Origin of the sequence: Kitasatospora sp. NPDC088351 (genome assembly GCF_040685575.1) — a bacterium.
GTDB lineage: Bacteria > Actinomycetota > Actinomycetes > Streptomycetales > Streptomycetaceae > Kitasatospora.
The window spans coordinates 1-56,746 of the sequence record NZ_JBFBIL010000018.1 but is presented as its reverse complement, the minus strand read 5'-3'; the positions used below and the strand labels follow the sequence as shown (position 1 = coordinate 56,746).

General features: G+C 71.8%; 53 protein-coding genes, 1 tRNA gene and 2 pseudogenes (1 of these 56 cut by a window edge). 33 read left to right on the top strand and 23 right to left on the bottom strand.

All coding sequences use genetic code 11. The features are described from left to right. Window positions 1-780, bottom strand: the 5' portion of a protein-coding gene (locus AB0P06_RS15880; protein WP_363607853.1) for an MFS transporter. It extends 435 nt beyond the left edge of the window; the window shows 780 of its 1,215 coding nt (coding positions 1-780); the start codon lies at window positions 778-780; the stop codon falls past the left edge of the window. Between the two features lie 408 nt (window positions 781-1,188). On the opposite strand from AB0P06_RS15880, the gene AB0P06_RS15875 reads away from it, so the two are divergent. Beyond that, window positions 1,189-2,538 (top strand): dicarboxylate/amino acid:cation symporter, encoded by a 1,350-nt coding sequence (locus AB0P06_RS15875; protein ID WP_363607852.1) that lies wholly within the window; start codon window positions 1,189-1,191, stop codon window positions 2,536-2,538. A gap of 220 nt (window positions 2,539-2,758) precedes the next feature. Here AB0P06_RS15875 and AB0P06_RS15870 read toward each other — a convergent pair whose 3' ends face one another. Further along, entirely contained in the window at window positions 2,759-2,962 is a 204-nt protein-coding gene (locus AB0P06_RS15870) for a cold-shock protein (RefSeq protein WP_057227626.1), read from the bottom strand. Window positions 2,963-3,282: 320 nt separating this feature from the next. Between AB0P06_RS15870 and AB0P06_RS15865 the strand changes: the two genes are divergently transcribed. The 6 genes from AB0P06_RS15865 to AB0P06_RS15840 all read left to right on the top strand — a co-directional run bounded on the left by AB0P06_RS15865 (window position 3,283) and on the right by AB0P06_RS15840 (window position 9,460). Continuing rightward, a complete protein-coding gene (locus AB0P06_RS15865) occupies window positions 3,283-4,191 on the top strand; it encodes a menaquinone biosynthesis protein (protein WP_363607851.1) in 909 nt (302 codons plus the stop codon). A 75-nt stretch (window positions 4,192-4,266) separates the two neighbouring features. Then, window positions 4,267-5,898 carry a serine/threonine-protein kinase gene (locus AB0P06_RS15860; protein WP_363607850.1) on the top strand — a complete coding sequence of 544 codons (1,632 nt, stop codon included), beginning with the start codon at window positions 4,267-4,269 and terminating at the stop codon, window positions 5,896-5,898. 112 nt (window positions 5,899-6,010) lie between these two features. Beyond that, window positions 6,011-7,234 carry a cyclic dehypoxanthinyl futalosine synthase gene (mqnC, locus tag AB0P06_RS15855; RefSeq protein ID WP_363607849.1) on the top strand — a complete coding sequence of 408 codons (1,224 nt, stop codon included), beginning with the start codon at window positions 6,011-6,013 and terminating at the stop codon, window positions 7,232-7,234. 12 nt (window positions 7,235-7,246) lie between these two features. Continuing rightward, window positions 7,247-7,864 carry a hypothetical protein gene (locus AB0P06_RS15850; protein WP_363607848.1) on the top strand — a complete coding sequence of 206 codons (618 nt, stop codon included), beginning with the start codon at window positions 7,247-7,249 and terminating at the stop codon, window positions 7,862-7,864. Window positions 7,865-8,099: 235 nt separating this feature from the next. Then, on the top strand, window positions 8,100-8,687 hold the full coding sequence (locus AB0P06_RS15845) for a hypothetical protein (RefSeq protein ID WP_363607847.1): 588 nt from the start codon (window positions 8,100-8,102) through the stop codon (window positions 8,685-8,687). Window positions 8,688-8,764: 77 nt separating this feature from the next. Further along, window positions 8,765-9,460, top strand: coding sequence for a demethylmenaquinone methyltransferase (locus AB0P06_RS15840; RefSeq protein ID WP_363607846.1), 696 nt, complete (start codon window positions 8,765-8,767; stop codon window positions 9,458-9,460). Between the two features lie 48 nt (window positions 9,461-9,508). Here the strand turns inward: AB0P06_RS15840 and AB0P06_RS15835 are convergent, their stop codons facing one another. Then, window positions 9,509-9,955, bottom strand: coding sequence for a MarR family transcriptional regulator (locus tag AB0P06_RS15835; protein ID WP_363607845.1), 447 nt, complete (start codon window positions 9,953-9,955; stop codon window positions 9,509-9,511). Between the two features lie 203 nt (window positions 9,956-10,158). Between AB0P06_RS15835 and AB0P06_RS15830 the strand changes: the two genes are divergently transcribed. Next, window positions 10,159-11,472, top strand: a complete 1,314-nt coding sequence (locus tag AB0P06_RS15830) for a geranylgeranyl reductase family protein (RefSeq protein WP_363607844.1) — start codon at window positions 10,159-10,161, stop codon at window positions 11,470-11,472. 147 nt (window positions 11,473-11,619) lie between these two features. Here AB0P06_RS15830 and AB0P06_RS15825 read toward each other — a convergent pair. Next, window positions 11,620-11,710 (bottom strand) — tRNA-OTHER (locus AB0P06_RS15825). Between the two features lie 144 nt (window positions 11,711-11,854). Here AB0P06_RS15825 and AB0P06_RS15820 point away from each other — a divergent pair. Both AB0P06_RS15820 and AB0P06_RS15815 read left to right on the top strand, forming a co-directional pair. Continuing rightward, window positions 11,855-12,379, top strand: coding sequence for a radical SAM protein (locus AB0P06_RS15820; protein ID WP_363607843.1), 525 nt, complete (start codon window positions 11,855-11,857; stop codon window positions 12,377-12,379). Beyond that, window positions 12,301-12,870, top strand: a complete 570-nt coding sequence (locus AB0P06_RS15815) for a hypothetical protein (protein WP_363607842.1) — start codon at window positions 12,301-12,303, stop codon at window positions 12,868-12,870. Before AB0P06_RS15820 ends, AB0P06_RS15815 begins: the two co-directional genes overlap by 79 nt. A gap of 21 nt (window positions 12,871-12,891) precedes the next feature. Here the strand turns inward: AB0P06_RS15815 and AB0P06_RS15810 are convergent, their stop codons facing one another. The 5 genes from AB0P06_RS15810 to AB0P06_RS15790 form a co-directional block, all read right to left on the bottom strand. Continuing rightward, window positions 12,892-13,242 carry a MazG-like family protein gene (locus tag AB0P06_RS15810; protein ID WP_363607841.1) on the bottom strand — a complete coding sequence of 117 codons (351 nt, stop codon included), beginning with the start codon at window positions 13,240-13,242 and terminating at the stop codon, window positions 12,892-12,894. Between the two features lie 139 nt (window positions 13,243-13,381). Next, window positions 13,382-14,086, bottom strand: a complete 705-nt coding sequence (locus AB0P06_RS15805) for a peptidylprolyl isomerase (protein WP_363607840.1) — start codon at window positions 14,084-14,086, stop codon at window positions 13,382-13,384. A 39-nt stretch (window positions 14,087-14,125) separates the two neighbouring features. Then, window positions 14,126-14,776 (bottom strand): TetR/AcrR family transcriptional regulator, encoded by a 651-nt coding sequence (locus tag AB0P06_RS15800; RefSeq protein ID WP_363607839.1) that lies wholly within the window; start codon window positions 14,774-14,776, stop codon window positions 14,126-14,128. Between the two features lie 276 nt (window positions 14,777-15,052). Continuing rightward, the gene (locus AB0P06_RS15795; RefSeq protein ID WP_363607838.1) at window positions 15,053-15,235 is read right to left on the bottom strand and encodes a hypothetical protein; all 183 of its coding nucleotides are present in this window, start codon (window positions 15,233-15,235) and stop codon (window positions 15,053-15,055) included. Window positions 15,236-15,451: 216 nt separating this feature from the next. Next, a complete protein-coding gene (locus AB0P06_RS15790) occupies window positions 15,452-15,601 on the bottom strand; it encodes an AAA family ATPase (protein WP_363607837.1) in 150 nt (49 codons plus the stop codon). A 301-nt stretch (window positions 15,602-15,902) separates the two neighbouring features. Here AB0P06_RS15790 and AB0P06_RS15785 point away from each other — a divergent pair, with 301 nt between their 5' ends. The 19 genes and pseudogenes from AB0P06_RS15785 to AB0P06_RS15695 all read left to right on the top strand — a co-directional run bounded on the left by AB0P06_RS15785 (window position 15,903) and on the right by AB0P06_RS15695 (window position 38,840). Continuing rightward, window positions 15,903-16,865: a DMT family transporter gene (locus AB0P06_RS15785; protein ID WP_363607836.1), complete on the top strand. Its 963-nt coding sequence runs from the start codon at window positions 15,903-15,905 to the stop codon at window positions 16,863-16,865. A gap of 505 nt (window positions 16,866-17,370) precedes the next feature. Then, a complete protein-coding gene (locus AB0P06_RS15780; protein WP_014137597.1) occupies window positions 17,371-17,730 on the top strand; it encodes an NADH-quinone oxidoreductase subunit A in 360 nt (119 codons plus the stop codon). 89 nt (window positions 17,731-17,819) lie between these two features. Next, window positions 17,820-18,374 (top strand): NADH-quinone oxidoreductase subunit B family protein, encoded by a 555-nt coding sequence (locus AB0P06_RS15775; protein ID WP_363607835.1) that lies wholly within the window; start codon window positions 17,820-17,822, stop codon window positions 18,372-18,374. After that, entirely contained in the window at window positions 18,371-19,117 is a 747-nt protein-coding gene (locus AB0P06_RS15770) for an NADH-quinone oxidoreductase subunit C (protein ID WP_363607834.1), read from the top strand. The genes AB0P06_RS15775 and AB0P06_RS15770 overlap by 4 nt, the downstream gene beginning before the upstream one ends. Then, window positions 19,117-20,457, top strand: coding sequence for an NADH-quinone oxidoreductase subunit D (locus tag AB0P06_RS15765; RefSeq protein WP_363607833.1), 1,341 nt, complete (start codon window positions 19,117-19,119; stop codon window positions 20,455-20,457). The genes AB0P06_RS15770 and AB0P06_RS15765 overlap by 1 nt, the downstream gene beginning before the upstream one ends. Beyond that, window positions 20,454-21,194, top strand: coding sequence for an NADH-quinone oxidoreductase subunit NuoE (nuoE, locus tag AB0P06_RS15760; RefSeq protein ID WP_363607832.1), 741 nt, complete (start codon window positions 20,454-20,456; stop codon window positions 21,192-21,194). Before AB0P06_RS15765 ends, nuoE begins: the two co-directional genes overlap by 4 nt. After that, window positions 21,194-22,555 carry an NADH-quinone oxidoreductase subunit NuoF gene (gene nuoF, locus AB0P06_RS15755; protein WP_363607831.1) on the top strand — a complete coding sequence of 454 codons (1,362 nt, stop codon included), beginning with the start codon at window positions 21,194-21,196 and terminating at the stop codon, window positions 22,553-22,555. The genes nuoE and nuoF overlap by 1 nt, the downstream gene beginning before the upstream one ends. Next, the gene (locus AB0P06_RS15750) at window positions 22,552-25,080 is read left to right on the top strand and encodes an NADH-quinone oxidoreductase subunit G (RefSeq protein ID WP_363607830.1); all 2,529 of its coding nucleotides are present in this window, start codon (window positions 22,552-22,554) and stop codon (window positions 25,078-25,080) included. The genes nuoF and AB0P06_RS15750 overlap by 4 nt, the downstream gene beginning before the upstream one ends. Continuing rightward, window positions 25,077-26,420 (top strand): NADH-quinone oxidoreductase subunit NuoH, encoded by a 1,344-nt coding sequence (gene nuoH / locus AB0P06_RS15745; protein WP_363607829.1) that lies wholly within the window; start codon window positions 25,077-25,079, stop codon window positions 26,418-26,420. Before AB0P06_RS15750 ends, nuoH begins: the two co-directional genes overlap by 4 nt. A 95-nt stretch (window positions 26,421-26,515) precedes the next feature. Then, a pseudogene (nuoI, locus tag AB0P06_RS15740) lies at window positions 26,516-26,992 on the top strand (NADH-quinone oxidoreductase subunit NuoI); the annotation flags it as partial. Window positions 26,993-27,024: 32 nt separating this feature from the next. Next, on the top strand, window positions 27,025-27,927 hold the full coding sequence (locus AB0P06_RS15735) for an NADH-quinone oxidoreductase subunit J (protein WP_363607828.1): 903 nt from the start codon (window positions 27,025-27,027) through the stop codon (window positions 27,925-27,927). Continuing rightward, window positions 27,924-28,223 carry an NADH-quinone oxidoreductase subunit NuoK gene (gene nuoK, locus AB0P06_RS15730; RefSeq protein WP_363607827.1) on the top strand — a complete coding sequence of 100 codons (300 nt, stop codon included), beginning with the start codon at window positions 27,924-27,926 and terminating at the stop codon, window positions 28,221-28,223. Before AB0P06_RS15735 ends, nuoK begins: the two co-directional genes overlap by 4 nt. Window positions 28,224-28,237: 14 nt before the next feature. Beyond that, the gene (gene nuoL / locus AB0P06_RS15725; RefSeq protein WP_363607826.1) at window positions 28,238-30,133 is read left to right on the top strand and encodes an NADH-quinone oxidoreductase subunit L; all 1,896 of its coding nucleotides are present in this window, start codon (window positions 28,238-28,240) and stop codon (window positions 30,131-30,133) included. Between the two features lie 37 nt (window positions 30,134-30,170). Next, entirely contained in the window at window positions 30,171-31,826 is a 1,656-nt protein-coding gene (locus tag AB0P06_RS15720) for an NADH-quinone oxidoreductase subunit M (protein WP_363607825.1), read from the top strand. Continuing rightward, on the top strand, window positions 31,823-33,460 hold the full coding sequence (nuoN, locus tag AB0P06_RS15715) for an NADH-quinone oxidoreductase subunit NuoN (protein WP_363607824.1): 1,638 nt from the start codon (window positions 31,823-31,825) through the stop codon (window positions 33,458-33,460). The genes AB0P06_RS15720 and nuoN overlap by 4 nt, the downstream gene beginning before the upstream one ends. A 224-nt stretch (window positions 33,461-33,684) precedes the next feature. Then, window positions 33,685-34,695 carry a polyprenyl synthetase family protein gene (locus tag AB0P06_RS15710; protein WP_363607823.1) on the top strand — a complete coding sequence of 337 codons (1,011 nt, stop codon included), beginning with the start codon at window positions 33,685-33,687 and terminating at the stop codon, window positions 34,693-34,695. A gap of 134 nt (window positions 34,696-34,829) precedes the next feature. Beyond that, entirely contained in the window at window positions 34,830-35,492 is a 663-nt protein-coding gene (locus tag AB0P06_RS15705; RefSeq protein ID WP_363607822.1) for a response regulator transcription factor, read from the top strand. 319 nt (window positions 35,493-35,811) lie between these two features. Beyond that, window positions 35,812-37,791, top strand: a complete 1,980-nt coding sequence (locus AB0P06_RS15700) for a 2-oxoacid:acceptor oxidoreductase subunit alpha (protein WP_363607821.1) — start codon at window positions 35,812-35,814, stop codon at window positions 37,789-37,791. Then, window positions 37,788-38,840: a 2-oxoacid:ferredoxin oxidoreductase subunit beta gene (locus tag AB0P06_RS15695; protein WP_363607820.1), complete on the top strand. Its 1,053-nt coding sequence runs from the start codon at window positions 37,788-37,790 to the stop codon at window positions 38,838-38,840. Before AB0P06_RS15700 ends, AB0P06_RS15695 begins: the two co-directional genes overlap by 4 nt. Window positions 38,841-38,920: 80 nt before the next feature. Here the strand turns inward: AB0P06_RS15695 and AB0P06_RS15690 are convergent, their stop codons facing one another. From AB0P06_RS15690 to AB0P06_RS15675, 4 genes and pseudogenes are all read right to left on the bottom strand, one after another. Continuing rightward, window positions 38,921-39,301, bottom strand: a complete 381-nt coding sequence (locus AB0P06_RS15690) for a VOC family protein (RefSeq protein WP_363607818.1) — start codon at window positions 39,299-39,301, stop codon at window positions 38,921-38,923. A 252-nt stretch (window positions 39,302-39,553) separates the two neighbouring features. After that, on the bottom strand, window positions 39,554-40,684 hold the full coding sequence (locus tag AB0P06_RS15685) for a methyltransferase domain-containing protein (protein WP_363607817.1): 1,131 nt from the start codon (window positions 40,682-40,684) through the stop codon (window positions 39,554-39,556). A 10-nt stretch (window positions 40,685-40,694) separates the two neighbouring features. Beyond that, window positions 40,695-40,817: a hypothetical protein gene (locus AB0P06_RS15680; RefSeq protein WP_363607816.1), complete on the bottom strand. Its 123-nt coding sequence runs from the start codon at window positions 40,815-40,817 to the stop codon at window positions 40,695-40,697. A 488-nt stretch (window positions 40,818-41,305) separates the two neighbouring features. Further along, window positions 41,306-41,491: pseudogene (locus tag AB0P06_RS15675) on the bottom strand (DUF6879 family protein); the annotation flags it as partial. A gap of 134 nt (window positions 41,492-41,625) precedes the next feature. Here AB0P06_RS15675 and AB0P06_RS15670 point away from each other — a divergent pair. Then, on the top strand, window positions 41,626-41,802 hold the full coding sequence (locus AB0P06_RS15670) for a hypothetical protein (protein WP_363607815.1): 177 nt from the start codon (window positions 41,626-41,628) through the stop codon (window positions 41,800-41,802). A 59-nt stretch (window positions 41,803-41,861) separates the two neighbouring features. Here the strand turns inward: AB0P06_RS15670 and AB0P06_RS15665 are convergent, their stop codons facing one another. The 4 genes from AB0P06_RS15665 to AB0P06_RS15650 form a co-directional block, all read right to left on the bottom strand. Then, window positions 41,862-43,148 (bottom strand): cytochrome P450, encoded by a 1,287-nt coding sequence (locus tag AB0P06_RS15665; RefSeq protein ID WP_363607814.1) that lies wholly within the window; start codon window positions 43,146-43,148, stop codon window positions 41,862-41,864. A 72-nt stretch (window positions 43,149-43,220) separates the two neighbouring features. Further along, window positions 43,221-44,444, bottom strand: coding sequence for a cytochrome P450 (locus AB0P06_RS15660; protein ID WP_363607813.1), 1,224 nt, complete (start codon window positions 44,442-44,444; stop codon window positions 43,221-43,223). Beyond that, window positions 44,441-47,554, bottom strand: coding sequence for an amino acid adenylation domain-containing protein (locus AB0P06_RS15655; RefSeq protein WP_363607812.1), 3,114 nt, complete (start codon window positions 47,552-47,554; stop codon window positions 44,441-44,443). Before AB0P06_RS15655 ends, AB0P06_RS15660 begins: the two co-directional genes overlap by 4 nt. A 46-nt stretch (window positions 47,555-47,600) precedes the next feature. Continuing rightward, window positions 47,601-48,044 (bottom strand): pyridoxamine 5'-phosphate oxidase family protein, encoded by a 444-nt coding sequence (locus tag AB0P06_RS15650; protein WP_363607811.1) that lies wholly within the window; start codon window positions 48,042-48,044, stop codon window positions 47,601-47,603. A gap of 406 nt (window positions 48,045-48,450) precedes the next feature. Here AB0P06_RS15650 and AB0P06_RS15645 point away from each other — a divergent pair, with 406 nt between their 5' ends. Next, window positions 48,451-49,191: an SDR family oxidoreductase gene (locus AB0P06_RS15645; protein ID WP_363607810.1), complete on the top strand. Its 741-nt coding sequence runs from the start codon at window positions 48,451-48,453 to the stop codon at window positions 49,189-49,191. Between the two features lie 94 nt (window positions 49,192-49,285). On the opposite strand, the gene AB0P06_RS15640 is transcribed toward AB0P06_RS15645, so the two are convergent. From AB0P06_RS15640 to AB0P06_RS15615, 6 genes are all read right to left on the bottom strand, one after another. Beyond that, window positions 49,286-50,656, bottom strand: coding sequence for an erythromycin esterase family protein (locus AB0P06_RS15640; RefSeq protein WP_363607809.1), 1,371 nt, complete (start codon window positions 50,654-50,656; stop codon window positions 49,286-49,288). A 169-nt stretch (window positions 50,657-50,825) separates the two neighbouring features. Further along, window positions 50,826-51,449 carry a GPP34 family phosphoprotein gene (locus AB0P06_RS15635; protein WP_363607808.1) on the bottom strand — a complete coding sequence of 208 codons (624 nt, stop codon included), beginning with the start codon at window positions 51,447-51,449 and terminating at the stop codon, window positions 50,826-50,828. Window positions 51,450-51,468: 19 nt separating this feature from the next. Next, a complete protein-coding gene (locus tag AB0P06_RS15630; protein WP_363607807.1) occupies window positions 51,469-51,699 on the bottom strand; it encodes a hypothetical protein in 231 nt (76 codons plus the stop codon). A 13-nt stretch (window positions 51,700-51,712) separates the two neighbouring features. After that, window positions 51,713-52,651: an SPFH domain-containing protein gene (locus tag AB0P06_RS15625; protein WP_363607806.1), complete on the bottom strand. Its 939-nt coding sequence runs from the start codon at window positions 52,649-52,651 to the stop codon at window positions 51,713-51,715. A 151-nt stretch (window positions 52,652-52,802) separates the two neighbouring features. Beyond that, window positions 52,803-54,920: an alkyl sulfatase dimerization domain-containing protein gene (locus AB0P06_RS15620; RefSeq protein ID WP_363607805.1), complete on the bottom strand. Its 2,118-nt coding sequence runs from the start codon at window positions 54,918-54,920 to the stop codon at window positions 52,803-52,805. A gap of 375 nt (window positions 54,921-55,295) precedes the next feature. Next, window positions 55,296-55,844, bottom strand: coding sequence for a hypothetical protein (locus tag AB0P06_RS15615; RefSeq protein ID WP_363607804.1), 549 nt, complete (start codon window positions 55,842-55,844; stop codon window positions 55,296-55,298). An 84-nt stretch (window positions 55,845-55,928) separates the two neighbouring features. On the opposite strand from AB0P06_RS15615, the gene AB0P06_RS15610 reads away from it, so the two are divergent. Both AB0P06_RS15610 and AB0P06_RS15605 read left to right on the top strand, forming a co-directional pair. Further along, complete coding sequence (locus AB0P06_RS15610) at window positions 55,929-56,474, top strand: hypothetical protein (RefSeq protein ID WP_363607803.1); 546 nt, start codon at window positions 55,929-55,931, stop codon at window positions 56,472-56,474. A 49-nt stretch (window positions 56,475-56,523) separates the two neighbouring features. Next, entirely contained in the window at window positions 56,524-56,679 is a 156-nt protein-coding gene (locus AB0P06_RS15605; protein WP_363607802.1) for a hypothetical protein, read from the top strand. Window positions 56,680-56,746 lie beyond the last annotated feature (67 nt).

The following is a 56,746-nucleotide window of genomic DNA, read 5'->3' as shown; positions in this document are numbered from 1 at the left end:
GAGCAGGCCGCCGAGCGCCGCCAGCGCCAGCAGCGTCCCCGCGCCGCCCGGCAGCCCGCCCTCGTGCTCCTCGGCGTAGGCGATGAACAGCACGTTCTGCGCGCCGACCGCCCAGCCGGCCCCGGCCAGTCCGATCAGCAGCAGCACCAGGCCGGGGGAGCGCAGCGGCCCGAGCAGTCCGGAGGAGTGTTCGCGCGGCGGGGCCTGCCAGGCCCGGGCCGGGCCGGCGGTGGCCACGACCAGCGCACCGGCCAGCCCGAGACCGGCCGCCACCCAGAGCGCGGCGACCGGGCTGAACACGCCCGCGATGCCGGCCACCGCGAGCGGGCCGGCCACGTAGAGGATCTGCTGCGAGGCGGAGTCGAAGGCGTACGCGGTGTCGAGCTGCTTCTCCTCGACCACGTCCGGCCAGAGCGAGCGCAGGCACGGTTCGAGTGGCGGCATGGCCAGCCCGGCTATCGCGGCGCCGGCCGGCGCGGCCAGCGCCGAGCCGGGCGCGAGCGCCAGCAGCGCGTACCCGCCGCCGGCGACCGCGGCGGAGGCGAGCAGGACACGCGGCTGCCCGGTGCGGTCCACGATCCGGCCGAGGACGGGCCCGCCGACGGCGGCCGAGATCGCGTACGCGGCGGTGGCCAGTCCGATCCGGCTGTACGGTGCGCCGGCCTCGCGCAGGGCCAGGGCGATCACCAGGGCGGTCATGCCGGCGGGCAGCCGGCCGAGCAGGGTGCCGAGGAGCAGCCGGCCGACGTGCGGGGCACGGAGCAGGGCGAGGTAGCCCATGGACGGGTCTCCGGTTCTGGGCAGGGGTGAGCGGGGCGCCGTCAAAGTTATACGTATAACTACTTGCCGGTCAATCGGCCCGGATGGCTGATCTGATGGGGTGTCAGCGTGGTTCGTGTCCGCATCTCAAACAAACACTTTGAAGATCTCAAACCTTTACTGCTAACGTAACGGCCATGACCACCTCAGGCGCACCCCGGACGCACGGCATGGGCTCGACGCCCACGGCCGCCCGCGTGTGCCGCCTGCCGGGTGCTGTGGACAGCCCGCGCCGTTGTCGCGCCATGAGCTGTATCCCGGCGGCACGCCCCTGACGAGGGCTGAGCCCTCCCCGCTCGCCTCGTGCGCCGTGTCGCCTTCCCCGCCTCATCTCACCGTCAGCAACGCCCTTCCCGGAGCCGCACCGTCATGTCCACAGCGCCCGAGGCGACCTCGTCGCCGTCCGTGCTCGCCAGAATCCGCAAGACCCCGTTCTGGGTCCAGATCGTCGCCGGCCTCGTGTTCGGTGTCGGTCTCGGCTACCTGGCCCGCTCCGCCGACATCTCCTGGCTGGCGACCACCCTGGAGACCATCGGCAAGATCTTCGTCCAGCTGCTGAAGCTGGCCGTCCCGCCGCTGGTGTTCACCGCGATCGTGGTGAGCGTCGCCAATCTGCGAAACGTCACCAACGCGGCCCGGCTGGCCGTTCGCACGCTCCTCTGGTTCCTGATCACCTCGCTGATCGCGGTCGCGATCGGCCTGGGCCTGGGCCTGCTGACCAACCCCGGCCAGGGCACCAACCTCACCACCGAGGGCCTGAAGGCACCGAAGTCGTCCGGTAGCTGGATCGACTTCCTGACCGGCATCTTCCCGACCAACATCGTCACCGCGTTCACCGAGGTGAACGTGCTGCAGATCGTCTTCATGGCGGTCGTGGTCGGCGCGGCGATCATCAAGCTCGGCGCCAGGGCCGAGCCGGTCCTCAAGCTCAGCGAGTCCGTCCTGGAGCTGACCCAGACCGCCCTGTGGTGGGTCATCCGGCTCTCCCCGCTCGGCACCCTCGGCCTGATCGGCAAGTCCGTCGCCAAGTACGGCTGGGACCTGCTGAAGCCCTTCGCGACCCTGACCGCGGACGTCTACATCGGTTGCGCGCTGGTGATGTTCGTCGCCTACTCCCTGCTGCTGAAGTTCGCCGGCGGCCTCAACCCGCTGAACTTCTTCAAGGGTGCCTGGCCCGCCATCCAGCTGGCCTTCGTCTCCCGCTCCTCGGTCGGCGCCCTGCCGGTCACCCGCCGGGTCACCGAGCGCCTCGGCGTCCCGAGCGAGTATGCGAGCTTCGCGGTTCCGTTCGGCGCCACCACCAAGATGGACGGCTGCGCCGCGATCTACCCCTCGCTGGCCGCGATCTTCGTCGCCCAGGTCTACAACATCGACCTCGGCATCAGGGACTACCTGCTGATCGCCTTCGTCTCGGTGATCGGCTCGGCCGCCACCGCGGGCCTCACCGGCGCGATCGTGATGCTGACGCTGACCCTCTCCACCCTGGGTCTCCCGCTGGAGGGCGTGGGCCTGCTCCTCGCCATCGACCCGATCCTCGACATGATGCGCACCGCGACCAACGTCGCGGGCCAGGCGCTGGTGCCGGTCCTGGTCGCGGCCCGCGAGAAGACCCTCGACCTCGTCGCCTACAACAGCCCCACCGGCGACCTCTACGGGGACGCCCCGGCCGCCGGCATCCCGGCCCAGTCCGCCAAGGGCGGTACGCCGGCGACCGCCTGACCCCGGCCACGAGAGAGCCCGCCCCCGCGTCGACCGGACGCGGGGGCGGGCTCTCTCGTGACCGCTCTTCAGGCCGACGCGGGCGGGCCGGGGCACAAGGCAGGGGGCCCGCCGGATCGGCGGGCCCCCTTGGGTGTTGCTCTTGTGCTCATGGTGACGGCCGTCGGGGGCCGTCGGCGGACCCGATGGGGTCCCGAGCGATCAGAACATCAGAGGATGGTCAGATAGCGGTGACGTTCTCCGCCTGCGGGCCCTTCGGGCCCTGGGTGACGTCGAAGCTGACCGCCTGGTTCTCCTCCAGCGAGCGGAAACCGTTCGCGTTGATGGCGGAGTAGTGGACGAAGACGTCGGGGCCGCCGCCCTCCTGGGCGATGAAGCCGAAGCCCTTCTCAGCGTTGAACCACTTGACGGTTCCCTGAGCCATGCCGTTCTCCTTGCGAGGCGTGTTGGGGACCACACCGTGTGGTGCCCGGTCCGCTGCGCTGATCGCCCTGCCTCCGGACGGGTCCGGAGTTTTTCGATATTGCTGAAAAACTACAAAAAGCCTGCGGTTACATGCTCCGCAGGCTTCAAGTACTGCAAGGGGAATCAAACTGCAACTGAGGGCAACGCTAGCATGCGGTCGCTGTGACGACCAGGGGTGACTTGCGGGGTGGACAGGGCGTGTCGTAAGGGCGGTGAGGGGCTTCCCGGAGGGCGGGCATACCCTGCGGGGAGGCGCACGAACAGCAAGGGAGCGGCGCAGTGTCAGCAGCGGATGCGCAATCGCGGGAGCCCCGGGAGAACACCCCGGTCAGGCCGCGGGTCGGGCATATTCAGTTCCTCAACTGCGTCCCTCTCTACTGGGGTCTGGCCAGAACCGGCAATCTGCTCGATCTCGACCTCACCAAGGACACCCCGGAGAAGCTGAGCGATCAGCTGGTCGGGGGTGCGCTGGACATCGGGCCGATCACCTGCGTGGAGTATCTGCGGCACGCCGACGAACTGCTGGTCCTGCCCGACATCGCGGTCGGCAGCGACGGCCCGGTGATGTCCTGTGTGATCGTCAGCAAGGTGCCGCTCGCCGACCTGGACGGCCGCCGGGTCGCCCTCGGCTCCACCAGCCGGACGTCGGTGCGCCTCGCCCGGCTGCTGCTGGAGGAGCGGGAAGGGGTGCGGCCGGAGTACTTCAGCTGCCCGCCCGACCTGGACGCGATGCTCGCCGAGGCGGACGCCGCCGTACTGATCGGCGACCCGGCCCTGCGCGCCTACCTCGGACAGGCCGCCGCCCAGGGGCTGACGGTGCACGACCTCGGCGAGATGTGGAAGGAGTGGACCGGGCTGCCGTTCGTCTTCGCCGTCTGGGCCGCCCGCCGCGACTTCGCCGAGCGCAGCCCGGAGTTGACGGCGGCGGTGCACCGGGCGTTCCTGGAGTCCCGGGACCTCTCGCTGGTGGAGGCCCGCGAGGTCGCCGAGCACGCGGCCCGCTGGGAGGCGTTCGACGCCGAGGTGCTGGAGCGGTACTTCAGCGAGGCGCTGGACTTCTCGCTCGGCGAGCGGCAGTTGGCGGGCGTCGCCGAGTTCGCCCGCCGGGTCGCCCACGACAGCGGCTTCGCCCCGGACGTCGCCGTTCGACTGCTGGACGCCGAACCCGTACCCGTGGCCGTCGCCTGATCCCGGTACGGTGCTGGTCCCGGGCGGGCCGGACGTGCCGGACGTCCTGGGCGGGCGGCGAGGGGAGCGTGCGGGATGCAGGCACTGGGGTCGGAGGATCCGCGCCAGGTGGGCGAGTACCGGCTGCTGCGGCGGCTCGGGGCGGGCGGGATGGGCCGGGTCTACCTCGGCCGGACGGCCGGCGGCCGCACGGTCGCCGTCAAGCTGGTCCGCGGCGAACTGGCCGAGGACGCCGAGTTCCGGGCCCGGTTCCGGCAGGAGGTCGCCGCGGCCCGCCGGGTCGGCGGCGCCTGGACGGCGCCCGTCCTGGACGCCGACACCGAGGGCGAGCACCCCTGGGTCGCCACCGGGTACGTCGCCGGGCCGGCCCTCGGCGAGGCCGTCCGGGCGGTCGGGCGGCTCCCCGAACCGGCCGTGCGCAGCCTCGGCGTCGGGCTGGCCGAGGCGCTGGCGCACGTCCACGCGCTCGGGCTGGTGCACCGGGACGTCAAGCCGTCCAATGTGCTGCTCACCCTGGACGGGCCGCGCCTGATCGACTTCGGCATCGCCCGCGCGCTGGACGCCACCAGCGGCGTCACCCAGTCCGGTTATGTGGTCGGCTCGCCCGGCTTCATGTCGCCGGAGCAGGCGGAGGGCCGGCCCGCCGGGCCGCCGAGCGACGTCTTCTCGCTCGGCGCGGTGCTCGCCTACGCCGCCACCGGCGTACCGCCGTTCGGCGAGGGGGTGAGTGTGGCGGTGCTGCTCTACCGGGTGCTGCACGAGGAGCCCGACCTCGCCGGGCTGGGCCCCGCGCTGCGCCCGGTCGCCGCCGCCTGCCTGGCCAAGGACCCGGCCGACCGGCCCACCCCGCGCGGTCTGCTCCAGTGGCTGGACGCCGACGGCGCGGCCGCCGGGCGGCTGGCCCGGGGCGGCTGGCTGCCGCCCGGGCTGGCGGAGGAGGTCGGGCGCGGCGCCGTCCGGCTGCTCGACCTGGAGGGGGAGACCGGCCCGGACACGGCCGGGGCGCCGCCGGCCGCGCCGCTCACCGTGCCGCCGGAGGACGCCCGGCCGGTGGACCGGACGCCGACGCTGGTGCCGGCGGCGGAGCCCGGCCGGACGGCGGAGCCCGGCGGCCGGCGCTGGATCGCCGGGCTGGTGGGCGGCCTGGTCCTCGCGGCCGTGGCCGCCGTCCTCGGCCACCAGGTCTACCGGGGGCTGGAGCAGCCCGACGCCACCGCCACCGCCGAGACCACCTCCTCTTCCTCCTCCTCCGTGGACATCTCGGTGACGGCGTCGACCTCGACGACGACCTCCTCCACCACCACGACCGTCACCCAGCCGCCGCCCGGCACGGCCGCCGGCCCGAGCGTCGTCCCGGCGGCCTTCGTCGGCACCTGGAGCGGCGACATGACCACCGAGAAGGGGCTGCCGGCCGGCACCACCACGCTCACCATCGGCCCGGCCGCGCTCGGGCAGGCGAACACCACCAGCCGCAACGCCGCCACCGGCCTGATCCCGGTCAGCTGCGAAGGGTCCTGGACGCTCCGCTCGGCCTCGCCGGAGAAGCTGGTCTTCGTCTCCCGGCTGGTCCGCTCCTCGCTGCCCGGGGCGTGCACCGGCGGGTCGAACGCGGAGACGCTCACCCTCCAGAAGGACGGCACGATCCGGTTCACCTCGGACGACCCGGCCGCCGGGAACCCGTCCGGAACGCTGCGGAAAGCGGGCTGACGCGGGGGCGCGCGGACGCTGGCGTAGGCTGGTTCGGCCGTACCGGTACGCCGTGCTGAGCAGGGCGTACCGAGAACCACGCAGCAGTACCCGAGAGAGAGAAGGCCGCCAGGTGTCCGAGCTCGCAGCGACCACCCTCGATGCGCCCAGCACCGACCTGCAGGCCGTGCTCGACCGGGCCGCGGCCGGGGGCCGGATCAGCCCGGAGGAGGCGCTGGAGCTGTACCGCTCGGCGCCGCTGCACGCGCTCGGCTCGGCGGCCGACACGGTGCGCCGCCGCCGCTACGCCGGTACCGAGCACATCGCGACGTACATCATCGAGCGCAACATCAACTACACCAACGTCTGCGTGACGGCGTGCAAGTTCTGCGCCTTCTACGTGCCGCCGAAGAGCGACAAGGGCTGGTCCCGCGACCTCGACGAGATCCTGCGCCGCTGCGCGGAGACGGTCGAGCTGGGCGGCACCCAGATCATGTTCCAGGGCGGGCACCACCCGGACTACGGCGTGGAGTACTACGAGCGCGCCTTCTCGGCGATCAAGGCGGAGTTCCCGCAGCTGGTGATCCACTCGCTGGGCGCGTCCGAGGTCGACCACATGGCCAGGATCTCCGGGGTGTCGGTCGAGGAGGCCATCACCCGGATCCACAAGGCGGGCCTGGACTCCTTCGCGGGCGCCGGCGCCGAGCTGCTGCCGGAGCGGCCGCGGAAGGCGATCGCGCCGCTCAAGGAGTCCGGCGAGCGCTGGCTGGAGATCATGGAGGCGGCGCACGGCCTCGGCGTGGAGTCCACCTCCACCATGCTGATGGGCACCGGCGAGACCAACGCCGAGCGGATCGAGCACCTGCGGATGATCCGCGACGTGCAGGACCGCACCGGCGGCTTCCGGGCCTTCATCCCGTACACCTACCAGCCGCAGAACAACCACCTCAAGGGTTCGACCCAGGCGACCGTCTTCGAGTACCTGCGGATGATCGCCATCGCCCGGCTCTTCCTCGACAACGTGGCGCACATCCAGGGCTCCTGGCTGACCACCGGCAAGGAGGCCGGCCAGCTGTCGCTGCACTACGGCGCGGACGACCTCGGCTCGGTCATGCTGGAGGAGAACGTGGTCTCGGCGGCCGGCGCCAAGCACCGCTCCAACCTCACCGAGCTGATCCACCTGATCCGGGCCGCCGGCCGGGTGCCCGCCCAGCGCTCCACCACGTACGAGCACCTGCGGGTGCTGGACGACCCGGCGAACGACCCGGTCGACCCGCGGGTCGCCTCGCACATCGCCTCCACCGCGATCGAGGGCGGCACCGCGCACCCCGAGCTGAAGATCCTCGACAACGGCTGAGCGCTCCCGACCGTGCTCACCCTCCACCGGGCGGCCCTGCTGCTGCCCGATCCGGCCGACCCCACCGCCCCGTCCGTCGCCGACGGGGCGGTGCTGGTGCGCGGCGAGCTGATCGAGGCGCTCGGTCCGTACGCCGGGCTGGCGGCCGCCCACCCGGCGGCCCGGCTGCGCGACTGGGGGGAGGGCCTGCTCACCCCCGGCCTGCGCAACCCGTACGGGCACTGGCTGCTGGAGCGCGCGTACCACCCCGACCCGCGGGAGAACGCGGGCAGTGAGCCGGTGCCCGGGGGCGTGACGGACGCGACGGACGAGACGGCGTGCGGCGCGAGCGCCCGGCGCGGGCTGCAACGGATGCTCGGGTTCGGCGTGACGGCGGTGGCCGGGCCGTTCGAACGGGCCGCGGTCCGGACCGCGGTGGCCCGCTCGGGGCTCACCGCGCTGCCCGGCGAGGGTGCCGAGGGCCCGCTGGACCCGCTGGCCGTCCTGCCGCTCGCGGCGGCCGTGCACGGCCCGCTGGGGGCCGGGGGCCGGGCCGACTTCGCGGTGTTCGCCCCCGGTGGCGCGGGCCCGCTGCCCGGCGGCTGCCTGGCCACCGTCCTGGCCGGGCGACTGGTGTACCGGCGGCGCTGAGCCCGGCACTCTACTCGCCGGTAGTCGGATGTGCGTACGGGGCAAGGGACTTCCTTCGTGTGCCGTCGAACTCCGGTGCCGGGTGGATGGTCTGATTCACCCTTCGCCGTGACCTGAGGGCCCGCCAGCGGATACGATCCCGGACAGCTCACTCCGTACCCTCACCACGTACCGCCCGCCCCCGCGGGTGGCGGGGCCCCGTGCCAGGCCCCGACGGCAAGCCAGGACAGGAACCATGCGATCCGCGACCGTCCCCCCGCCGCGATCCCCGCGGATGGGCCGTGGCTGGTACCTCGCCGCCGTGCTCAGCGCCGTGCTGGCCGTCGGCATGTGCCTTCTCGGCTGGCGTCAGGCCGACCAGGCGGACAAGATCGGCGCCAACCCGGTGAGAGTCGAGGGGGTCGTCACCCAGCTGCCCACCGGCGGCGGCTCCTACAGCAGCGTCAGCTACCGGGCCGTCGGCCAGCCGCACACCGCCGCCGGGCTGCCGGTCGCGGACGGGGCCAGGGTGGGTGACGCGGTCTGCCTGGAGCACGCCGCCGACGACCCGGGCGCCGTCCGGATCTGCGGCGACACCTACCCGCAGCCGGTCGGCGTCGGACTGGCCCGGTTCAGTGTGCCGGTGGCCGTGGTGCTCTTCGTCGTCTGCGTCGTGCGCATCCGCCGGCACCACCGGGCGCTCGCCCTCCGCGGCGGCCAGGGCCGGATCGCCAGCACCATGGCCCTGGCGACCGACGCGCTGGCCGACGGGATGCCGGCGATAACGCACGGCAAGCGCTCGCGCCGACGGCGCCGCTCCGGCGGGCGGCGCGCCCTGCACTGAGGCCGTCGGCGCCGCCCCGGCCCGGGTCGGCGTGCCCCCTTGCCCGGCCTGTCGGGGCCAGGGTGAACAATGGGGGAGTGACCCGAGCCTCTCTGGACAAGCAACCGCACGAAGTCGCCGCCATGTTCGACGACGTCGCGGCCAAGTACGACCGCACCAACGACGTGCTCTCCCTCGGCCAGGCCCGCGCCTGGCGGCGGGCGGTGGCCGAGGCAGTGGCCGCCGGACCGGGGGACCTCGTGCTCGACCTCGGAGCCGGCACCGGCACCTCCTCGCTGCCCTTCCAGGAGGCCGGCGCCAAGGTCGTCCCGTGCGACTTCTCGGTCGGCATGCTGGCCGAGGGCAAGCGCCGCCACCCCGAGCTGCCGCTGACCGCCGGGGACGCCACCAGCCTGCCGTTCGCCGACGACACCTTCGACTCGGTGACGATCTCCTTCGCGCTGCGCAACGTCCAGGACACCGACGCCGCGCTGCGCGAGCTGTTCCGGGTCACCAAGCCCGGCGGCAAGCTGGTGATCTGCGAGTTCTCCACCCCGACCTGGACGCCGCTGCGGACGGTCTACACCGAGTACCTGATGCGCGCCCTGCCGCCGGTCGCCACCGCGGTCAGCAGCAACCCGGACGCCTACGTCTACCTCGCCGAGTCCATCCGGGCCTGGCCCGACCAGCCCGCGCTGGCGGCGAAGCTGCAGGAGGCCGGCTGGTCCAAGGCCGCCTGGCGCAACCTCACCGGCGGGATCGTCGCGCTGCACCGCGCGTACAAGGTCGCGTAACGCCGTGCTCCGGCCGCGCGGGCCGGGGGGTGTCCGGCACCCCCCGGGTCAGCCGCGCGGCCAGACCACGCCCTGGAGGGCCTCGATCGAGCGGTTGAGCCGGGTCAGCGACTCGGCCAGGACCGCGACCTCGGCGTCCGTCCAGTCCGCCAGGACGCGGCCGAGCCCCTCCTGGTGACGGCGGCGGTCCGCCGCCAGCGCCTCGGCGCCGGCCGGGGTGATGGCGAACTTGCGGGCCATCCCGCCGTCCGGGTCCGGGATCCGCTTCACCACGTCCGCGCGCAGCATCGCGGCCGCCTGCCGGTTGACGGTGGAGGTGTCCAGCTGGAACGCCTCCGCGAGCTGCCCGATCGACATCGGCCCCTGCGTCTCGATCCGGGAGAGCAGCAGATAGGCGGAGCGCTCCAGCTCCCCGCCGCCGCGCCCGCCGGCCATCGCGTGGTGGCGTCCGACGAGCATCAGCTCCCGTTCGATGTCGTCCAGATGGTCCCTCACGCGTGCCTCCGGGCGGCTGTTTCTCCCTGCGACGTCCGCATTCATGGTAACCACGGGGGGTTCATGTGCATGGTGCACGCACTATGCACGGCTGGGCCGGCCGGGCTTCGGTACCGCCCTCGGATCCCGTGCCGGGGGCGGCAACTAGACTGCCGGGGACAACGCCGCCGTCCCCCAGCCGCAGCTCCAGGAGAGTGCCCACCGTGTCCGAGACCGCAGTCGACCTCAGCGACCTGAGCACGGGGACCGTCGAGAGCACGGCCGATGTCATCGTGGTCGGCGCGGGCCCCGCCGGTGCCACCACCGCGTACTACCTCGCCCAGGCCGGCCTGGACGTGCTGCTGCTGGAGAAGACCGCGTTCCCGCGCGAGAAGGTCTGCGGCGACGGCCTGACCCCGCGTGCCACCAAGCAGCTGGTCGACATGGGCATCGACGTCTCGACCGAGAACGGCTGGCTGCACAACAAGGGCCTGCGGATCATCGGCGGCGGTGTCCGGCTGGAGCTGGACTGGCCGGAGCTGTCCGCCTTCCCCGACTACGGACTGGTCCGCAAGCGGGCCGACTTCGACGAGCTGCTGGCCCGTCAGGCCGTGAAGGCCGGCGCCCGGCTGTACGAGCGCTGCAACGTCAGCGGCCCGGTGCTCGACGACCGCACCGGCCGGATCGTCGGCGTCACCGCCAAGCTCGGCGAGGAGAAGCGGCCGGTCACCTTCCGGGCGCCGCTGGTCGTCGCCGCCGACGGCAACTCCACCCGGCTCTCGCTCGCCATGGGCCTGCACCGCCGCGAGGACCGCCCGATGGGCGTCGCCTACCGGACGTACTTCACCTCCCCGCGCCACGACGACGACTACCTGGAGTCCTGGCTGGAGCTGTGGGACACCCGGGACGGCCAGCGCAAGCTGCTGCCCGGCTACGGCTGGATCTTCGGCATGGGCGACGGCACCTCCAACGTCGGCCTCGGCATCCTCAACTCCTCGCCCGCCTTCGGCGAGCTGGACTGGCGCGAGGTGCTCAAGGCCTGGTGCGCGAGCATGCCCGGGGAGTGGGGCTACACCCCCGAGAACATGACCGACCCGATCCGCGGCGCCGCCCTGCCGATGGCCTTCAACCGGCAGCCGCACTACACCCGGGGCCTGCTGCTCGTCGGTGACGCCGCCGGCATGGTCAACCCGTTCAACGGCGAGGGCATCGCCTACGCGATGGAATCCGGCCAGATCGCGGCCGGCGTCATCGTCCAGGCCCACGCCCGGGTCACCCCGACCGGCCGCGAGCGCGCCCTCCAGGCGTACCCGCGCATCCTCAAGGACGTCTACGGCGGGTACTACACGCTCGGCCGCGGCTTCGTGAAGATGATCGGCAACCCCAAGGTGATGCAGCTCGCCACCCAGCGCGGGCTCACCCACCCCGTCCTGATGAAGTTCGTCCTCAAGATGCTCGCCAACCTCACCGACCCGCAGGGCGGCGACGCCATGGACCGCATCATCAACGGCCTCGCGAAGGTCGCGCCGAACGCCTGACCGCTGGGCGGGTGCGCGGAGCGCCTCGTTGTCGGCCGCCGAGCCGTCCTCCACGCTGTCCGGGACGGCGGGCGCGCAGCCGGGTGACGGGTGTGCCCGGGGCGCCGGGGGTGCTTCGCCGGCGCCTCCGGCGTGTGCGCGGGGCCCTGGTGCCGGGGGAAGGTTTCGAACCCTCACGCCCCCTGGGGGACGCTCGACCACAGGGGTCGAGCGCGTCTGCCAGTTCCGCCACCCCGGCCGGCCCGCCGGCGACCGTGCCCGGGGTGATCTGGCGCGACCGCGGCGCCGTACGGGTCAACCACCGCACGCCGCCCCGACCGACTACGAGTCGCTGCCCACGCCCGTCTTCGACCGGGAGATCCGGCAGTGGAGCCCGGACTTCGTGCCGCCGCTCCACACGATGTCCAACTGCCTGATGCGGTGCGGCTTCTGCTCCATCGCCGCGGGCAGCGACACCTTCCTGGGCAAGCCCCGGGTGATGTCCGAGCGCCGCGTCGCGGAGCACATCGCCGCGCTCGGCGTCGAGCGTGTCGACTTCGTCGACGAGTACCTCACCATCCCCCGGCAGATCAGGATCGGCCGGGAACTCGCCCGCATCGGGCACCGCGCCACCTGGCAGTGCTATCCGACCGCCGGGGACCAGCTGCTCGACCCGAGGAACTGCGAGGCGCTCGCCCAGGCCGGCTGCCGGGCGGTGCAGCTCGGCCTGGAGTCGCTCGATCCGCAGACCCTGCGGCAGGAGGCCAAGCCCTGGAACCACCCGGCGAACTACGGCCGCATCCTGAGAACCTGTACAACGCCGGGATCCAGGTCCACGTCTTCATCATCGTGGGCGTTCCCGGTGAGCCGATCAACTTCTCACTGCGCTGGCTCTCCTTCCTCGAAGAGCACGGCGCGCACATCCTGACCATCAAGTCCGGCCGCTACCGGCTCACCCGCCGCGCCCCGGACGAACGGCGGGCCACCGTCGACGAGTTGCACGGCCTCCAGGTGACCGGTCAGGACAACCAGCTGCTCAACCTCAACCGCGACCAGTTCCGGTACACCAGCAACGGGCTCAGCCGGAAGCGCGTCGAGGCCGTCCGCGACCTCCTCGAAGAGGCCTGCCGCCGGCACTGGGCCTACCAGGTCACCTCGTCGCTGCCCCGGTGGATCAACCGCGGCCGCTTCAGTCTGGAGCAACTACACCAGGCCGCCGACCAGTTGAGCGCGCACCGGCCCGCCGAGCCGTCCATCCCGGGCAGCCACCTCAAACGCGGGCTCTCCAAGATCACCAGTGCCGTGCACGAGGAGCTGGGCCTGCGCGCCGCGCCCACCTCGTACGAGGACGTGCGCGACCTCGCGGCCCGGCTGCGGGCCGGGGACGAGACGGTGGCGGCGGGCGGCCGGCGGGGGTGACTCCGGGCGCGGCGGGGTGCCCTACTCGGGGCCCTTCTTCTCCTCGGGCGGCCGGCGGCCGGCGGTCGAGCGCCGCTCGACGTAGGCCAGCCGTTCGGCGAAGACGCGGGCGGCGTCCGGGGTGAGGGTGCGCAGGGCGACGAGGGCGGTGAAGACCACGTCGCAGAGCTCGTGCTGAACGTCCTCCCAGCTGTGGGTGACACCCTTGCGCGGGTTCTGGCCGGTGGCGCCGATCACCGCGGCGCCGACCTCGCCGACCTCCTCGGAGAGCTTGAGGATGCGCAGCAGGCGCTCCTCCCGCGGGGAGGCCGCGCTCTCCGCGTCCAGCCAGGCGACGAGCTCGTCGACGCTCTCCCAGATCCTGCTGTCCATGCGGCGCTGCTCCCGTACGGTGTCGATGGCGGGTCTCGATGGCGGGTGTCCACCGTACGGCAGCGGGGTGACGGGCCCGCTCGGCGGCTGCCGGTTCTCACCCGGCGGTCCTCACCCGGCGGTCCTCACTGGCCGGTTCTCACTTGGCGATCTTCACGTTGCGGATGTTCACCGGAAGGGTGGGGAAGCCGTCGCCGGGGCTGTTCTGGTCGTCCTCGCCGCCCGCCGCGATCTTCTGCAGCACGTCCAGGCCGGCGGTGACCCGGCCGAAGGGCGTGTAGGCGGGGGAGAGCCTGGTGTCCTTCCAGACGAAGAAGAACTGGCTGCCGTTGGTGTCCGGGCCCGCGTTGGCCATCGCGACGGTGCCGGCGGGGTAGGTCGCGCCGGTGAGGTTCTCGTCCGGGAAGGAGTAGCCGGGGCCGCCGCTGCCGGTGCCGGTCGGGTCGCCGCACTGCAGGACGAAGATCCGCTGGGTGGTCAGGCGGTGGCAGTGGCTGCGGTCGAAGTAGTCGTGCTCGGCGAGGAAGCGGAACGAGAAGGTGGTGCAGGGTGCCTGGCCGGTCAGGGCCTGGAAGGTGATGGCGCCCTGACTGGTCTTCAGGGTCGAGCTGTAGGGCTTGGCGGCCTTCTTGGCGTCGAAGACCGGGATGCCCTTGAAGTTGTCGGCGGGCACGGCCGGGGTGTACGTGCAGGTGGTGGCCGGGGGCGCGGCCGGCGGGGTGTCCGCGGCGGCGGTGCCGGTGGTCGCGGCGAGCGGGAGGACGGTGGCGGTGGCGAGCAGCGCCCAGTGTTCGCGCTTCACGTGACGGGCCTTCCGGGGGGTGGTGGGCGGCAGCGTTGTCATGGCGACATCATCCATGCCGTCGTGGGGATCCGGTAGACGTCAGTCGCCCGTCGGCGCGAACAGCCCGGCGCGGGCGGCCAGTGCCGCGGCGTCGGCGGCCCGCTCGGCGGCCCGGGCATCCAGTGGCTCGCCGGTCACGAACAGCCGGTAGTAGAGCGGCGCGGTCGCCGCCCTGACCACCTCGGCGCCGTCCGTGCCGGGGGGCAACTCGCCGCGGGTGACGGCTCGTTCGGCCACGGCGGCGGCCTGCTGGTGGCGGGCGGCGAAGAAGGCGCGCAGGGCGGCGGCGCCGGCGTCGGAGCGCTGGGCGGCGGTGATCAGGGCGGTGGGGGTGGAACCCAGCTCCGGATCGGTGAAGACGGCGAACACCTCGCGGGTGATGCGGCGCAGGTCCTGCCCGAGGTCTCCGGTGTCCGGCAGCGGCCAGGCCTGGTCGGCCGAGGCGGTGAGGGCGTCCGCGACCAGCCCGTCCACCCCGCCCCAGCGGCGGTACAGCGTCGCCTTGTGCACACCGGAGCGGGCGGCGACCGCGTCGACGGTCAGCCCGTCGTACCCCCTGGCGGTGACCTCGGCGAGGGTGGCGGCGACCACGTCCGCCCGCACCCGGGCGCTGCGGCCACCGGGGCGGGGGGTCGGGGTCCTGGGGGGCTCGGGCTGGGCGTGGCCCGGCTGGGGGGCGCGGTCGCTCAAAGTGGACTCCTGTCGCGTCAGCGCTTGCTCCGGCGGTGCCGCCGCGCCATCCTCATCCTAATGCGACTCCAGTCGCATTTCGAGTGGAGTCCGGCACCCCGGCCGACATCGAGGCCGCCGCCGAAGGCCCACGGGCCGCTCTCCCCCTGAGCGCCGGGCCCCGCCAGTGGAAGGAGCTCAGTTGTAGGAGTCCAGCTGGTGGTCGAGCGTCTTCGGGATCTCCAGGATGTTGCGGAGGACGGAAGTGTCGACGAAGGTCACCAAGCGGGCCACAGGTCAGCCGATCCCGAGAAGACGGTCGAAGTCGGAGTAGTCGCGGGGGCTTTCGGCCGCGTCCAGGATGCCCCGGGTCACCACGTCGCCGAGCTTTCCCTCGGCCATGGCGGCGGCGTAGCCGGCCAGTTCGGGGAGTGGACGCAGGCGGCCGGCCCCGGTGGCCGGGTCACGGTCGCAGACCACGACACCCCGGTGATCGGCCCCGCTGAGCTGCTCGTGGACGATGCGGATGTCCGGCCGGACCTGGATCGTGACATCGAGCGTGGCGGGCAGGCTCCATGGCGTGCTGACCGTGCAGCCCAGGGTGAAGACGTCCTCGCCGTGCGGGGGGCAGCCTTCCAGCCCTCCCCGAACCGGGCCCGCGTCGCGCCGCCGGCTGTCCAGGGCGTCGCGGATGTCCTAACCCTGCGCGAGTCGCGAGAGCACCTCCAGGGCGTCCAGCGCGTTCGACTTGCCGCTGCTGTTGCGGCCGATGAGCAGGGTGAGCGGGGTCAGCGGCAGCACGGCGTCGTGGAAGGTCTTGAAGGCGGTCAGCCGTACCTCGGTCACCGCCCGGCGTCGCGGCGTCGTGGCCGGTCGCCGCGACGCCTTCCGGATCCGCCTTGCTCACTCCGAACTCCTCGCAGTTGCCCGCAGCGGACGTGTTGCCGCCACCTCGTGGTCCACGGTAGGGCTTGTCGCCGGACGACCCGGGGCGCTGCCGGGCAGGGCGTGGAAAAGCCTTGATCGGCCAGGGCCGGTGGGCAAGGATGGCGCCGCCGTCCGCGGCTCTGTCCGCGCCTCTGTCCGCCGCTCCGTTCGATGTCGCACGGGCTGCTCACCCTGCCTCTTGCTCGGAGGAACCTTGCCCATGCGCGCTTCACTGTTCTCGTCCTCGTCGCCGTTGCGTGATGTGCCCGTGCTGCTGGTGGCGGTGGTGTGGGGGTCGAGCTTCATGGCGGTGCAGCGGGTGGCGGAGCCGGGGACGGTGGTGGCGGTCCTGGTGCTGCGGTTCGGGCTGGTGCTGCCGGTGCTCGGGGTGTTCGCGTGGCGGGCGCTGCGGGGGATGGGGCGGCGGGAGTGGCTGGGCGGGGCGGTGCTGGGGCTGGTGCTCGGCGGGATCTTCCTGCTGGAGACGTACGGCGCGGTGCACACCTCGGCGACCAACGCCGGTCTGATCGTCAGCCTCACGATGGTGACCACGCCGCTGGCGGAGAGCGCCGTCAACCGGACGCCGCTGCCGCGGGCCTTTCTGGCGGCGGCGGGGCTCTCCGTGCTCGGGGTGGCGCTGCTGACCGGGGGAGGCGGGCTGAAGCCGCCCTCGGCGGGGGACCTGCTGGTGCTCGGCGCCGCCCTGGTGCGGACGGTGCACGTGCTGGCGATGTCCCGGATCCGGGCCATTCGTGACACCGACTCGCTGGCCGTGACCTGGGTCCAACTCGCCGCCGCCGCCGTGGTGTTCGTCGCCGTCGCGCCGTTCGCCGGGCCCGCGCCGTGGACGGTCGCGGCCGGGTACGGGCCGGCGCAGTGGGCCTGGCTGCTGCATCTCGCCCTGCTCTGCACGCTGTTCGCCTTCTTCGTGCAGATGTGGGCGGTGCGGACGACCTCGCCGTCCCGGGTCAGTCTGCTGCTGGGCACCGAGCCGCTCTGGGCCGCCGTCTTCGGCATCACCCTGGCCGGTGACCACCTCGGCCCGCTCGCTCTGCTCGGCGGTGTCCTCGTGCTGGCCGGCACCGCCTGGGGCCGCCGCACCGCCGTCCCCGCCCCGGCTCCCGCTGCGGCCCGGGCGGAGGACCAGGCCGAGGACCGGGAACCCGTAGCCGGCGGTCGGTAGCCGCCCCGGCCCCCGGGCCCCCGACCGGCCCCCGACCGGCCCCCGGCACCCCCGACGGCTGCCCGCCGGAGCGGTTCGCGCGCTTGTGAACGAAGGGTCAAGCGGGCGTTCGGAGGGCCGCCACCCCTGCGGGTGAGGCGCTATAACACGTCAAAATGACGTCCAGAAATTTGCCCTGGAAGGCGCATAGTTGATATAGGAGCACCGCTCTGACCAGCCGCTTCACCGATGAATGCGACTGTTTGTGATCATTTGACTTCTTTGGGTCGATAACTCTGGTCATGTTCACTTTCGTCACCATTCCGGGGGTGGCGTAGATCACAAAGATCACCGTGAACTGCGTGTCGCAGATCACAAGCCGACGGGCATAAGATGCGCTCGTTCCGGGCTTTGTGAACTGCCTCACATGGGGTGGATCTCGGGAACCGGAACGCGGGTCCACCACAGCGTGACCCGTCGGTTCCGATCTGCAGTCAAGGACGACTGGACGGAGGGAGCGGGGGCTATGAATGCCTACGCGCCGATCCTCGTACTCGGTGCCATCGCGGCGGCGTTCGCGGTCGGTTCCGTTGTGATGGCCTCACTGACCGGCCCCAAGCGCTACAACCGGGCCAAGTTGGAGGCGTACGAGTGCGGCATCGAGCCGACCCCGCAGCCCGTGGGCGGCGGTCGGTTCCCGATCAAGTACTACCTGACGGCGATGCTCTTCATCGTCTTCGACATCGAGATCGTCTTCCTCTACCCATGGGCGGTGAGTTTCGACGCCCTGGGGATCTTCGGGCTGGTCGAGATGCTCCTGTTCATCGCCACCGTCTTCGTCGCCTACGCCTACGTGTGGCGGCGCGGCGGTCTGGAGTGGGACTGAGCGCGGGGCTGCCGCTGACTTTGTGAACGGGCGGACAAGCCTGAACGGGCGGACGAACCACCGGACTTGATGGCATTGAGAGGGATCTGATGGGAATCGAGGAGAAGCTGCCGAGCGGCTTTCTGCTCACCAGTGTGGAGACGGCCGCGGGCTGGGTGCGCAAGGCGTCGCTCTTCCCGGCCACCTTCGGACTGGCCTGCTGCGCGATCGAGATGATGACCACCGGGGCCGGCCGCTACGACCTGGCCCGGTTCGGCATGGAGGTGTTCCGGGGCTCACCCCGGCAGGCCGATCTGATGATCGTGGCGGGTCGGGTGAGCCAGAAGATGGCCCCGGTGCTGCGCCAGGTGTACGACCAGATGGCCAACCCGAAGTGGGTCATCTCGATGGGCGTCTGCGCCTCCTCGGGCGGGATGTTCAACAACTACGCGATCGTGCAGGGCGTCGACCACATCGTCCCGGTGGACATCTATCTGCCGGGTTGTCCGCCCCGCCCGGAGATGCTGATGGACGCCATCCTGAAGCTGCACGACAAGATCCAGCACGAGCCGCTGGGCGTGAACCGGCGCCGGGCCGAGGAGCTGGGCGAGGCGCTGGCGCTGCGGGCCACCCCGGTGAGCGAGATGCGGGGGCAGCTGCGATGAGCGAGCCGACCAAGCCCACCGAACCCGCCGAGTCCGCCGAGCTCACCGGGGCCGGCGTCCCCGTCACCCGCCGGGAGATCCCGGTCGAGGTGGTCGGCACCCGCCAGGGCATGTTCGGCGCCCGGGACAGCGGTGACACCTCCGGCTTCGGCGGCCTCACCGCCCCCGTGGTGCTGCCCGGCCCGAGCGAGCGCCCGTACGGCGGCTGGTTCGACGAGGTCGCGGACGAACTGGAGGGCGCCCTGGAGGAACAGGGCCTCGACCCGGTCGACGTGATCGGGAAGACCGTCGTCGACCGCGGCGAACTCACCTTCCACATCGACCGCGAGCACCTGCTGCGGACCGTCCGCACCCTGCGCGACGACCCGGCGCTCCGCTTCGAACTCTGTCTCGGGGTGAGCGGCGTGCACTACCCCGGTGACAAGGGCCGCGAGCTGCACGCGGTCTACCACCTGCGCTCGATCACCCACGGCCGGCTGATCCGGCTGGAGGTCACCGCGCCGGACTCCGATCCGCGCGTCCCGTCGGTGGTCAGCGTCTACCCGACCAACGACTGGCACGAGCGCGAGGTCTACGACTTCTTCGGCCTGGTCTTCGAGGGCCACCCGGCGCTCACCCGGATCATGATGCCGGACGACTGGCCGGGCCACCCGCAGCGCAAGGACTACCCGCTCGGCGGCATCCCCGTCGAGTACAAGGGCGCCCAGATCCCGGCGCCCGACCAGCGGAGGTCGTACAGCTGATGAGCACCCGGCACTACGAAGAGGCAGCAGAGGCAGAGGCCCGTGAGACCACCGAGGGCCGGGTCTTCACCGTCACCGGTGGCGACTGGGGCGAGGTGGTGGAGGCGGTCGGCCGGGCCGACGACGAGCGCATCATCGTCAACATGGGCCCCCAGCACCCGTCCACCCACGGCGTGCTGCGGCTGATCCTGGAGATCGACGGCGAGACGGTGAAGGAGGCCCGCTGCGGCATCGGCTACCTCCACACCGGCATCGAGAAGAACATGGAGTTCCGCAACTGGGTCCAGGGCACCACCTTCGTGACCCGGATGGACTACCTGACCCCGCTGTTCAACGAGACCGCGTACTGCCTGGCGGTCGAGAAGCTGCTCGGCATCACCGACGACATCCCGGACCGGGCCACCGTCATCCGCGTCCTGATGATGGAGCTCAACCGGATCGCCTCGCACCTGGTCTGCCTGGCCACCGGCGGCATGGAGATCGGCTCCACCACGCTGATGATCTACGGCTTCCGCGACCGCGAACTCATCCTGGACGTCTTCGAACTGGTCACCGGCCTGCGGATGAACCACGCGTACGTCCGCCCCGGCGGCCTCGCCCAGGACCTGCCGCCCGGCGCCGTCGACCAGATCCGCGAAACGGTGAAGACCATCCGCTCGCGGATGCACGAGTACGACAAACTCGCCACCGGCAACCCGGTGTTCAGGGCCCGCCTGGTCGACGTCGGCTTCCTCGACCTGGCCGGCTGCCTGGCCCTCGGCGCCACCGGCCCGATCCTGCGGGCCACCGGCCTGCCGCACGACCTGCGCAAGTCCGACCCCTACTGCGGGTACGAGAACTACGACTTCGAGGTGGCGACCGCCGACAGCGCCGACTCCTACGGCCGCTTCCTGATCCGTCTGGAGGAGATGAAGCAGTCGCTGCGGATCGTCGAGCAGTGCCTGGACCGGTTGCGGCCCGGCCCGGTCATGGTGGCCGACAAGAAGATCGCCTGGCCCGCCCAACTGGCCGTCGGCCCGGACGGGGTGGGTAACTCGCTCGACCACATCCGCAAGATCATGGGCACCTCGATGGAGGCCCTGATCCACCACTTCAAGCTGGTCACCGAGGGCTTCCGGGTCCCGGTGGGACAGGCGTACACGGCGGTCGAGTCGCCCAAGGGCGAGTTGGGTGTGCACGTGGTCAGCGACGGCGGGACACGCCCGTACCGGGTCCACTTCCGGGACCCGTCGTTCACCAATCTGCAGTCGATGGCGGCGATGTGCGAGGGCGGCCAGGTCGCCGACGTGATCGTCGCGGTGGCCGGGATCGACCCGGTGATGGGAGGCGTGGACCGGTGACAGACGTCCAGTTGGGGATGCCGGCGATGCCGGCCGGGCCGTACCCGGAGGAGGTACGCGCCCGGCTGGCCGCCGACGCGAAGGAGCTGATCGGCCGCTATCCGGTGGCCCGGTCGGCGCTGCTGCCGCTGCTGCACCTGGTCCAGGCCGAGGAGGGCTTCGTCAGCCCGACCGGCATCCGGTTCTGTGCCGAGCAGTTGGACCTCACCACCGCCGAGGTCACCGCCGTCGCCACCTTCTACACCATGTACCGGCGCCGGCCGGCCGGGAAGCACCACGTCGGGGTCTGCACCAACACCCTCTGCGCGGTGCTCGGCGGCGACCAGATCTTCGAGGAGCTCCAGCAGCACCTCGGGATCCGCAACAACGAGACCACCGAGGACGGCGAGATCTCGATCGAGCACATCGAGTGCAACGCCGCCTGCGACTACGCCCCCGTGGTGATGGTCAACTGGGAGTTCTTCGACAACCAGACCCCGGAGAGCGCCAAGCGGCTGGTCGACGAGCTGCGAGCGGGCCGGGAGGTCCGCCCCACCCGCGGCGCCCGGCTCTGCGACTTCAAGGAGTCGGCCCGGATCCTGGCCGGCTTCCCCGACGAGCGCCCCGGTGCCGTGGACGAGTCCGGAGCGGGCGGCGCGCCCTCGCTCGCGGGCCTGCGTCTGGCCAGGGGCGAGGCCCTGCCCGGCACCGGCGGCACCAAGGTCGTCTCGCCCCGGCACGAAGGGACGGAAGCGTGATGACCTCCGCCGAGCCGGCCGAGAAGCTGCTCACCCCGGTACTCTCCGCCTCCTGGGACGACGCCCGGCCCTGGACGCTCGACACCTACCGCCGCCACGCCGGCTACGAGGGCCTGAAGGCCGCCCTCGCGATGGCACCGGACGACGTGATCGCCCTGGTCAAGGACTCCGGTCTGCGCGGCCGCGGCGGCGCCGGCTTCCCCACTGGCCTGAAGTGGCAGTTCATCCCGCAGAACGACGGCAAACCGCACTACCTCGTGGTCAACGCGGACGAGTCCGAGCCGGGCACCTGCAAGGACATCCCGCTGCTGTTCGCCAACCCGCACGCGCTGATCGAAGGCATGATCATCGCCTCCTACGCGATCCGCTGCGACCACGCCTTCATCTACCTGCGCGGCGAGGTCGTCCCGGTGCTGCGCCGGATCCAGGCCGCCGTCGCCGAGGCCTACCGGGCCGGGCTGCTCGGCAAGGACATCATGGGCTCCGGCGTCGACCTCGACATCACCGTGCACGCGGGCGCCGGCGCGTACATCTGCGGCGAGGAGACCGCGCTGCTCGACTCGCTGGAGGGCCGCCGCGGCCAGCCCCGGCTGCGGCCGCCGTTCCCGGCCATCGCCGGCCTCTACGCCTGCCCGACGGTGGTCAACAACGTCGAGTCGATCGCCTCGGTGCCGCCGATCCTGGCCAAGGGCAAGGAGTGGTTCAAGGGCCTGGGCACCGAGAAGTCCCCCGGTTTCACGCTCTACTCGCTCTCCGGGCACGTCACCAACCCCGGCCAGTACGAGGCCCCGCTCGGCATCACCCTGCGCCAGCTGCTGGACGTCAGCGGCGGCATCCGGCCCGGGCACCGGCTCAAGTTCTGGACCCCGGGCGGCTCGTCCACCCCGATGTTCACCGACCAGCACCTGGACGTCCCGCTCGACTACGAGGGCGTCGGCGCGGCCGGCTCGATGCTCGGCACCAAGGCCCTGCAGATCTTCGACGAGACCACCTGCGTGGTCCGCGCCGTCACCCGCTGGACCGAGTTCTACGCCCACGAGTCCTGCGGCAAGTGCACGCCCTGCCGCGAAGGCACCTACTGGCTGGTCCAGTTGCTCAAGCGGATCGAGGGCGGCTCGGGCGTCGACGGCGACCTGGAGAAGCTGCTCGACATCGCCGACAACATCAACGGCAAGTCCTTCTGCGCGCTCGGCGACGGCGCGGCCAGCCCGATCGTCTCCTCGCTCCAGTACTTCCGGGCCGAGTACGAGCAGCACCTCGCCGAGCGCCGCTGCCCGTTCGACCCGGCCGCCTCCACCGTCTGGGCCGACGCCCACCGCTCCGGCCACCAGTCCGCCACCGAAAGGGAGGTGCACGCGTGACGATCACAGAGCCATCCACCTCCAAGGCCGCGGTCGACCTGGTCACGCTCACCATCGACGGCGTCGAAGTGCAGGTCCCCAAGGGGACGTTGGTGATCCGGGCCGCCGAGCAGATCGGCACCCAGATCCCGCGCTTCTGCGACCACCCGCTGCTCGACCCGGCCGGCGCCTGCCGGCAGTGCATCGTCGAGGTCGAGGGCCAGCGCAAGCCCGTCGCCTCCTGCACCATCCCGGTCGCCGAGGGCATGGTGGTCCGGACCCAGCTCAGCTCGCCGGTCGCCGAGAAGGCGCAGCGCGGCGTGATGGAACTGCTGCTGATCAACCACCCGCTGGACTGCCCGGTCTGCGACAAGGGCGGCGAGTGCCCGCTGCAGAACCAGGCGATGTCCTCCGGCGCCGCCGACTCCCGCTTCGAGGGGATGAAGCGCACCTACGAGAAGCCGATCCCGCTCAGCACCCAGGTGCTGCTGGACCGCGAGCGCTGCGTGCTCTGCGCCCGCTGCACCCGCTTCTCCCAGCAGATCGCCGGGGACCCGTTCATCGACCTGATCGAGCGCGGCGCGCTCCAGCAGGTCGGCATCGGGGACGCGGAGCCGCTCGACTCGTACTTCTCCGGCAACACCATCCAGATCTGTCCGGTCGGCGCGCTCACCTCGGCGGCCTACCGCTTCCGCTCCCGGCCGTTCGACCTGGTCTCCTCGCCGAGCGTCTGCGAGCACTGCTCCTCCGGCTGCGCCCAGCGCACCGACCACCGGCGCGGCAAGGTGCTGCGCCGGCTGGCCGGCGAGGACCCGGCGGTCAACGAGGAGTGGAACTGCGACAAGGGCCGGTTCGCCTTCCGCTACGCCCAGCAGCGGGACCGGATCACCACCCCGCTCGTCCGCGACCCCGCGACGGGTGAACTCGTGCCCGCCTCCTGGCCGGAGGCGCTGGCCAGGGCCGCCGAGGGCCTGCGCGGCACCCGGGCCGCCGAGGGCCTGCGCGGCACCCGGGCCGGGGTGCTCACCGGCGGCCGGAGCACCGTCGAGGACGCCTACGCCTACGCCAAGTTCGCCCGGGTGGTGCTCGGCACCAACGACGTGGACTTCCGGGCCCGCCCGCACAGCGGCGAGGAGGCGGACTTCCTGGCCGCCGCCGTCGCCGGGCGCGGTACCGATGTCGACGGCACGGGCGTGACGTACGAGGAACTGGAGGCGGCGCCGGCGGTGCTGCTCGCGGGCTTCGAGCCCGAGGAGGAGTCGCCGATCGTCTTCCTGCGGCTGCGCAAGGCCAACCGCGCCCGCGGCCTGAAGGTGTTCTCGGTCGCCGCGTACGGCTCCCGCGGCCTGGCCAAACTGCGCGGCGCGCTGCTGCCCGCCGCCCCGGGCACCGAGACCGAGTGGCTGACCGCGCTCGCCGCCGACGAGCCGCTCGGCGACGACGCCGGCCGCGCCGCCGAACTGCTGCGCACCCCCGGCGCCGTCATCCTGGCCGGTGAGCGGCTGGCCGCCGTCCCCGGTGCGCTCACCGCCGCGCTGCGCCTCGCGCACGCGACCGGCGCCCGGCTGGCCTGGATCCCGCGCCGGGCCGGTGAGCGCGGCGCCGTCGAGGCCGGCGCACTGCCCGGGCTGCTGCCCGGCGGCCGTCCGGTCCACGCCCCGGTCGCCCGCGCCGAGGCCGCCGCCGTCTGGGGCGGGGCCGAACTGCCGACCCGGGTCGGCCGGGACACCGCGCAGATCCTCGCGGCCGCCGCCCACGGCGACCTGGACGCGCTGCTGGTCGGCGGCGTCGACCCGGACGACCTGCCGGATCCGGCGCAGGCCGAGGAGGCGCTGGCCGCCGTCCGGTTCCTGGTCTCGCTGGAGCTCCGCCCGTCCGCCGTCACCGCGCACGCCGATGTGGTGCTGCCGGTCGCCGCGGTCGCCGAGAAGGCCGGCACCTTCCTGGACTGGGAGGGCCGGGTGCGGATGTTCGAGGCCGCGCTCAAGCCGGACCAGCAGATGGGCCGTCATCTGCACCCGGACCTGCGGGTGCTGAACATGCTGGCGGACGCGCTGGGCCACCGGCTCGGCCTGCCCGACGTGCGGGCCGCCCGGCTGGAGCTGGACCGGTTCACACCGTGGACCGGCGACCACCAGACGGCCCCCGCCGCGCACCCCGCGCCGCTGCCCCGGCCGGCCACCGGCCAGGCGGTGCTGGCGGGCTGGCGCCAGCTGCTGGACAACGGCTCGCTCCAGCAGGGGGACCAGCACCTCGCCGGCACCCGGCACGCGGCCGTCGCCCGGATCTCCCCGGTCACCGCGAAGGAGGTCGGCGCGGTCGAGGCCCTGCGGCTGACCGGGCCGGCCGGCTCGCTCACCCTGCCGCTGGAGATCACCGGCTCGATCCCGGACCGCACGGTCTGGATCCCGCTCAACTCCACCCCGGGCGGCGCCTACCGGACCCTCGGCACCACGGTCGGCCACCTGGTCACCATCGCCGCGGCCACCGTCTCCGACAGCGCCCCCGACAGCGCCACCGCCGCGACCCCCGAGGAGGAGCAGTGAACCTCGCCGCGTACGAGACCCTGGGCTTCTTCGGCCGCGACCCCTGGTGGCTGGTGCTGCTCAAGGCGGTCTTCTGCTTCGCCTTCCTGGTCGGCACCGTGCTGATCGCGATCGTCTGGGAGCGCAAGGTGGTGGCCTGGATGCAGCTGCGCATCGGGCCCAACCGGCACGGCCCCTGGGGCATGCTGCAGTCGCTCGCCGACGGCGTGAAGCTGGCGCTGAAGGAAGACCTGGTGGTCAAGGGCGCCGACAAGGTCGTCTACATCCTGGCCCCGATCGTCTGCGCGATCCCCGCCTTCATGGCCTTCGCGGTGATCCCGTTCGGCCCGGCCGGCGACGAGGTGTCGATCTTCGGCACCCGGACCCCGCTGCAGCTGACCGACTTCCCGGTGGCGCTGCTGTACATCCTGGCCACCGCCTCGGTCGGCATCTACGGCATCGTGCTGGCCGGCTGGTCGTCCGGCTCGACCTATCCGCTGCTCGGCGGGCTGCGTTCGTCCGCGCAGATGATCAGCTACGAGATCGCGATGGGCCTGTCCTTCGCGGCGGTGTTCATCTACTCGGGTTCGATGTCCACCTCGGAGATCGTCTCCTCGCAGCAGCCGACCTGGTTCGCGGTGCTGCTGCCGGTGTCGTTCATCGTCTACATCATCTCCATGGTCGGCGAGACCAACCGGGCGCCGTTCGACCTCCCGGAGGCCGAGGGCGAACTGGTCGGCGGCTTCAACACCGAGTACTCCTCGCTGAAGTTCGCGATGTTCATGCTGGCCGAGTACGTCAACATGGTCACCGTCTCGGCCGTCGCCTCCACGCTCTTCCTGGGCGGCTGGCGGGCGCCCTGGCCGGTCTCCACCTTCTGGGAGGGGGCCAACCACGGCTGGTGGCCGATGCTCTGGATCATTCTGAAGATCCAGCTGCTGCTCTTCTTCTTCATCTGGCTGCGCGGCACCCTGCCCCGGCTGCGCTACGACCAGTTCATGAAGCTGGGCTGGAAGGTCCTGATCCCGGTCTCGCTGGTCTGGCTGGTGATGGTGGCCAGCGTCCGGGCCCTGCGCAACGAGGGCTACGGCTTCGGCGAGGTGGTGCTGTACGTCGGCGCCCCGGTCGCCGCGATCCTGCTGCTCGCCCTGGTGCGGGACTTCGCGAAGCGCCCGCCGGAGCCCGCCGCGACAGCGGCCGAGGGGGCGCCGCCCGCCGAGCGGTTCGACCCGATGGCGGGCGGGTACCCGGTGCCCCCGCTGCCCGGGCAGGAGCTCCCGCCGGTCCCGCGCCGGCGCAGCCGCGCCCCGAAGCAACTCCAGGACGCCCTCAACGGGGCCGACCATTCCGAAGGGAGCTGACCGCGATGTCGTCCGACGAGACAACCGGGCCCGACCCGACCGAGAGGCCGTCCGTCCTCGGACCGGCCGCCGGCTTCGGCGTGACCTTCAAGGCCATGTTCAAGAAGCGGCTCACCGAGCAGTACCCGGAGCAGAAGAAGCCCACCGCTCCGCGCTTCCACGGCCGCCACCAGCTGAACCGGCACCCGGACGGCCTGGAGAAGTGCGTCGGCTGCGAGCTGTGCGCCTGGGCCTGCCCGGCCGACGCGATCTACGTCGAGGGCGCGGACAACCGGGACGAGGAGCGCTACTCGCCCGGCGAGCGGTACGGCGCGGTCTACCAGATCAACTACGCCCGCTGCATCCTCTGCGGGCTCTGCATCGAGGCCTGTCCGACCCGCGCGCTCACCATGACCAACGAGTACGAGCTGGCCGACTCCTCCCGCAAGGACCTGATCTTCACCAAGGAGCAGCTGCTGGTCGGCCTCTCCGAGGACATGGTCGACACCCCGCACGCGATCTACCCGGGCGCCGACGAGGGCGCCTACTACCGGGGCGAGATCATCGCGGCGGCGCCCGGGACGGTCCAGCAGGAGCGCACCGAGCGCGAGAAGGAGGTGCGGTAGTGGCCGCCACCGTCCTGGCCGGGAGCAGCACGGTCCTTGCCGTCACCGGGACGACCTCCACCGGGGAGGCCGTCCAGTTCTGGGTGCTCGCGGTGATCGCCGTCGGCGGCGCGCTCGGCATGCTGCTGATGAGGAAGGCCGTGCACAGCGCGCTCTGCCTGGCCGCCACCATGATGGCGCTGGCGGTCTGTTACATGGCGCAGGGCGCGGTCTTCCTGGGCGTGGTGCAGATCGTGGTCTACACCGGCGCGATCATGATGCTGTTCCTGTTCGTGGTGATGCTGGTCGGTGTCACCAGCGCCGACTCGATGAAGGAGCAGCTGAAGGGGCAGCGGTTCGCCGCGCTCCTGTGCGGGCTCGGCTTCGGCGTGCTGCTGGTCGCCGGGCTCGCCAACGCCAAGCTGGACACCTTCGCCGGCCTCGCCGAGGCCAACGCCGAGGGCAACGTCCAGGGCCTGGCCCGGCTGATCTTCACCAAGTACGTCTGGGCCTTCGAGGTCACCGGCGCGCTGCTGATCACGGCGGCGATCGGCGCCATGGTGCTCACCCACCGCGAGCACGTGAAGGCCCCGAAGACCCAGCGCGAGCTGGCCGCCCAGCGGGTCAAGGACAACATCCAGCTGCCGCCGCTGCCCGCGCCCGGCGTCTACGCCCGGCACAACGCGGTGGACATCCCCGGCCTGCTGCCGGACGGCACCATCGCCGAGGACTCGGTGATGGAGACCCTGCGCGAGCGCGGCCAGATCCGCGACGTCAGCCAGGAGATGCTGCGGCGGATGGCCGAGCTGGAGTCCACCACCGCCGACTGGCTGGGCCGCCCGCCGTCCGAGCGCCCGCCGGCCACCGGCCCGCGCAGGTCGCTGGAGCCGGTCCCGACCAACCACGAGGAGGGCACGGAGTGAATCCGGTCAACTACCTGTATCTCTCCGCCCTCCTGTTCACCATCGGCGCCTCCGGCGTCCTGATCCGGCGGAACGCGATCGTCCTGTTCATGTGCGTGGAGCTGATGCTCAACGCCTCGAACCTCGCCCTGGTCACCTTCTCCCGGCTGCACGGCAACCTGGACGGCCAGATCATCGCGTTCTTCACCATGGTGGTCGCGGCGGCCGAGGTCGTGGTCGGCCTCGCCATCATCGTCGCCATCTTCCGGACCAGGCACTCCGCTTCGGTCGATGACAGCAACCTGATGAAGCTGTAGGCGGAGGACCTTCGGTGAACTCTCTCATTCCGCTGCTCGTGGCGGCTCCGCTGGCCGGTGCGGCTCTGCTGCTGCTCGGCGGCCGGGCCTTCGACCGGTTCGGCCACTGGCTGGCCACCGCGCTCGCCGCGCTCTCGTTCGGCTTCGGGCTGGCGCTGTTCGCGTCCATGCTGGGCCGCGACGCCGAGCAACGCGCCGTCACCACACGCCTGTTCAGCTGGGTACCGGTGAACGGCTTCCAGGCCGACATCGCGTTCCGGCTCGACCAGCTCTCCATCACCTTCGTCCTGCTGATCACCGGTGTCGGCACGCTGATCCACCTCTACTCGGTGGGGTACATGGCGCACGACGAGCGCCGGCGCCGTTTCTTCGCGTACCTCAACCTGTTCCTGGCGGCCATGCTGCTGCTGGTGATCGCGGACAACTACCTGCTGCTGTACTTCGGCTGGGAGGGGGTCGGGCTCGCCTCGTACCTGCTGATCGGCTTCTGGCAGCACAAGCCGAGCGCCGCGACGGCCGCCAAGAAGGCGTTCATCGTCAACCGCGTCGGCGACCTGGGCCTCTCCATCGCGATCATGCTGATGTTCGCCGAGTTCGGCTCCTTCGCCTTCGAGCCGGTCTTCGGGGCGGCGGACCAGGCGAGTGAGGGCAAGCTGACCGCGATCGGCCTGATGCTGCTGCTGGCGGCCTGCGGCAAGTCCGCCCAGGTGCCGTTGCAGTCCTGGCTCGGGGACGCCATGGAGGGCCCGACCCCGGTCTCGGCCCTGATCCACGCGGCCACCATGGTGACCGCCGGCGTCTACCTGATCACCCGCTCCGGTGCGATCTTCAACCTGGCGCCGGACGCCCAGACCGCCGTCGTGGTGGTCGGCGCGGTCACCCTGCTCTTCGGTGCGATCGTCGGTTGCGCCAAGGACGACATCAAGAAGGCCCTGGCCGGCTCGACCATGTCGCAGATCGGCTACATGGTGCTGGCGGCCGGCCTCGGCCCGATCGGCTACGCCTTCGCGATCATGCACCTGGTGACCCACGGCTTCTTCAAGGCCGGGCTCTTCCTCGGCGCCGGTTCGGTCATGCACGGCATGAACGACGAGGTGGACATGCGGCGCTACGGAGGCCTGCGGAAGTACATGCCGGTCACCTTCGTCACCTTCGGCCTCGGCTACCTGGCCATCATCGGCTTCCCGGGGCTGTCCGGCTTCTTCTCCAAGGACAAGATCATCGAGGCGGCCTTCGCCAAGGGCGGCACCGAGGGCTGGATCCTCGGCCTCTGCGCCCTGACCGGCGCCGCGGTCACCGCGTTCTACATGACCCGGGTGATGCTCCTGACCTTCTTCGGCGAGAAGCGCTGGCAGCCGGACGAGAAGGGCCAGGAACCGCACCCGCACGAGTCGCCGAAGACCATGACCATTCCGATGATCCTGCTCGCCTTCGGCTCGGTCTTCGCCGGTGGGCTGTTCACCCTGAACAGCGGCTTCCTCACCTGGCTGGAGCCGGTCACCGGCCACGACGAGGGCCACTCGCCGCTCGCCCCGCTGGTGGTCACCCTGCTCACCACGGCCTGCATGCTCGCCGGGGTGGCGGTCTCCTACCTGATGTACGGCCGCTCCGCCGTCCCGGTGGTGCCGCCGGTCGGCTCGCCGCTCACCCGGGCCGCCCGCCGGGACCTCCTCCAGGACGACTTCAACCACGCCGTCCTGGTCCGCCCCGGCTCGGCGCTCACCGCGGCGCTGGTCTACTTCGACAGCCGGGGCCTGGACGGCTTCGTCAACGGCCTGGCCGCCGTCATCGGCGGCGTCTCCAGCCGCCTGCGGCGGATCCAGAACGGCTACGTCCGCTCGTACGCGCTCTCCATGTTCGGCGGCACGCTGGTACTGGTCGCCACGACTCTCCTGATGAGGTCCGTCTGATGGACAGGAAACAAACAGGCCGTCAGGGAGGTAAGGCATGAGTGCCCTGCTGACCGCCACCTGCGCCGTCCCGGCGGCCGGCGCGGTGCTGACCGCCGCGCTGCCGGCCGGGTCCAGCGAGGCCCGGCGGCGGACCACCAAGGCCGTCGCCCTGGGCGTCTCGGCCGTCACCCTGGCGCTGGCGGCCGTGGTGACCGCCCGCTTCGAGCCCGGCGGGGCGCGCTACCAGCTGACCGAGTCCTACAGCTGGATCCGCTCCTTCGGCATCACCTTCTCGCTCGGCGTGGACGGCATCGGCGCCGTGCTGGCCCTGCTCACCGCCGTCCTGGTGCCGGTCGTGATGCTGGCCTCCTGGCACGACGCCGATCCTGGAGCGGCCGCGCCCGCCAACGGGCAGGAGGGGCCCGGCCCCACCGCACCGGACGGCACCTTCGAGAACAGGCGTCGCACGCAGGGCTTCTTCGCCCTGATCCTGGCGGTCGAGGCGATGGTGATCGTCTCCTTCTACGCCACCGACGTCTTCGTGTTCTACGTCTTCTTCGAAGCCATGCTGATCCCGATGTACTTCCTGATCGGCGGCTTCGGCGACCGGGCGGGCGGCCCCGACTCGGCGCGCCAGCGCTCGTACGCGGCCGTGAAGTTCCTGCTCTACAACCTGCTCGGCGGCCTGGTCATGCTGGCCGCCGTGATCGGCCTGTACGTGATCGCGCAGGAGCAGGGCTTCGCCACCTTCGACCTGCCGACCCTCACCTCGGCGATCGCCGACGGCCGGCTGGTGCTCGGCGGCACCGCGGAGAAGGCGCTGTTCCTCGGCTTCTTCTTCGCCTTCGCGGTGAAGGCCCCGCTCTGGCCGCTGCACACCTGGCTGCCGAACGCGATGGGCGAGTCCACCGCCGGAACGGCCGTCCTGATCACGGCGGTGGTGGACAAGGTCGGCACCTTCGCGATGCTCCGCTTCTGCCTCGGGCTGTTCCCGGACGCCTCCAGGACCTTCGCCCCGGCGATCCTGGTGCTCTCGGTGATCGGGATCATCTACGGCGCGCTGCTGGCCATCGGCCAGAAGGACATCAAGCGGCTGGTCGCGTACGCCTCGATCTCGCACTTCGGCTTCATCATCATGGGCATCTTCGCGCTGACCAGCCAGGGTCAGAGCGGGGCCACCCTCTACATGGTCAACCACGGCATCTCCACCGCCGCGTGGATGCTGGTGGCCGGCTTCCTGATCTCCCGCCGCGGCTCGCGCCTGATCGCCGACTACGGCGGGGTGCAGAAGGTCGCCCCGGTGCTCGCCGGGACGTTCCTGATCGGCGGCCTGGCCACCCTCTCGCTGCCCGGGCTCGCGCCCTTCGTCAGCGAGTTCCTGGTGCTGGTCGGCACGTTCACCCGTTACCCGGCGATCGGCATCGTCGCCACCTTCGGCATCGTGCTCGCCGCGCTGTACGCCCTGATGCTCTACCAGCGCACCATGACCGGCCCGGTCAAGGCCGAGGTGCGCGGGATGCCCGACCTCAAGGTGCGCGAACTCGCCGTCGTCGCCCCGCTGGTGGCGCTGACCATCCTGCTCGGTGTCTACCCGAAGCCGCTCACCGACATCATCAACCCGGCGGTGGACGCGACGCTGTCGCAGGTCCACGAGACCGACCCGGCACCGGCCCACCCGGTCGCCGCCACCTCAGGAGGTGAGCACAAGTGAGCACCACCGGATGGCTCGCCGCCGCCGGCGGCAGCACGCCCAGCATTCCGGCGCCGCACATCGAGTACGGCCAGCTCTCCCCGATGCTGGTGGTGTTCGGCGCCGCCGTGGCCGGCATCCTGCTGGAGGCCTTCCTGCCCCGGCGCCACCGGTACTGGGCGCAGGTCTCGCTGGCCCTGGCCGGCCTGGCCGGCGCGTTCACCGCCGTGGTGGTGCTCGCCGCGCAGGGCTACGGCTCCACCAAGGTCGACCTGCTCGCCATGGGCTCGGTCGCGCTCGACGGCCCCGCGCTCTTCCTCCAGGGCGTGATCCTGCTGGCCGCCGTGGTCGCGGTGCTCACCTACGCCGAGCGGAGGCTGGAGCCGAGGGCCGGGGGAGTGGCCGTCGACGCGTTCGTCGCCCAGGCCGCCGCCACCCCGGGCGGCGAGCAGGAGCGGTCCGCGGTCCGGGCCGGCTTCGCCACCACCGAGGTCTTCCCGCTCACCCTGTTCGCGGTCGGCGGCATGCTGCTCTTCCCCGCCGCCAACGACCTGCTGACCATGTTCGTGGCGCTGGAGGTCTTCTCCCTCCCGCTCTACCTGCTCTGCGCGCTGGCCCGGCGCCGCCGGCTGCTGTCCCAGGAGGCGGCGGTCAAGTACTTCCTGCTCGGCGCCTTCGCCTCGGCGTTCTTCCTGTTCGGCACCGCCCTGCTGTACGGCTACGCGGGCAGCGTCCGGCTCGGCGACATCTCGGACGTCATCTCCGGGAAGGCGCTGGCCACCCCGGCGCTGCTGAACACCACCCAGAACGACGCGCTGCTGCTGATCGGCCTGGCGCTGCTCGCCGTCGGCCTGCTCTTCAAGGTCGGCGCGGTGCCCTTCCACTCCTGGATCCCGGACGTCTACCAGGGCGCGCCGACGTCGGTCACCGGCTTCATGGCGGCCGCCACCAAGGTCGCCGCCTTCGGCGCCTTCCTGCGGCTGTTCTACGTCGCCTTCCCCGGCCTGCGGCTGGACTGGCGGCCGGTGATGTGGGGCGTGGCCATCCTCACCATGGTGGTCGGCGCGGTGCTGGCCGTCACCCAGCAGGACGTGAAGCGGCTGCTCGCCTACTCGTCCGTCGCGCACGCCGGGTTCATCCTGACCGGCGTGATCGCCACCAACAAGCAGGGCCTCGGCTCGGTGCTGTTCTACCTGCTGGCGTACTCCTTCGTGACGCTCGGCGCCTTCGCCGTGGTCACCCTGGTGCGCGACTCCAAGGGCGAGGCCACCCACCTGTCCAGCTGGGCGGGGCTGGGCCGGCGCTCGCCGCTGCTCGCGGCGGTCTTCGCGCTGTTCCTGCTGGCCTTCGCGGGGATCCCGCTCACCTCGGGCTTCACCGGGAAGTTCGCGGTCTTCCAGGCCGCGGCGGCCGGCGGGGCGACCCCGCTGGTGATCGTGGGTGTGCTCAGCTCGGCGGTGGCCGCGTTCTTCTACATCCGGGTCATCGTGCTGATGTTCTTCTCCGACCCGCAGCCCGGCGGCCCGACCGTCGCCGTGCCCAGCGCCTTCACGATCACCGCGATCGGGGCCGGCGTCCTGGTCACCCTCGGCCTCGGCCTGCTGCCGCAGTACTTCCTGGACCTGGCGTCGAAGGCCGCGCTCTTCGTGCGCTGAGACCCCCGGCCGGAGGCATCCGTCGTCCGGGCCGCGCCGTTGTCCGCGCGGCCCGGACGCGTCGTGTCCGGCATCCGTCCTGATCAGGGCATCCGGCCCGATCATGACAGGATCCGCACGCCCGTGCAGTGATCCACTCGTGACCGGATACCCTGCCTGTATGGCCAGCGGCGGCACTCAGGGACCAGGCCGCTAGATCGACCAGGGACAGAGGAGTGGTCTTCGTGACCGTCGTGGGACCCTTTGGGCTCAGCGTGCAGGACCGCGATCTCACCCGCGACGTCCAGGCCGGGATGGACGCGGTGGAGACCGCGCTCACCGAGGCGGTGAAGAGTGACGTCCCCTTCATCACCATCACCGCCAGCCACCTGATCGAGGCGGGCGGCAAGCGCTTCCGCCCGCTACTGGTGATGCTCGCCGCCCAGTTCGGTGACCCGGGCGCGCCCGGCGTGGTGCCGGCCGCCGTCGTCGTCGAGCTCACCCACCTCGCCACGCTCTACCACGACGACGTCATGGACGAGGCCCCCGTGCGCCGCGGCGCCCCCAGCGCCAACTCGCGCTGGGACAACTCGGTCGCCATCCTCACCGGCGACTTCCTCTTCTCCCGCGCCTCCCAGGTGCTCGCCGACCTCGGCCCGGAGGCCGTCCGGCTCCAGGCCGACGCGTTCGAGCGGCTGGTCACCGGCCAGATCCTGGAGACCGCCGGCCCCGGCCCGGACGACGACCCGCTGGACCACTACCTGGCCGTGCTGGCCGGCAAGACCGGTTCGCTGATCGCGGTCTCCTGCCGGATCGGCGCGCTGATGGCCGGCGCGGAGCCGTGGGTGACCGACATCCTCGCCGAGTACGGCGAGCGGATCGGCACCGCGTTCCAGCTGGCCGACGACGTGCTGGACATCGCCAGCGACGGCGACGAGTCCGGCAAGACCCCCGGCACCGACCTGCGCGAGGGCGTGGCCACGCTGCCGACCCTGCTGCTCCAGCAGATGCCGGTGGACGAGTCCGACCCGGCCGACCGGCGGCTGCACGAGCTGCTCACCCTCGACCTCGCCGACGACGAGCTGCACGCCGAGGCGCTGCGGCTGCTGCGCCGCCACCCCGCGCTGGAGCGCGCCCGCCGGGAGACGCTGCGGCAGGCCGAGGCGGCCCGGGCCCTGCTCGACCCGCTGCCGGACTGCCCGGCCAAGGCGGCGCTGCAGGAGCTCTGCGACTCGGTGGCCATCCGCACCATGTGAGGTGTCGCCCGTGAGGTGCTGCGGTGAGGTGCTGCGGTGAGGTGCTGCCCCGGCATGATTTTCCGCCCGGGCAGGACCGAGGATAGGGGAGACTGACACCCGTCAGCCCAGCCCAGCCCAGCCGGAAGGCCACCATGCTTCGCGTCGTCATCGCCGAGGACTCCGTACTGCTGCGGGAGGGCCTGACCCGGCTGCTCACCGATCGTGGCCTGGAGGTCGTGGCGGGCGTCGGGGACGCCGAGGCGCTGCTGAAGGCCATCCACGACCTGGCCGCCGCCGGCGCCCTGCCGGACGTCGTGGTCTCGGACGTCCGGATGCCCCCGACCCACACCGACGAGGGCGTGCGGGCCTGTGTCGCGCTCCGTGCCCAGTACCCGGAGCTGGGTGTGCTGGTGCTGTCGCAGTTCGTGGAGGAGCGGTACGCCTCCGAGCTGCTGGCCGGCTCCACCCGGGGCGTGGGGTATCTGCTGAAGGACCGGGTCGCCGAGGTGCGCGAGTTCGCGGACGCGGTGGTCCGGGTCGCCGGGGGTGGCACCGCACTGGACCCCGAGGTGGTGCAGCAGCTGCTCATCCGCAGCCGCAAGAGCGATGTGCTGGCCGGCCTCACCCCGCGTGAGCGCGAGGTGCTGGGGCTGATGGCCGAGGGCCGGACCAACACGGCGGTGGCCAGGCAACTGGTCGTCTCGGACGGCGCGGTGGAGAAGCACGTCAGCAACATCTTCCTCAAGCTCGGCCTCGCCCAGAGCCCCGAGGACCACCGCCGGGTGCTGGCGGTGCTCACCTATCTCAACTCCTGAGCGTGCTTGACCACTTTTGAGCGCCCTTGAGCGCTGTTGAGCCCGGGGGGCCGGGGGCCGGGGGGGGCTTGGGGGCGTTTGCCGGGGGGCCGCTCGTTCCCGGCCCCGGCTGCCCCGACTTCCGTTCCGGGCCTGCGCGGTATGACCGTCACCCCGGTCGGTGTTCTATCGAAAGTGTGGTGTCGTTCTGTATTTCCCGCCGCATGCGGCCGTTCCCGCCAGCGGCGATACCCGGCCGCATAGGATGCGAGAGGTGCACCAGGCGGACGGGGCACACGGCTCACGCCCGCGGCTGGTGCCCACGAGGAGGTCCGCGGCAGTGACCAGTCAGGTCGATCAGTCAGAGGCAGTGGACGGCTCGGACGGCGACGAGGGCCGCTCCGGGCCCGGTGCGGGCCAGGCCGGTCCCACCGCGCCGGACAGTCCGCAGCCCAGGCGTCCCAAACCGATCCGCCGGCTGGACCGGGTGATCATCCGGTTCGCCGGGGACTCCGGTGACGGAATGCAGCTCACCGGCGACCGTTTCACCTCCGAGACGGCGTCCTTCGGCAACGACCTCTCCACCCTGCCCAACTTCCCGGCCGAGATCCGGGCCCCCGCCGGTACCCTGCCCGGCGTCTCGTCCTTCCAACTGCACTTCGCCGACCACGACATCCTGACCCCGGGGGACGCGCCGAACGTCCTGGTCGCGATGAACCCGGCCGCTCTCAAGGCCAACGTCCCCGATCTGCCGCGCGGCGCGGAGATCATCGTCAACACCGACGAGTTCACCAAGCGGGCGCTCGCCAAGGTCGGTTACCCGGCCGACCCGCTGGCCGACGGCTCGCTGGAGGCGTACCACCTGCACAAGGTGCCGCTGACCACGCTGACCCTGGAGGCGCTCAAGGACAGCGGACTGGCCCGCAAGGACGCCGAGCGGGCCAAGAACATGTTCGCCCTGGGCCTGCTCTCCTGGATGTACCACCGCCCCACCCACGGCACCGAGTCCTTCCTGCGCGGCAAGTTCGCCAAGAAGCCGAAGATCGCCGAGGCCAACATCAGCGCCTTCCGGGCCGGCTGGAACTTCGGCGAGACCACCGAGACCTTCGCCGTCTCCTACGAGGTGCCGCCGGCCAAGCTGCCCGCGGGCCGCTACCGCAACATCTCCGGGAACCTCGCGCTCTCCTACGGCCTGATCGCCGCCGCCCAGCGCTCGGGGCTGCCGCTCTACCTCGGCTCCTACCCGATCACCCCGGCCTCGGACATCCTCCACGAGCTGAGCCGGCACAAGAACTTCGGCGTGCGCACCTTCCAGGCCGAGGACGAGATCGCGGGTATCGGCGCCGCCCTCGGTGCGGCCTTCGGCGGCGCGCTCGGCGTGACCACCACCTCCGGCCCGGGGGTGGCCCTGAAGAGCGAGACCATCGGCCTGGCCGTCTCGCTCGAACTCCCGCTGCTGGTGGTCGACATCCAGCGCGGCGGCCCGTCCACCGGTCTGCCGACCAAGACCGAGCAGGCGGACCTGCTCCAGGCGATGTTCGGCCGCAACGGCGAGGCGCCGGTGCCGATCGTCGCCCCCGCCACCCCGGCCGAGTGCTTCGACGCGGCCCTGGAGGCGGCCCGGATCGCGGTCACCTACCGCACCCCGGTCTTCCTGCTCTCGGACGGCTACCTGGCCAACGGCTCCGAGCCCTGGCGGATCCCCGAGGTCGACGAACTCCCCGAGATCGCACCCGACTTCGCCACCGGCCCGAACCGCGAGGACGGCGCCTTCTGGCCCTACCAGCGCGACCCGCGGACGCTCGCCCGCCCCTGGGCGGTGCCCGGTACGCCCGGCCTGGAGCACCGCATCGGCGGCATCGAGAAGCAGGACGGCACCGGCAACATCTCCTACGACCCCGCCAACCACGACTTCATGGTCCGCACCCGGCAGGCCAAGATCGACAACATCGCCGTGCCGGACACCGAGGTCGACGACCCCGACGGCGAGGCCCGCGTCCTGGTGCTGGGCTGGGGCTCGACGTACGGTCCGATCACCGCGGCGGTGCGGCGCGTCCGGGCGGACGGCGGCCGCATCGCCCAGACGCATCTGCGCAACCTCAACCCGTTCCCGGCCAACCTGGGGACGGTACTGAGGAGTTACGACAGGGTGATCGTCCCCGAGATGAACCTCGGACAGCTGGCGCTGCTGCTGCGCGCCAAGTACCTGGTGGACGCGGAGTCCTACAACCAGGTGCGCGGACTTCCCTTCAAGGCGGCCCAGTTGGCGGACGTGCTGCGGGCGGCGATCGGCACCCTGGACGAGGAGGACAACCGATGAGTGACACGTTTCCCTCGTTGAAGCTCGTGCCGAAGGACGAGGCGAAGCAGACCGCCAGGGACTTCAAGACCGACCAGGAGGTGCGCTGGTGTCCCGGCTGCGGGGACTACGCCATCCTGGCGGCCGTGCAGTCCTTCATGCCGGAGCTGGGGATCCGGCGGGAGAACACCGTCTTCGTCTCCGGGATCGGCTGCTCCTCGCGGTTCCCGTACTACATGAACACCTACGGAGTGCACTCGATCCACGGGCGCGCGCCGGCGATCGCGACCGGGCTCGCCTCGTCGCGGCAGGACCTCAGCGTCTGGGTGGTGACCGGGGACGGCGACGCGCTCTCGATCGGCGGCAACCACCTGATCCACGCGCTGCGACGGAACGTCAATCTGAAGATCCTGCTGTTCAACAACCGGATCTACGGTCTCACCAAGGGCCAGTACTCGCCGACCAGCGAACTCGGCAAGATCACCAAGTCCACGCCGATGGGCTCGCTGGACGCCCCGTTCAACCCGCTCTCGCTGGCCATCGGCGCGGAGGCCACCTTCGTCGCCCGGACCATCGACTCCGACCGCCAGCACCTGCAGTCCGTGCTGCGGGCGGCCGCCGAGCACGAGGGCACCGCGCTGGTCGAGATCTACCAGAACTGCAACATCTTCAACGACGGCGCCTTCGAGGTGCTGAAGGATCCGGGCACGCGGGACGAGGCGCTGATCCGGCTGGAGCACGGGAAGCCCATCCGGTTCGGCGCGGATGCCGCCCAGGGCGTCTTCCGGGCCGCCGACGGCGAGCTGTTCGTGGGCGCGGTCACCCCGGAGAACGAGTCCGCCGTGCTCGTCCACGACGCGCACGCGGCCGGCCCGGCCACGGCGTTCGCGCTCTCCCGGATCGCCGACGCGGACGCCCTGCACCACACCCCGATCGGCGTCCTGCGGAGCGTCCGGCGCCCGGTCTACGACGAGCTGATGGCGAGCCAGCTGGCCACCGCCGCCGCCCACCGCGGCCCCGGCGACCTGGCCGGCCTGCTGGCGGGCAACGACACCTGGACGGTCGACTGATCGTCCCTGGTCCTGCTCGTCGTTCAGCCTCGTGGTGAGGCGGTGCCCCTGGCCCGGCCAGGGGCACCGCTGTCTGCCCGCTACCGCTGGACCCACTCGACGAGCTGGACCACCACGCCGTTGGGGTCGGTGACCTGGAACAGCCGCTCACCCCACGGCTCCTCCCGCAGCGGCATGGTGATCTCCACGCCCTCCCCCCGCAGCCGCTCCTCCTCCCCGGCCAGGTCGTCGACGGTGAACGCCAGGATCAGCCCGGCGGCGTGCTGGTCCCGGAACCCCTCGGGCAGCACGTCGAGGCCGCGCCGCAGGTAGACGACGTTGAGCCCGGCGCTCTCGTGGCCGAGCGAGACGAAGCCGTCGGCCGCCATCTGCTCGGCGAACCCGAAGTGCCGCTGGAGGAAGGCGGAGGAGGTGGCGACGTCCTCGACGGTGAGTGAAACGGCGGAGGAGTTGATCTGCACGATGGGCCCTCTCGTCGGCGATTATCCCGTACGCGGTACACTATACATAGTACGGAGAATTTCGCCGGAGATCGGCCAGGTGCGATCGAGAGCGGTTTCCGAGGGGCGGTCGGGTCCGGTGGACGTGGTCTCGACGACTCGGGAACCAGCCTGCCCTCGGTGTCGTCGATCTCCCCGGTCCGGACCCGGACGGACACGCTCAGCCATATGTTCACTCTGGAACCGGCGTGCTTCCAGCGGCTCGTCCTGGCGTCAGCCGACGGGGTGGTCGGGGCTGTCCAGCCAGACGGTCTGGCCCCCGTCCGGGCCGACGGTCAGCCCGAAGCGGGTCAGTTCCGGCTTGCCTTCCTTCAGCCACCACAGCCGGGCGGCGCAGACCTCGTCCCAGATTCGGCGGGGCCCGGTCTGCTGAACGGCGTCTCCGGCATCCCATCGCCGATGGCGCGCGGAGGCCCAGGAGCCCTCGCTGTCGGAGAGCTGCACGCGGTAGGTGCCCTGCGGATCCTCGCTGTCCCAGGTGTGCACGGAGCGAACTCCGGGCACCCGCAGGCCGATGGCGAACGCCGCGTGGACGTTCTCCTCGGCAAGGTCCGGATCCATCGGGGACGCGCTGTCACGTACCGGCCCGACGCCCGGAGCCGTCACGGCGTGCGGTCGTTGTGCCCGCATCCACATGAAGCTGACGTTCTCCACGAACCGGCCGTGCGACTCCCGGCCCGGACCGCCGACGACCAGCCGGAGCAGCCCGGCGTTGGCGTACGGCGTACCCCAGGGCGTCACGACGACCCCGCCGGGCTCGGTCTGCTCGATCCATGGGAGAGGCACGTGCCGTACCGCTGCCGTGGAGTGGATGCGGTTGTAGGGGGCGGTGGAGGCATGGCCGGCCAGGCCGTCGCCCACCGCGAGGCGGGGCGTGAACCGGGCGGCCTTCAGCCGGCGCGCCGCCTCGGCGGCGACGCCCGGGTCGATCTCCACCGTGGTCACGCCGGCGTCGCCGAGTCGGGCGGACAGCAAGGCGCTCGTCCAGCCGGTACCGGTGCCGATGTCCAGCACGGTCTGCCCCTCGGCGAGGTCGAGGTGGCGGAGCATCATCGCGACCAGGGAGGGCATGGAGGCCGACGAGGTGGCGACGCCGGGGCCGTCGGAATCCCCGTCGTCCAGCTGCGTCACGACCACGTCGTCGGCGTTGACCAGCTCCCACCAGCCGTGCGGATCCCGGCCCTTGGCGACCAGGCGATAGCCGCTGGGTGTGCCCTCGTCCGGCGCCCAGACGGCATCCGGAATGAAGGCAGAGCGCGGGGCGCGCTCGAACGCGCCCCGCCACTCTTCGCCCAGCGCACCGGACTTGGTCAGTTCGGCGACCAACTGCGCGTTCTTGTTCATCGGCTCGCGCCTACTTCTTCTCCTCGTCCGGGCCGGGCGGCGGTACGGGCCTCTTCCACTGGCCGTCCGACTCCTTCGGCGACTGCTGCTTGTCGCCGGAGCTGCCGCCCTTGCCGTCGTCGTGCTTACCCATGGGGGTTCTCCGCTCGTGTACGGGTTTGCCCGTCGGTCCTGACACGGCTCGGGCCGGTGCCGCGCCGAGGAGCCGCCGTTCTGTGGCGGTTTCTCCTCCTGCTGAATCCCTTTCCTGGAGAAGAAGATAAGGGAGTGAGTTCGTGCCCTTCAAGGGGATTTCCGTAGTGGACTAAAGATCTTTCCGATGTGTCGCAGCCCGGGTCGCCAGGGGCTCTCTGGAGTTTTCTCCGAATATTGCCAGGTCTTCGTACAGTGTGAATATGTCCAAGTGTTCGGCGAAATCCCGGGCATTGCTAAATGCGATTCGCCCGGTGAAGGTCTCCACGGTCGCCAATCGATCGTCATGAACGGTGAAGGTATTCATCGGGCCACGCCCCGGAACCGCTCCTCGGCCAGATCCGCGGGCGCTTCAAGCGCTCGAAGGCCGCGGAGCATTTCCGCCAGATCGGCTGTGGACCGATCCAGCTGCTCGGGGTCGAACGTCACTCACCCACGCTCTTCCAGGAATTCCAGGAAGGGCGGGTCGAGGATCCGGATGTCCTCCCCGGCCGCGATGTTGTGGCGGTAGTGCGCGAACTCGAATCGAAGGTGGTCCGTCAGGGGCCGGGTGAGGACGTGGACCCGGCCCACGCGGCGGCCGTTGCTGCGGTAGCCCTTGACATGGTCGGTCCGCGCGGCGGTGTCGGCAGGGCCGCGCCGGCAAAAGGGCCGTCCGGCCGCCCCGGAGGGAAGCCGGAGCGGCTTCGGCGGGGTGAACCGCTCGACTGCTCCTGCGTCTGCGCTTCACGCGGCTGCGGTACACCAAGGTGAACATCTGGAGGGATCCCGAGGCGGCGGCGTTCGTCCGCTCGGTCGCGGACGGGAACGAGACCGTGCCGACCGTGACCGTGGCCGGCCGGGCGATGGTGAACCCGTCGAAGAGGCAGCTGATGGAAGCGGTCGAGAAGTACGCGCCGCACCTGTTGCCCAAGGCTGCCGACTGACCTCGTGGCGGCGCGTCCGTTCGGGCACACGGCGGTGAGCACGGCGCTCGGGGGCGCCCTCACGGCGGCGGGGGGCGGCGGCTTCGCGGTTGCTCCGGTGGATCGCCGGCCCCTTGAACGGCGGTGGTGTCGTGCCAGCTGACGGGGAGGGTGAGCGGTGACTTGCTCGGGGATTCGTCGTCCCAGGTGGGGGCCTGTCCTTCGGCGAGGCGCAGTCGGGGGAGGCGGTCGAGCAGGGCCTCCAGTCCCACGGTCAGCTGGGCCCGGGCCAGGTGTGCGCCGATGCAGTTGTGCGCGCCCCGGCCGAAGGTGAGGTGCGGGTTCTCCGCTCGGCACAGGTCGAGCCGGTCGGCGTCGGTGAACACCCGTTCGTCGCGGTTGGCCGAGGCGAGGACGGGCAGGACGGCGTCGCCCGCGCGGATCCTGCGGTCGTGCAACTCGATGTCCTCGACGGCCTGGAGGACCACGACGCCGTTCATGACCGGGATGTACCGCAGGAGTTCCTCCACCGCGCCGGGCAGGAGGCCGCGGTCGTCGCGGAGCCGGGCGTACCGGTCGGGCACGGTCAGCAGGGCCACCACGGCGTCGGCCAGGAACATGGTGCTCGTGCGGTAGCCGGCGACCAGCATCGAGAGCCCGAAGTTCACCACGCTCTCCCCGTCCGGGGTGCCGGGCCCGCACGCGTGGACCAGCCCGGTGAGGACGTCGTCGGCGGGCTCGCGCCGCTTGCGGTCGAGCAGTGACGCGATGTACTCGCGCAGTTCGGAGGTGACCTCGCGGCCCTCGTCCAGGGTGACCATCGCCCCGAGGGCGGCGTCCGCCCTGGGCAGGAAGTACTCGCGGTCCTCGTAGGGGATGCCCACCAGCTCGCACATGGCCAGCAGCGGGAAGGGCTCCAGGAAGCCGCCGACCAGGTCGCCGGGCTGCCCGCCGGCCATGAAATCGTCCAGCAGCCCGTCGGCCGACCGGCGCAGGCGCGGCAGCCGGGACCGGACGGAACGGACGCTGAACGGCTCGGCCAGAGCGCGCCGCAGGGCCTCGTGGCGGGGGCCGTTCAGTTCCATCATCGTGATCAGGCCCGGCTCGTCGTCGATGGCCCGGTCGGGCCGGGGCGGCCAGTCGTTGATGGTGGGCCGGATCAGCCGGGGGTCCGCGATCAGGTCCCGGACGTCCTCGTAGCGGGTGGCGTACCAGGCGGTGGCGCCGATCGGCAGCCGGACCTCGGCCAGCGGACACTCCCGGCGCAGCCACCCGTACTGCGTGGGCGGGCCCATGGTGCCCGGCGGCGGGAGGGGCAGGTCGATGACGGGCGGGTCGACGGCGGGTCGCGGCGGTGTGCTGCTCACTGGCGGTGCTCCCTGATCGCGTACGAGGTGATCGCGTACGAGGTGGCCGGGTGTGAGGTGGCCGGGTGGGTCTCACCAGCTGACCGGGAGGGTCAGCGGTGACTTGGTCACGGATTCGTCGTCCCAGGCGGGTTCCTGTCCTTGGGCGAGGCGCAGCCGCGGGAAGCGGTCGAGCAGCGCCTCGACTCCCGTGGTCAGTTCGGCGCGGGCCAGGTGGGCGCCGAGGCAGTTGTGGGCCCCCCGTCCGAAGGCGAGGTGGCCCCCGCGGCCCGTGGTCGCGCCGGCCCGGTCCAGGTCGAGCCGGTCGGCGTCGGCGAAGACCCGCTCGTCGCGGTTGGCGCAGGCCGGTACGGGGATGACGGCGTCGCCCTCGCGGATCGTCCGCCCGTGCAGTTCGATGTCCTCGGTCGCCAGGAGGATCACGGTGCCGTTCATCACCGGCATGTAGCGCAGGAACTCCTCCACCGCGCCGGGCAGGAGGCCGCGGTCGTCGCGCAGGCGGGCCCAGAGGTCCGGCCGGTCGAGCAGGGTGTGCACGGTGTCGGCCAGGAAGAAGCTGCTGATGCCGAAGCCGACGGTGAGCATGGACAGCCCGAAGGCCAGTACGTCGTCGTGGGTCAGCTCGCCGTCGTCGCACCGGCGGACCAGCCGGGTCAGGACGTCGTCGCCGGGCCGGTCCCGCTTCCGGGCGATCAGTCCGGCGACGTACTCGCGCAGCAGGCCGGTGACCCGGCGGCCCTCCTGGGAGGTCACCACGCCGCCGAGGGCCGCGTCCAGGACCGGGAGGAACCAGTCCCGGTCCTCGAAGGGGATGCCCACCAGGTCGCAGAGCACGAGCAGGGGGAAGGGGTCGGTGAAGCCGGCGACCAGGTCGCCGGGCGGGCCGTTCTCCTCGAACGCCCGCAGCAGTCGCCCGGCGAGCCCGCGGATGCGCGGCAGGTGGTCGCGTACGGCCCGGGAGCTGAACGGCTCGGCCAGGGCCCGGCGCAGGGCCGCGTGCCGGGGGCCGTCGAGTTCGGCGATCGTGACCAGGCGCGGCCCGTCGTCCGCGGGCTGCCCGGGGCGCGACGGCCAGTCGTTGATGGTCGGCCTGATCAGCCGGGGGTCCGCGAAGAGCATCCGGACGTCCTCGTACCGGGTGGCGTACCAGGCGGTCGCGTCCATCGGCATCCTGACCCTGGCCAGGGGGCAGCTCTCGCGCAGCCGCGCGGACTCCTCGGGCGGCCCCATGGTGCCCGGCGGCGGGAGCGGGAAGTCCAGGACGTCCGGCTCGGCGCCGGGCCGCCGCGCGCTCATGTCCGCTCCCCTTCGGGGTGGCCGCGGCCGGGGCGTTCGATGTAGCCGGTGGCGTAGAAGTACTCCAGGTAGCGGTCCAGCAGCTCCGCGTCGACGGGAGGGCAGTGCAGGCCCGAGGTGGCCAGGTCGCGCTCGACGTTGGCCCGCCCGACGGTCGGGAAGGTGCCCTCGAAGTACATCTCCTTGACGGACATGTCGGCCTGCTTGCAGCGGTCCACGCACAGCGAGACGAACGGGGCGGTGGGGCTCGTGGGGTGCCGCGCGACGTGCCGGACGAGCTCGCCCACCCACTCCTCGTAGGGGAGCCGGGAGATCCGGTGGCCGGCCGTGTCCATCCGGTCGAGCATGTCGCGCAGGCCTGCGGGGCGGGGGTTGGTCATGTGGTAGGTCCGGCGGGTGGTGCGGTGGGTGGTGGCGATGTGCACCAGGGCGTCGGAGAGGAAGTCCACCGGGACGAAGTCCAGCGGCAGCGGGATGTCGGGGGCCAGCCCGGTCTCGCTGATCGTCTTGAACAGCGAGCAGATCGCGGTGTCGGTGTTGCAGGCGCCGGTGCGCCGGTCTCCGGTGATCTCGTACGGACGGTAGACCGCCACCGGCAGGCCCTGGGCCTGGTCCGCGGCGTCGCGCAGCACCTCCTCGGCGACCCACTTGCTCTCGGCGTAGCCCATGGTGAGCCGGTCGGCGTGGTCGAGCGGCAGGTCCTCGTCGACGTGCCGTACGCCGGCGGTTCCGAAGCCGGCGAGCACCGCGATGGTGGAGAGGAAGTGCACCGGCACCCGGCGTCCGGCCGCCAGTCGGACGAGCTCCCTGGTGCCGTCCACGTTGGTGCGGCGCAGCGCGTCGTACGGATAGATGAAGTTGACCTGCGCGGCCGAGTGGATCACCAGGTCGAGGGTGTCGGCGAGTTCGTCGGCGCGGCCCGGTTCCAGTCCGAGGCCGGGCTCGGCGAGGTCGGCGGGGAGGCAGACGACGCGGTCGGCGGCTTCGGGGGTGGCGAGGCCGAAGCGGGCGAGGTTCCGCATCACCTTCTGCCGGGCGTGGGCGGGGGCCCGGCTTCGTACCGGGCAGTGCACCCGGGCGTCGGTGCGGCGCAGCAGCGCGGCCAGGAGGAAGGCGCCGACGAAGCCGGAGGCGCCGGTGAGCAGCACCTCCGCGGGGTGGCGCCAGTCCGGCTCCGGCCCGCGCGGCGGCGGGAGGGTGAAGCCCAGCCGTGCCTCGGCGCGGAAGTCCACCGGGCCCGCGTCGGCGTTCACCCCGCCGGGCCGGCCCTGGACGGCGGTGACGGCGGCGGTGAAGTCCTCCAGTGTGGGGGAGCGCAGCAGGCTGTGGACGAGGGTGCGGCCGTGCCGGGCGTCGAGGTCGAAGGCGGTCAGCGTACGGGTGACGGCCTCGGCCGCCAGCAGGGAGTCGCCGCCGATGTCGAAGAAGCTGTCGCCCGGTGCCGGGTGCACACCCAGCACCACCTGCCAGATCCGGGCCACCGCGCCTTGCGGGCCGGGCGCGGTGCCGTTCACCGCCGGCGGGGCGGCGGCCTCCTCGGCGGCCGCCAGCCCGCGCAGCCGGTGGCGGTCGACCTTGCCGCCGGCCGTCACCGGGAACCGCGCGAGTTCCACCAGCCGCGCGGGCACCGCGGCCGCGGGCAGCCAGGTGGCGAGACCGCCGCGGATGCGGTCCAGGGGCAGCGCCCGGCCGGGGCGGGCCGGTGTCACGTACCCGATCAGGGAGTCGCCGTCCCGTTCGACGACGGCCTCGCCCACCGCGTCGTCCGCGCGCAGCCGCGTCTCCACCTCGTCCGGCTCGATGCGGTGCCCGCGCAGTTTGATCTGCCGGTCCACCCGGGACCGGTACTCCAGTAAGCCGTCGGGGCGCCGGACCACGCGGTCACCGGTGCGGTAGAGGCGCGTACCGGGCTCGACGAGGTCGTCGACGAAGCGCTCGGCGGTCAGCTCGGGGTCGCCGAGGTACCCCAGTGCGAGCCCGTCCCCGCCGACGAGGAGTTCGCCCTCCTCGCCGGTGCCGGCGAGTGTGCCGTCCGGGCGCAGCACATGACAGGTGGAGTTCTCCAGGGGGAGGCCGATCGGCACGGCCGTCGCCTCGGGAGGCAGGTCGTGCAGCATGTGTGCGGTGGAGACCACGCTGTTCTCGGTCGGGCCGTAGAAGTTGACCACGGTGGTGTCCGGGCAGGCCGCCAGTATCGCGCGGGCCAGCTCCGCGTCCATCGCCTCGCCTCCGGCCGAGGCGAACCGCAGGGACCGCAGCGCCGAGGGCCTGGTGCGCGCGATGTGGTGGAACACCCCGGTGGTCAGGTAGGCGACGCCGACCCGTTCGGAGAGCAGGAGCGACTCCAGGGCGGCCGGCGACAGCAGTTCCTCCTGGTCGGCGATCACGAGGCAGGCGCCGGCGAGCAGCGCGGGCCAGATCTCGATCGAAGAGGCGTCCGAGGAGAGGCCGTAGGCGTGCAGCACCCGCTCACCGGGTCGCGGCCGCTGCCGGACCAGGTCGGAGGCGGCCAGCCGGACGACTCCGCGGTGCGGGATCGCCACCGGTTTGGGGCGGCCGGTCGAGCCGGAGGTGAACATCACGTAGGCGCAGTCCGCGGGGAGTGCCCGGGCCTGCGGTACCGCGGCCGGGGCGGTCGGGGCGGGCGGTCCGGTCCGGGCGGCCGGGGCCGGGCCGCCCAGGTCGATGCGGGAACGCACGCGCCGGATGCGGCGGGAGCTGCCGGGCAGTGCGACGACGGTGTGCACCCCCGCGTCCTCGGCCATCGCCTGCAGACGCGCGGGCGGTGAGGCGTCGTCGAGCGGGACGTAGGCCGCACCGGTCTTGAGGATGCCCAGGAACGCGACCAGCGCCTCCGGAGAGCGGGCCCCGCACACCCCGACCGTGTCGCCGTACCGCACGCCGGAGTCGTGCAGCCGGGCCGCCAACGCGTCGGAGCGGAGCTTGAGTTCGCCGTAGCTGATGCTGCGGCCGTGCTGGACGGAGGCGATGGCCCGCGGGCGGTGCGCCGCCCTGGAGTCGAACAGCTCATGGAGGCACCGATCGCGTGGATACGGCACCGCCGCGGCGTGCTCGGCCGTCGCCTGATGCGTCGTTGTTCGGGTGTTCATCGGGATGTCACGCTCTCTGCCGCGCACCGACCGCGTGCGCGGGAAGCTACGGTTCGAACTCCTCGGCGAAGGCGGCGAAGTCGGCGGTCCGCCATCTCTCGGGCCTCATGCGGATGAGGATGTCGTCGGCCAGCTGCCGCTGGTTGGCGTCCAGGTAGGCCGCCGCCGTGTCCGCGTCCAGATACCGGCGGGCCAGCTCCTCGCGTTCGGCCGGCGGCAGCGGGTCCTCGACGGCCACCACCGGCCCCTCCACGCTGACGTAGCGGTAGGGCGCCGACTCGACCTGCGCGCAGAGGCTGAACCGGCCCGCACCGCGGATGAGCCGGGCCTTCAGCGTCTCCCGCCCGGTCTGGATCGTCACCGGCCCGCCCGGCCGGTAGGAGTACCAGAGCGGGACGAGCAGCGGTCCGCCGCCGTCGCGCGCGTCGTCCACCCCCAGGACTCCCACGTGCGGGCCGGCGAGGAACGCCTCCCGGGCTTCGACCGACATCCTGAGATCCACTGGTACCGCCTCGATTCGGCAGAGCACGCATCCGGCATCGATTCGCGCTACGGAGGGTGAGCGACGGGGGCCTCCGGGCGGTCGGCGTGTGACCGCCGCAGGTCTGTGCGAGTCCTCGGTCGTCCTCATCCGGTGCACACGGCCTTCGGGAACCCGGTGGCGCGGCCAGGGCAGGGGGCCGGGGCCGTGCCGGGCTCTCTCTTCCACATTTCCACCACACCCGGGTGGCTCGCATCCCGGCGGCCGCGCACGCGGCGCCTCCGCGCCCCTTCCGGGGCCGGGCGGCGCCGGTGGACACGGAACGCCCCGGGGAATTCCCGGCGGGGGTTCGGCGCTCCCACCAGAAGCAGCTCCAGTGATGGTCGAAGCAGTGCTGGTCAAGGGAGTGGAAACCATGGGACAGCTGGATGGAAAGATCGCCCTGGTGACCGGGGGCTCGGCCGGGATCGGTCTCGCCGTCGCCCGCCGGTTCGCCGCCGAAGGCGCCACCGTCTACCTCACCGGCCGGCGCAAGGCCGAGCTGGACGAGGCCGTGGAAGCCATCGGCGGACGGGCCGTAGGCGTCCAGAGCGATGTGTCGAACCTCGATGACCTCGACCGGCTCTTCGCGGCGATCGAGGCACGCAGCGGACGGCTGGACGTCGTGGTGGCCAACGCCGGTGTCGGCGCGTTCGCCCGGCTCGGGGAGATCACCGAGGAGCACTACGACAGGACCTTCGGCATCAACGTCAAGGGGGCGATCTTCACCGTCCAGAAGGCGCTGCCCCTGCTGTCGGACGGCGCCTCGGTGGTCGTGCTCTCCTCCACCAACGCGTCGAGGGGCGTCGAGTCGATGAGCGTCTACAGCGCCACCAAGGCCGCCGACCGCAACCTCGTCCGCACGTGGGCCGCCGAGCTCGCGGGCCGCGGCATCCGGGTCAACGCCATCAGCCCCGGCCCGATCGAGACTCCCGCCGTCAGCGGTCTGGGCGCGGGGGAGGCGCCCGTGGTGGACGAGCTCGTCGCCAGGATTCCGCTGGGCCGGATCGGGCGCCCCGACGAGGTCGCCGCCGCGGCCCTCTTCCTCGCCTCGGACCAGAGCTCCTTCACCACCGGAGCCGAACTCTTCGTCGACGGCGGCCTCAACCAGGTCTGACCGGCCCGGCGCGGGCGGGGTTCGGCGGCCGCACATCTCCTCGCGGCCCGGACCCGGACCGGCGCCGGGCCCAGACCGGCCCCTCGGTCAGCGGCTAGGGGCGCAGCTGGTCGGCTTCGCGGATGCGGTGGAGGTGGATGAGGACGTCGTAGCTGGAGGCTATCCGGATGTCGGCGAGGGGGACGGGGTATTCGGTGCCGATGCTGCGGGTGGGGCGGGCGGTGTCCAGCCAGGTGCGGGCGGCAGGTGGGGCGGTGCGGATGTCGAGGTAGTAGTCCCGGTGGCGGACCTTGTCGAGGGTTTCCTCGTTGGTGCCGGGCCCGGCCGCGTCGACGGTGTACTTCTTCCACGGGCCGCCGAGGCTCTGGTCCTTCGACAGGAAGGAGCCCCGGTCGAAGGTGAATCCGATGGGGAGGTAGTCCTTGCCGAGCAGGTCGCGCAGGAACGCGCCCTGCACCTTGGGGTAGGTCTCGGGGATGTCGGTCACGTACCCCACATGGGAGTTGTGCGCCGACAGCAGCATCCGGTGGCCGGTGTGCCGTTGCCACCAGGCGGTGTTGTCGGCCATCAGCTGGTCGCGGTAGAGCATCGCGACGGGGATGACCGCGGGGTCGGCGAGGTCGAAGGCGAGGAACGTGGCGGTCTGGGCGATGGACCGGGCGTGCTGCACCGTCCACTCGAACTCGGTTCCGCCTGCGCCCTGTCGGCCGGTGAGCAGCTCCAGGGCCTGCCGGGCGTTGGCGGCGAGCCGCTGTCGTTCCGCGAGCGGGCCGGCCAGGTAGGCGAAGCTGTCGTCGAGGGGGCGCAGGCCGGTGTAGAGCTCGGTGAAGCGCGGCAGCAGCTCCGGGTGCTGCCGCTGCACGTAGCCCGTCACCCGCGCGAAGAGGTCGTCGCCCACCTTGGGGGCGCCGATGTCGTCGCCCATGAAGTGGACCTTGTGGCCGGGGTGGCGGCGGTTGTGGTCCCGCATCCACTCGATGAGGCTGACGAACTCCTCGCGTTCCCAGGGTGATTCGCCCAGTTCCTCCTTGACGATCCGGCGTGCGTCTCCCCGGCCGCCCTGGAGGTACTCGTCGATCCGCAGTCCGGCGGGCCAGCTCATCTCCAGGGCGAAGGTGGTGAATCCCCTCTCCTCGACGAGGTACCGGAAGACCCGTTCCTTCATGGCGAAGAACTCGTGCGAGCCGTGCGTGGCCTCGCCGAGGCCCACCACCTTGGCGCCGCCGATCATCGCCCCCAGGGGCCGCAGGTCGGCCGTGTCCGTCCCGGGCTCCGTCGACCGCAGCGGGTGGGCCGCCCGCTCCAGCGCGCGGACCGGGCCCTGCCCGCCACCGCCCGTCGCCGGGGCTGCCGGGGCTCCCTGGGCCGTCGGGGCTGCCTGGGCCGCGGCGGGAGCCAGCAGGGCTCCCGCCGCGACGGCCGTCGTGGCCAGCAGCGTCCGTCGCCGCAGGTGCTTTCCCGTCATGCCGATCACTCCTCAACTCGCTCTCGCGGAACTGAGGATGATCATTTCCCGGGAAGCGTTCGTCGCGCGCTGCGGCCAGCATCAGACTTTCGCGGGGGGATAGCCACACCCCGCCCGGGGGCCTCGGGGCGCCTCACCTGCCGCGATACCGTTCCGGAGCCTGCCGGGGTCAGGTCGCCGCGCTGTCCCGGGCGGCGATCGCCTGGCGCAGGGCGCGCGGGACCGGGCCGCAGAGCGCGGCGAGTGCGGCGATCCGTTCCCGCTGTTCGCGGCGCAGCTTCCGGGGCAGGACCAGGGCGAGCCGGGCCGCGTCGGCGAGGGCGACCAGCGCCGCGTCGCCCGGCTCGACCCGGGAGAGCGGTCCGTGCAGGGCCGAGGAGACCGCGGCGGCCAGGGCCTTGCGGACCCGGGGGTCGCGCGGGGTGGGCCGGACGGTGCGGAAGAGGCCGAGCACACGGTGCTCGTCGAGGCGGATCCAGCCGGTGGCCGCGAGGCCGTCCCGGACGGCGCGGGTGGTGCGCCGGCGCCGTCCGATCCAGTTCCTCCAGCGGCGGGGCCGGCCGTCGGCGAGCTCCGTGAGGATGCCGGCGAGCACCGGGTCGAGCCCGGCCGGGGCCCGGCCGGTGACCTCCGGCCTGCCGTTCGCGTCGCGGAGCAGGCCGCGCTGGAGGAGGTCGGTGAGGGCCGCGGCGCGCAGCAGCGGTTCGAGGTTGTGCGTACCGGTCAGGCGGCCCCGTTCGGGGTCGTGGGCCAGCAGGTAGAGCTGGCCGGGCAGGGTGCCGGGCAGTTCCATGGCGGGACTCCAACCGTCCTCAGGGAGCTTGGTGTTGGTCCGGTTCCGGCTCGCCGTCCCTGGGCGGGCGGCCGCGCCTGGGCAGGCGGGGTACGCCGCCCGGCATCCGGCCGCCCTCGGTCAGGGCCCGGCGGAGCAGGAACTCGATCTGCGCGTTGGTGCTGCGCAGTTCGTCCGAGGCCCAGCGGGCCAGTGCGTCGTGGACGGCCGGGTCCAGGCGCAGCAGGATCTTCTTTCGCTCCGGCGCCACCTGGACGCACCTCCTACTGGTACAGGGAGCCGGTGTTGACCACCGGCTGGGTGCCCCGGTCGCCGCAGAGCACGACCAGCAGGTTGCTCACCATGGCGGCCTTGCGCTCCTCGTCCAGCTCGACCACGTCGCGCTCGGCGAGACGGTCCAGGGCAAGCTCCACCATGCCCACCGCGCCCTCCACGATCAAGCGGCGGGCGGCGACCACGGCGCTGGCCTGCTGGCGCTGCAGCATCACCTGTGCGACCTCGGGGGCGTAGGCGAGCCGGGTGATCCGGGACTCCACCACCCGCACGCCGGCCGAGGCGACCCGGGTGGAGATCTCCTCGGAGAGCTTGCGGGTGATCTCGTCCGCGCTGTCGCGCAGCGACAACTGCCCGGGCTGGTGGGCGTCGTACGGGTAGCTGTTGGCGATGTGGCGCACCGCGGTCTCGGTCTGGATGGCGACGAACTCGGTGAAGTCGTCCACCTCGAAGGTGGCCTTCGCGGTGTCCTCGACCTGCCAGACGACCACGGCGGCCATCTCGATCGGGTTGCCGTCGGAGTCGTTGACCTTGGTGGTCTCGGTCTCGTGGTTGCGGATCCGGGTGGATATCCGCCGGCGGGAGGTGAAGGGGTTGACCCAGGTCAGCCCGTCGGCGCGGATGGTGCCCCGGTAGCGGCCGAGCAGTTGCACCACCCGGGCCTGGCCGGGGGCCACGGCGGTCAGGCCGCAGAGCAGGATCACCGAGGCGAGCAGTACGACCGGGCCGGCCGAGGTCAGGGCGATTCCGGCGGCCGAGCCGCTCTGGGCGGCCAGGACGATGCCGACGACGGTCGTCGCGACGCTGCCGAGGAGCAGCAGCAGACCGAGCGCGAGCACGGGCAGCCCGGCGCTTCCGGTGATGACGCGTTCGGTGACCTTGGGGGCGGGCATTTCGACGCCCTCGAAGGCGTGGTCTTGAGCGGCCATCGGGCCGGCTCCTCTCGTCCTCGGTCCGCACGGTCACGGACTTAGCAAAGTGATATCACTTTTCAGTCGGACGGGGAAGGACCGGGAAGCGCCGGGGGAGGGGGCGCGAACCGGGCCGGCTTCGGGTGAAGCCGGCCCGGTGTCGTGACACTCAGCGGGTGCGCGGGGTGACGATCGGGAACTTCGGGTCGGGGAGGGTCAGGGTGTCGAAGACGGCGTCGGCCGCCTGCTGAGCCTTCTCGCCGTCCAGCGTGATCTTGTTCTCCCGCACCGCCTGGTCGAAGTTCCTCCGGAAACCGGGGGTCTGAGCCACTTCGTTGAGCGTCTGACGGCTGAGCGTGATGGTGGCGTCCGGCACCTCGAGGAGGCGGTCGCCGTCCGCCACGAACACCAGCACGCCGTTGCGCAGAGTCGTGGTGCACTTCTCGCCGGTGTCCGTGAACACCCAGTTGAGGGCGATCGGGAGGCGGTGCCGGTCCGCGGCCGTCGGCCCGTCCACGCTCCGGGCGAGGGCGGAGAAGAACTGCTCCAGGGTGGTGCTGCGCACCAGGTCGGCCGAGCTCTGGCTGGTGATCAGCGGCTGCGGGCCGTTGACGACCTCCTGGGCGCCGGTGAGGTAGGCGTTGCGCCAGGTGCCGTTGGCGCTGCCGTAACCGAGCTGGGTGAGGACCTTGGCCTGCAACTCCCTGGCCCGGGTGACCTGCGGCTCGGCGAGCGGGCTGCCCGACTCGGCCGCCGCCCCGAAGATGACGTGGTTGAGCAGTTCGGCGGCCCAGCGGAAGCCGTCCGGGGTGTCGGTGTCATAGGCCCGCTGGGCCAGGGCGATCACGGCCTCGGCGCCGCCCATCGCCTCCACGTAGGCCGCGCCCGACTGGACGGGCGGGAGCTGCCACAGGTGGGCCGGGTTGCCGTCGTACCAGCCCATGTAACGCTGGTAGACCGCCTTGAGGTTGTGGCTCACCGAGCCGTAGTAGCCCTGGTTGTACCAGTGGTCGTTCAGGCCCGCCGGGAGGGTCGGCAACTCCTCGGCGATCTCGGTCCCGGTGCGGCCGGCGTTGATCAGCCGCAGGGCCTGGTCGTTGAGGTAGGCGTACATGTCGCGCTGCCTGTCGAGGAATTCGAGGATGCGCCCGTTGCCCTGCTCGTCACCCCACATCGGCCAGTGGTGCGAGGCGAACAGGACGTCGGTCTCCTTGCCGAAGGTCTGGATCGCCTCGGTGAGGTACTTCGACCACGCGTGCGCGTCCCGCACCTGCGCCCCGCGCAGGCTGAGGATGTTGTGCATGGTGTGCGTGGCGTTCTCCGCGATGCACAGGGTCCGGGCGTCCGGGAAGTAGATGTTCATCTCCGCCGGGGCCTCGGTGCCCGGCGTGAGCTGGAACAGCATCTGGACGCCGGCCAGGTCGAACTCGTACAGCCCCGGCCGCCAGGGGATGACGTAGGTGTCCTTCCACCGGTCCTTCGGGACCGGCTGGTGGAGCGGGCCGCCGATGTATTCCGTCGGCGGGACGAGGGTCACCTCGCCCGTGGAGATGGTCGTGCCCAGGCCCGAACCGACCTGGCCCGTCGGGCTCTTGTCCAGCTGCGCCGCGTATATGTACTGCGCGCGCCGGGCCATCGCGGGGCCCGCGTAGACGTTCTCGCTGATCGCGTGTTCGAGGAAGCCCTCCGGCGCGACGACGGGAACACCCGGCTCCAGCGGGTCGCCCTGTTCGGCGAAGAGGCCGCGGGAACCGCCGAAGTGGTCGACGTGACAGTGGGTGTAGACGATGCCCTTGACGGGCCGCTGCTCCTTGGAGAGTTCCGTCCGGTCCCGGAACAGCTTGAGCGCGGCCCGCGCGGTCTCGTAGCAGGCCAGCGGGTCGATGACGACCAGGCCCGCATCGTGCTCGACGATCGTCATGTTGGACAGGTCGTAGCCGCGGACCTGGTAGATCCGGTACTCGCGGCTGCTGTGGACCAGGAACAGCCCGGCGATGGCGGTCAGCTGGCCCTGCCGCTGCAGGCTGCCGTTGACCGTCGGCGGTTCGGAGCGCGGGTCGGGATCGAGGAACTCGTACGCGGTGAAGTCCCAGACGACCTTCCCGGAGTCCTTGCGGGACCAGATGACGTTGGTCCCGGGCAGGGCGATCAGACCGCGGCTGGCATCGGCGAAGTCCTGGCCGCCCGTCTGGTCGCCGGTCTCGACGGCCTCCACGGACTTCCGGTTCGCCTCGGCGACGCCGGGAGTGGGCTCGATGAGGTCGGCGTACCCGGGCTTGTCGGACATGACGAAACCACCTTTCACGTCAGTGCGAGGGAGCCGCATTGCGGACAGGTCGTCACGCTATGTGCACGATTGACTACGTACAAGGGTGGTGATCCGGCCAGGGCATTGGCTTGATCCCCGGGGCCTTACGCGCCACCTGAAGGTGCGCTTCACCCGAAGGCCGGCAGTGTTCCGGCGTCGTCGAGGCCGGCGGCGAAGTCCGCGTCGGCCGCGACGGCCGTGGAAGAGCGTCGCAGGGCCGGTCGTCGACGTCGTCACCGTCGGGTTCCGACCGCCCTGCCCCGCCTGCGGCTGCCCCCTGCCGGCGGCCGCCCGGCCGGAGGCGTGCTCCTGTCGGGCGCGCACTCCTGCCGGGCGGCCGTCGCGCCATGACCGTCAGCTGTCCGAGCGGAACGCCCCGTGGACCCGCAGGCCGCCCTGGATCGACACCTGGCCGTCGTTGGTGTGCATGATCCACCCGGTGCCCTCGTTGCGGACCGACAGGTGCCGGTTGGCGTTCACCTTCCCGAGGTACAGCGACTCCCCGTGGACGATCAGCTTGAACCGCTCGTGGTCGGTCGTCAGTTTGTCCCTGACCGTGAGGTCGCCCGCGACGACCGCACCCCCGACCTCCAGGTTCCGCATCGGCCGGAGAACGCCGTTGACGGTGAGGTCACCACCGGCGACGACGTTCCCGGCGGCGTTCAGCTCGCCCTCGGCGTCCAGCCGGCCGTGGACGACCAGCCGGGACGGGCCGTCCTGCGTCTCCAGCACGTCGCCGACCGTCAGCCCGCCCTGGATGGTCAGGCGCTCCTTCACCTGGGCCCGGTCGGTGACCAGGTCGTTCAGGTTCGCCTTGTCGGCTGTGACGGTTCCCCGCTGCCGGTCTCCGGCGCCCTGGAACACGTTCACCCCGGTGGGCGGGAAGTCGGTCTCTCCATTCACGATTTCGACAAACCGTCGGAAAAGGGTTGCGCTCTGTCCGAGTAGCATGCGCTCAATATTTCGTCAGATGCCTGGAGTTGGGCCATGCGGACGTTGGTCGTCGGATCGCGTGCCAGTCACCTCGCGAAAGCCCAGGTGAAGGAGTTCCTGACGCCGCTGCGGGAGCGCTTCCCCGAGATCGAGTTCCGCCACCAGGTGATCCTGGAAGGCGGCGACCGGGACCGGAGGACGGCCCTGTCCACGGTGTCGGCCCGTTCCGGTGGCAGCGCGTTCTCCGCCGAGCAGGAAGCCGCTCTGGTGCGGGGCGAGGCGGACGTGATCGTCCACTCGCTGAAAGACCTGCCGCCCGGCAATCCGCCCGGCCTGGTCCTGCTGCCCTCGCCGGGCAGTGAGGACGTGCCGGCCGAGCTGTGCGGTGGGTGCTCGGTGCCGATCGACGCGTACGCGAAGGCGTCGGACGGCGTCCTGGCCCTGCACGCGCAGGTCACCTTCCTGGACGGGACGAAGCAGGTCGAGGCCGACTTCCCCGGCCCGGTGTCCGAGCCGGAGAAGCTGGGCGTGCTGGTGGCCGGCCTTCTCCTGGACCAGGGCGCGGAGGGCGCCCTGGCGGAGATCCGGCCGGCCTCCTGAGCGCTCAGGAGGCCGGCCGAGGCGTCCTTCCCTGTGCGACAGACGTGGGATGAACCTGATGGCGTGTTTGGTTTCGCGCGATGCGGAGGCTGTGGTGACCGGGTCGGTACGGGTGGATTCGCCGCTCAGGGAAGCGCGTCTGGCACGCAACCTGACGCTGGAGGAGGCGGCCCAGCATCTGAGAGAGCGGTTTGTGAGTGTTTGACTGGTTCTGGTGTCACCTGATGGTGTGAGTGTGGACTGGAGTTCGCTCGCTCGGCGCCGCTGCTCTG

Coding starts and splice junctions, on each gene's coding strand:
- AB0P06_RS15875 (WP_363607852.1), top strand. CDS start 1,189: ATGTCCACAGCGCCCGAGGCGACCTCGTCGCCGTCCGTGCTCGCCAGA.
- AB0P06_RS15870 (WP_057227626.1), bottom strand. CDS start 2,962: ATGGCTCAGGGAACCGTCAAGTGGTTCAACGCTGAGAAGGGCTTCGGC.
- AB0P06_RS15860 (WP_363607850.1), top strand. CDS start 4,267: ATGCAGGCACTGGGGTCGGAGGATCCGCGCCAGGTGGGCGAGTACCGG.
- AB0P06_RS15845 (WP_363607847.1), top strand. CDS start 8,100: ATGCGATCCGCGACCGTCCCCCCGCCGCGATCCCCGCGGATGGGCCGT.
- AB0P06_RS15810 (WP_363607841.1), bottom strand. CDS start 13,242: ATGGACAGCAGGATCTGGGAGAGCGTCGACGAGCTCGTCGCCTGGCTG.
- AB0P06_RS15805 (WP_363607840.1), bottom strand. CDS start 14,086: ATGACAACGCTGCCGCCCACCACCCCCCGGAAGGCCCGTCACGTGAAG.
- AB0P06_RS15785 (WP_363607836.1), top strand. CDS start 15,903: ATGCGCGCTTCACTGTTCTCGTCCTCGTCGCCGTTGCGTGATGTGCCC.
- AB0P06_RS15780 (WP_014137597.1), top strand. CDS start 17,371: ATGAATGCCTACGCGCCGATCCTCGTACTCGGTGCCATCGCGGCGGCG.
- AB0P06_RS15775 (WP_363607835.1), top strand. CDS start 17,820: ATGGGAATCGAGGAGAAGCTGCCGAGCGGCTTTCTGCTCACCAGTGTG.
- AB0P06_RS15770 (WP_363607834.1), top strand. CDS start 18,371: ATGAGCGAGCCGACCAAGCCCACCGAACCCGCCGAGTCCGCCGAGCTC.
- AB0P06_RS15765 (WP_363607833.1), top strand. CDS start 19,117: ATGAGCACCCGGCACTACGAAGAGGCAGCAGAGGCAGAGGCCCGTGAG.
- nuoF (WP_363607831.1), top strand. CDS start 21,194: ATGACCTCCGCCGAGCCGGCCGAGAAGCTGCTCACCCCGGTACTCTCC.
- AB0P06_RS15720 (WP_363607825.1), top strand. CDS start 30,171: ATGAGTGCCCTGCTGACCGCCACCTGCGCCGTCCCGGCGGCCGGCGCG.
- AB0P06_RS15705 (WP_363607822.1), top strand. CDS start 34,830: ATGCTTCGCGTCGTCATCGCCGAGGACTCCGTACTGCTGCGGGAGGGC.
- AB0P06_RS15695 (WP_363607820.1), top strand. CDS start 37,788: ATGAGTGACACGTTTCCCTCGTTGAAGCTCGTGCCGAAGGACGAGGCG.
- AB0P06_RS15685 (WP_363607817.1), bottom strand. CDS start 40,684: ATGAACAAGAACGCGCAGTTGGTCGCCGAACTGACCAAGTCCGGTGCG.
- AB0P06_RS15680 (WP_363607816.1), bottom strand. CDS start 40,817: ATGGGTAAGCACGACGACGGCAAGGGCGGCAGCTCCGGCGACAAGCAG.
- AB0P06_RS15660 (WP_363607813.1), bottom strand. CDS start 44,444: ATGAGCGCGCGGCGGCCCGGCGCCGAGCCGGACGTCCTGGACTTCCCG.
- AB0P06_RS15655 (WP_363607812.1), bottom strand. CDS start 47,554: ATGAACACCCGAACAACGACGCATCAGGCGACGGCCGAGCACGCCGCG.
- AB0P06_RS15650 (WP_363607811.1), bottom strand. CDS start 48,044: ATGTCGGTCGAAGCCCGGGAGGCGTTCCTCGCCGGCCCGCACGTGGGA.
- AB0P06_RS15645 (WP_363607810.1), top strand. CDS start 48,451: ATGGGACAGCTGGATGGAAAGATCGCCCTGGTGACCGGGGGCTCGGCC.
- AB0P06_RS15640 (WP_363607809.1), bottom strand. CDS start 50,656: ATGACGGGAAAGCACCTGCGGCGACGGACGCTGCTGGCCACGACGGCC.
- AB0P06_RS15635 (WP_363607808.1), bottom strand. CDS start 51,449: ATGGAACTGCCCGGCACCCTGCCCGGCCAGCTCTACCTGCTGGCCCAC.
- AB0P06_RS15625 (WP_363607806.1), bottom strand. CDS start 52,651: ATGGCCGCTCAAGACCACGCCTTCGAGGGCGTCGAAATGCCCGCCCCC.
- AB0P06_RS15620 (WP_363607805.1), bottom strand. CDS start 54,920: ATGTCCGACAAGCCCGGGTACGCCGACCTCATCGAGCCCACTCCCGGC.
- AB0P06_RS15610 (WP_363607803.1), top strand. CDS start 55,929: ATGCGGACGTTGGTCGTCGGATCGCGTGCCAGTCACCTCGCGAAAGCC.
- AB0P06_RS15605 (WP_363607802.1), top strand. CDS start 56,524: ATGAACCTGATGGCGTGTTTGGTTTCGCGCGATGCGGAGGCTGTGGTG.